Raw genomic sequence first — 56,121 nt, 5'->3', positions numbered from 1 at the left:
CTTGCAGTACCCAACAATCGCCGATTGCGTCGGCAACACGCCCCTGGTCCGCTTGCAACGCATGGCGGGTGAAACCAGCAATACCCTGTTGCTCAAACTTGAGGGCAACAACCCGGCCGGCTCGGTCAAAGACCGCCCGGCGCTGTCGATGATCGCCCGCGCCGAGTTGCGTGGGCAGATCAAGCCCGGCGACACCCTGATCGAAGCCACCTCGGGTAACACCGGGATCGCCCTGGCCATGGCCGCGGCGATCAAGGGCTACAAAATGGTGTTGATCATGCCCGACAACGGCAGCGCCGAGCGCAAGGCGGCGATGACCGCGTATGGCGCCCAACTCATCTTGGTTACCCAGGAAGAAGGCATGGAAGGCGCCCGCGATCTTGCCGAGCGCATGGCCGCCGAAGGCCGTGGCGTGGTGCTCGATCAGTTCGCCAACGGCGACAACCCCGAGGCGCACTACACCAGCACCGGCCCGGAGATCTGGCGCCAGACGCAGGGCACCATCACTCACTTCGTCAGCTCCATGGGTACCACCGGTACCATCATGGGCAACTCGCGCTACCTCAAGGAGCAGAACCCGGCGATCCAGATCGTCGGCTTGCAACCGATGGAAGGCGCGGCCATCCCGGGTATTCGTCGTTGGCCCGAAGAGTATTTGCCGAAGATCTACAACGCCACGCGGGTAGACCGCATCATCGACATGGCCCAGCGCGAAGCCGAAGACACCACCCGGCGCCTGGCCCGTGAGGAAGGCATCTTCTGTGGCGTGTCCTCCGGTGGCGCGGTGGCCGGTATGTTGCGCTTGTCCAAAGAAGTGGAAAACGCGGTGATCGTCGCGATCATCTGTGACCGAGGCGACCGTTACCTGTCGACCGGCATTTTCGACGAACCCAACTGATGGCCAAGCACGAGAGAGGCCTGCGCTTCCAACCGACGGGCGGCAGCCGGGCCCCACAGATACCCGTGGGCAAGAAACAGCGCCTGACCATCGAGCGCCTGGCCAATGACGGCCGGGGCATCGTGTTCTTTGAGGGCCGCACCTGGTTTGTGAATGGTGCGTTGGCCGGCGAAGAGGTGGAAGCACGGGTGTTGGGCGCCCATGGCAAAGTGGTCGAGGCGCGCACCGAGCGGGTGTTCCAGGCGAGTGAGCTGCGGCGCCCTGCGCCCTGCGCTCATGTTGGCCGCTGTGGCGGCTGCAGCGTGCAGCATCTGCCTCATGACCAGCAACTTGCCCTGAAACAGCGCATGCTCGCCGAGCAACTGTCGCGGGTGGCAGGTGTCGAACCGCAAGAGTGGGCCGCGCCGTTGAGCGGGCCGGAGTTCGGTTATCGGCGCCGCGCCCGCGTAGCCGTGCGTTGGGACGCCAAGGCGAAGCAACTCGAAGTGGGTTTTCGCGCCGTGGCCAGCCAGGACATCGTCGCTATCGATGATTGCCCGGTGCTGGTACAGGCCTTGCAACCGATCATGCAGCGTTTGCCAGCGATGCTGCGTCGCTTGAGCAAACCGCAGGCGTTGGGGCATGTCGAGTTGTTCAGCGGTTCGTCCATCGCCGTGTTGCTGCGGCATATGGCGCCGTTGTCCGAGGCTGACCTGCAGATCCTCAAGGAATTCTGCACCTTCCATGACGCCCAATTGTGGCTGCACGGGGAAGGGCAGCCGGAGCCCGTTGAGCCGGGTCAGGCCCTGGGCTTTCGTTTGGATGCCTGGGACTTGGAGCTGGCGTACCGACCGGGCGACTTTGTGCAGGTCAATGCCGGGGTCAACCAGGCGATGGTCGCCCAAGCGCTGCATTGGCTGGCGCCACAAGCCGACGAACGGGTACTGGACCTGTTTTGCGGCCTGGGCAACTTTGCCCTGCCACTGGCTCGCAATGTGCGCGAAGTGGTGGCGGTGGAGGGCGTGCAGGCCATGGTGGACCGTGCGGCGCTCAATGCCGTCAGCAACCATTTGCATAACGCCGAGTTTTTTCAGGCGGATTTGTCCCAGCCTTTGACTGACGCAGAATGGGCCAAACAGGGCTTTTCTGCGGTACTCTTGGACCCACCCCGCGATGGTGCCCTGGAGGTTGTGCGCAAACTTGCAGCCTTGGGGGCCAAGCGCCTGGTGTATGTGTCCTGCAACCCAGCCACGCTGGCGCGGGACACGGTTGAGTTGGTCAAGCAAGGCTACCGGCTAAAGCGTGCCGGGATCCTCGACATGTTTCCGCAGACCGCGCATGTCGAGGCCATGGCGTTATTTGAAGCGGGCTAGGATGCCCGTTTAATCCGACTGGCCTGCGTTCTCCAGGGCCTGAACACTGCCACGGAGCTCGCAGTAAAAGTCGGCGATGATTTTGGCGCATCGAAGGTGCGTCGTAGGGAAGGTAAGCAAGATGGTACAGGTGAGAGCACACCAGCCGATCAACACCGACGGCAGTATCAATCTCGAGGCATGGCTGGATCATGCCGTCAGTGTCGACCCGGCACTGGACCGTGAAGCCTTGAAAGCAGCCTGCGAGTTCGCTCGTGAGTCTGAACAGCAAGACAATGCGGCCAAGAACCTGTGGGCCGAAGGCACTTCAAGTTTTCGCACTGGCCTGGAAATCGCCGAGATCCTGGCCGATCTCAAGCTGGACCAGGATTCGCTGATCGCCGCCGTGCTCTATCGCGGCGTGCGCGAAGGGCACATTGCGTTGCCGCTGGTCAGCCAGCGTTTCGGCGCGGTGGTGGCCAAGCTGATCGACGGCGTGCTGCGCATGGCGGCCATCAGCGCCAGTCTCAGCCCGCGCCAGTCGATGGTGCTGGGCACCCAGGGCCAGGTAGAGAACCTGCGCAAAATGCTGGTGGCGATGGTCGACGACGTACGCGTCGCCCTGATCAAGCTGGCCGAACGCACCTGCGCGATCCGGGCGGTGAAGACCGCTGATGACGAAAAGCGCAACCGCGTGGCCCGCGAAGTCTTCGACATCTACGCGCCGCTGGCCCATCGCCTGGGCATCGGCCATATCAAGTGGGAGCTGGAGGATTTGTCCTTCCGCTACCTGGAACCCGACCAGTACAAACAGATCGCTACGCTGCTGCACGAACGGCGCCTGGACCGCGAGCGCTTTATCAGCGACGTGATGGGCCAGTTGCGTTCGGAGTTGCAAGCCACTGGCGTGGACGCCGACATCAGCGGCCGCGCCAAGCACATCTATTCCATCTGGCGCAAAATGCAGCGCAAGGGCCTGGCCTTCAGCCAGATCTACGACGTGCGTGCGGTGCGCGTGCTCGTGCCGGAAATGCGCGACTGCTACACCGCGCTGGGTATCGTCCACACGCTGTGGCGGCACATTCCCAAGGAATTCGACGACTACATCGCCAACCCCAAGGAAAACGGCTATCGCTCGCTGCACACGGCGGTAATCGGCCCTGAAGGCAAGGTGCTGGAAGTGCAGATCCGCACCCACGCCATGCACGAAGAGGCCGAGCTGGGGGTGTGTGCGCACTGGCGCTACAAGGGCACCGACGTCAAGGCCGGGTCCAACCAGTACGAAGAGAAAATTTCCTGGCTGCGCCAAGTGCTGGAATGGCACGAGGAGCTCGGCGACATCGGCGGCCTGGCCGAACAACTGCGGGTGGATATCGAGCCGGACCGGGTCTATATCTTCACGCCTGACGGCCACGCTATTGACTTGCCCAAGGGCGCCACGCCGCTGGACTTCGCCTACCGCGTGCACACCGAAATCGGCCATAACTGCCGCGGCGCCAAGATCAACGGGCGCATCGTGCCGCTCAACTACAGCCTGCAAACCGGTGAACAGGTCGAGATCATCACCAGCAAGCACGGCACGCCGAGCCGCGACTGGCTGAACCCTAACCTGGGCTACATCACCACCTCGCGGGCGCGGGCGAAGATCGTCCACTGGTTCAAGCTGCAGGCGCGTGACCAGAACGTTGCCGCCGGCAAGACCTTGCTTGAACGCGAACTGGCGCGCCTGGGCCTGCCTCAGGTGGACTTCGACAAGCTGGCCGAAAAGGCCAACATGAAGATCGCCGAAGACATGTTCGCCGCCCTCGGTGCGGGTGACCTGCGCCTGGCGCAACTGGTCAACCTGGCCCAGCAACTGGTCGAGCCGGAGCGCGGCAACGAACAGCTGGAGCTGATCCCGCGCAAAGCCACTGGCTACAAGCCGGGCAAGCGTGGCGATATCCAGATCCAGGGCGTGGGCAACCTGATGACGCAAATGGCCGGCTGCTGCCAGCCGTTGCCGGGCGACGCCATTGTCGGCTACATCACCCAGGGCCGTGGCGTGAGCATTCACCGCCAGGATTGCGCCTCGGTGCTGCAGTTGGGCGGGCGCGAACCGGAGCGGATCATCCAGGTCAGCTGGGGCCCGGTGCCGGTGCTCACTTATCCGGTGGACATCATCATCCGTGCCTACGACCGTTCCGGCCTGCTGCGTGACGTCTCGCAAGTGCTGCTCAATGAGCGGATCAACGTGCTGGCGGTCAACACCCGTTCGAACAAGGAAGACAACACTGCGTTGATGTCGTTGACCATCGAGATTCCGGGGTTGGACGCACTCGGGCGGTTGCTGGGGCGGATTTCCCAGTTGCCGAACATCATCGAAACCCGGCGCAACCGCACACCATGAATAGCTGGATGGGCGCGAACTGAATTGTGTTAGCTGCTTCATGTGGGAGCTGGCTTGCCTGCGATAGCATCACCTCGGTTTAACTGAAGCACCGAGTCGCAAGCATCGCAGGCAAGCCAGCTCTCACATTAGATATTCAGCGGAAAGAGATACGATGTATTCACTCGAAGACCTGCTGCACCTGATGAGCCGCCTGCGCGACCCGCAATACGGCTGCCCGTGGGACATCAAGCAAACCTACGCCACCATCGTCCCGCACACGCTGGAAGAAGCCTACGAAGTGGCCGACGCCATCGAGCGCGGCGATTTCGATCACCTGCAGGGTGAGCTGGGCGACCTGCTGTTCCAGGTGGTGTATTACAGCCAACTGGCGCGGGAAGACAGGCGCTTTGAATTTGCCGGCGTGATCGACAGCATCACCCGTAAGTTGATTCGCCGGCATCCTCACGTGTTCCCAACCGGCGACCTGTACGCACCGCTGGATATCCCGCAGTTGAGCGAAGAACAGGTCAAGGAGCGCTGGGAGCAGATCAAAGCTGAGGAGCGCGCAGAAAAGTCCGACGCTCCCGAGCAACTCTCCCTGCTCGATGATGTGCCCACCGCCTTACCGTCGTTGTCCCGCGCGGCCAAATTGCAAAAGCGCGCCAGCCAGGTCGGTTTCGACTGGCCATCCGCGTTGCCGGTGGTGGATAACGTGCGCGAAGAGTTGGACGAAGTGCTCGAAGCCATGGCCGATAACGACTCGGTGGCTATCGCCGATGAAGTGGGCGACCTGCTGTTTGCCGCGGTCAACCTGGCGCGTCACCTCAAGGTCGACCCGGAAACCGCCTTGCGCGGTGCCAATGCCAAGTTCGAACGACGTTTCCGATTTATCGAACAAGCATTGCGCGATACGCACCAACCCATAGAAGATTGCACCCTCGAAGAGTTGGACGCCCTCTGGGGCGAAGCCAAACGCCAAGAAAAGAATGTGTCCAGCTGCGGTTGAGCAGTTGCCTAAGTGAGTAAGCACCATGAGCCTTTCCCTTCGCGACCAGTTGCTCAAAGCAGGTCTGGTCAACCAAAAGCAGGCCAAGCAGGTCGGCAAAGAGAAACAGAAACAGCAGCGCCTGGTCCACAAAGGCCAGGCCGAAGTTGATGATACCCAGGCGCGCCTGGCCGCCGAGGCCCAGGCCGAGAAGGTCAAGCGTGACCAGGAGCTGAACCGTCAGCAGCAGGAAAAAGCCGAGGCCAAGGCGCGTACTGCCCAGGTCAAGCAACTGATCGAGACCTCGCGCCTGCCCAAGCTGACCACCGAGGACTACTACAACTTCGTGGATGACAAGAAGGTCAAGCGCCTGTCGGTCAACACCTTGATGCGTAACAAGCTGAGCAACGGTTCCCTGGCGATCGTGCACCACGGTGGCGGCTACGAGGTGATCCCGCGCGAGGCGGCGCTGAAGATCCAGGAGCGTGCTCCGGAGCGTATCGTGCAGCTCAACATCCTCACCGAAAGCCAGGTGCCGGATGAGGACGATCCGTACGCCGCTTACCAGATCCCAGATGATCTGATGTGGTAAACCGCTAAAAACGACAAACCCCGCCAAATGGCGGGGTTTGTATTTAAACGTGCAGCACCAGCCTGTTACCAATCCACTGCGTAACTCAGGCTGAAGGTACGACCCTCGGCATTCGGGTACGGTGCGCGGGCATTGGCCTGGGCGAACATGTTCTGGTAGTTGCGGTTGGTGAGGTTGTACACCGCACCTTCCAGGCGACCTACCGGCAGCCTTACCGAGCCGAGCAGGTCGACCAGGGTGTAGCCCTGGATATCGCGACCGTTGTTGTCCTTGGCCGCCGCGTCGTAATTGGCCAGGCGCATGCCCTGCAAGCGCAGGCTGTAGTCGTCACGCTCATAGCCGACAAAGGCTGTGGTCTTGGCGGGGGAGATGCGGGTGGCAGGCAAGTCGATCCACTTGCCGTTCTGCTGGGTCTCGCCTTTGGCGTACGCGTAGGTACCGCCGACAGACCATTGGTCGCTGATGTTATAGGTCAGGCCGGTCTCGACGCCACGCACGCGTTCTTTCTGATTGATCAGGCGCAGTACACGATCATTGGCATCATAGAACTGCGTGACATCCGAGGTGTTTTCGTACGCGGTGACACTGGCCTGCCACTTGTCCCAGTCGCCACGCCAGCCCAGCTCGTAGCTGTCGACTTTCAAGGCCTGGGCATTGAGATCCTGGATATCGTATTTGCTGTTCACGTCACGCAGGAAGCGCTGGATATCCGGTAGGGAAAAGCCCTGGCTGAAGTTGACGAACACATCCTGGTTGTCGGTCAGGTGGTACACCGCACCGAGGTTATACAGCGTGTCATCGTATTTGAGCGTGCCACCGGGCAGTGTCGCGCGGTTGCCGGTCTGGACGATTTCGCCATACGCGATGCTGTCGGAGACCTTGCTCTCAATCCATTCGCGACGTACGCCACCGCGCAAGGTCCAGTTGTCGATGTCGTAGGACAGTTGGCCAAAGATGGCTTTGGTGGTGGTCTCGATATCCGGACCCAGTTCGAACGTGGTACCGGTTTTGGTGTAGGTCAGGCCATTGACCCGGTATTGGTCGCCACGCTGGCGTGAGGTTTCATGGTCGTAGTCCGCGCCCCATACCAGGTTGCCCGTGGCCGGGCCGATGTCCGGCATCTGGGTGTCGATCGCCGCCCGCAGGCCGTAGACATCCTGCACGCTGTTGTTGTCTGACACGCCTGCCCGACCCCGGGACAGGTCTGGGAAGAACAGCGCATCCGCCCGCCGCCAGTAACTTTCCACCTGCAAACCCTGACCGTAAAAATCCTTGTCGGCGTAGTTGAGGTTGACCGCCTGGTTATGGGTGTAGGGTTGGTCGCCCAGGTCCAGGCCTTTTACGGCGACTGCGTTGCTGGTGATGCGGGGGTTCTTGGTGTAGCGAGTGTCTTGTTCGTCTTTATAGTCTTGCAGCGACAGGCTGATCTTCTTGTCGTCATCAAGCTCATAGCCGAAGCGACCTTGCAGGTCGTAGGTATCGGTGTCCATGTTGCTGCCCTGGGACGTGTCCTGGGGAATGCGCTTGCCATTACCGTCGAACTGATCGTTGCGCTGCACGGTGTTGCCCGAGAGGTACCAGTCCACCGGGCCCTTGCGCCCGGTGGCGCTTTGGAACGCTTGATAAGCGAACCCCTTGTGGCTGAAGTTGTTGCCGGCGGTCATGCCGATCTTGCTGCTGAACGCCAGGTCTTCACCTTGGTTGCGTTTGGTGATGATGTTGATGATGCCGCCCGAGGCGCCTGCACCGTAGACACTGCTGGCGCCGGAGATCACTTCGATACGCTCGATGCTTTCTGGTGCCACGCTGTTGAGCTGGCGGAAGTTATCGCGGGTGGCGTTTTGCGAAACCCCGTCGATCAGGATCAGGGTATTACGCCCGCGAAGCGTCTGGCCGAAGTTGCTCATACCGCCGCTGGAAGGCGCAATGCCAGGCACCAATTGGCCGAGGATATCGGCGACCCGACGTCCTGCACCCGTCTGCTGGCGGATTTGCGCTTCATTGATCACCTGCACCGAGCCTGGAATCTGCGCAATGCTGGTTTCGCTGCGCGTGGCCGATACGACTGTTGCCTGTAATTGCAGGCTGGTCGGCGCTGCCGGTGTCTGTTCTGTCTGATCGGCCCAGGCGGGCGCACTCATCGAGCCGAGAAGCGGCAGCAGAACGGCCAATTGCGATTTATTCATGGGTTTGTCTCAGAGTTATTAGAAGTATTGACAGAAAAATCGGATGTCTCAGGCGCTCGCGCAAACGAACGGATGGCGCGGATACTTACGGCGGCCAGGGCATAGGTGAGTGCGACCAGCCAGAAGCTGTGCGCCAGGCCCACCCACCCCATGCCGATACCGCCCAACAAGGCGCCGCACAGCGCACCGGCTTTGGCGGCGCTATTGCCCATGCCCAGGGCAAAACCCTGCTGGCTGTGCGCTACGGTAGTGGCGATCAGTGTGTAGGCCACGGGCAACAAAGCACCCTGCCACACGCCCCATAGCAGCCGGCTGGCGATAAAACCCACCCATTCACTGGCCAGCGCCGTGCAGGCCAGCGTGAAGGCGCAGGCCCACGTGACCCACTCGATGATGCGCAGCGTATGGGCTGGCTGATGCCGATCGAACAGGCGCCCCCACAATGGCGCGGACAGTGCCAGGGTCAAGGCGCTGGCGCCATAGCTGGCGCCGATCAGCCACGCGGGCGCGTGCAAAACCTGGGCGACATACAGAGCGTAAAACGGTTGCGGCATCATCCTGGCTGCCTGGATCAATACGATGATCCCCAGCATCGCGCCAATCCAGCCTTTGGGGAGTGCGACAGGCTTGGACGTGCGGGCAGGTCTCGATCGTGGTGAGTCGCTGGGTAAAAACGCGCTGATTATCGCGCACAGCAGGCAGACGGCGGTGGCGCTGTAGCACAGCAATGCGAAACCGGATATGTCCATCAACCAGCCGCCCAACACCGGTCCGGCCAGGGAGCCTACGGCAGTGGCTGATTGCAGCCGGGCAAGAATGTGCCCGCGTCCGCCGTCGCCGCAGCAGGCCAGTGCGTAGGCTTGGGCTGCGGCGATGAAACCAGCCAATGCGCCTTGTACTACACGGATAGCCACCAGCCACCATGGATCAGGTGTAATTGCAGCCAGCGCCTGGCACACCGCTAACGCCAGCAGCGCGCGGATGATCATGAGCTTATGGCCGGTGCGGTCGCCCAGTCTTCCCCACATAGGCGTCAGGATCATCGCCGCCATCATTGGCCCGGCATACACCAGCGAAGACAGCAGGCCGGTGTACTGGGCATTGGCGACGCCCAACAGCTTCTGGATTTGCAGCGGCCAAAACGGTCCGCTCATCTCCATCGCCCCCATCGACACCAACTGAATCACCACCAGCAGCCGCAGCGCTGTGTTGTTAGTCGGCATTGGCGGCCGCGCTCAACGGGTTAGGCAACCGCCCGACGATATCGGCATGACTCTCCAGCAGGCGCATGCGCATGAACGACTTGGCCGGCCACGCGTGCTCCAGCAGTGCTTCGCGCTCGGTGGCCCAGCGCTGCGGATCAACCTGCGAGCGCAGGTCGTCAAAACACTGGCTGACCTGAGCCGACAGTTCATTCCAGAGCAGCGCCTGGGGGATGTCGAAGTGGCGCGCGGCAAGCAGGATGAGCTCGCCCAGATGGCACATGAATACGGTGTGCAGCAGCTTGTCCCTTACGAAACCTGCGTCGTCGTACAGCGTCATCTTCGGGTCGTGCAGTTCAATGTCCAGGCCGTGGGCGTGCAAGGTTTTGCGGTCGATACGGATATCGCCGAAATCGCGTAACAGCAGGCGGCTCAATTGCCCGTCTGCGGCCATGACCATAAAGGAGTTCTGCTGATGGGCCTCGAATGCAACGCCGTAGCGCAAATACATGCCCAGCAGCGCCGGCACACTGATCGCCGCGTACTCATGGAAGAAGGCGAGCATGGCCGCCGCGTCATCCTTGCCTTGGCTCAGGCGCACCCATTGGCGCAGCAGCGGCTGGCCGTGTTGATCAATGGCAAACAGGCTGCCCACCGGCACGGCCATTTCCCCGGGCTGGAGCTGGCTATGGGGATTGTCGCGATAGAGCACCGCCAGGTGGCGGGAGTGCTCGTCATTGGCCGGCTGTGGCTTGAAATGCACACCGATACGCTCGGGAACGATGCTGAGGATTTTCTGAATCGCAGGCTCGCGCTCCAGAATGGCCAGCAGCAAATGGCTGATCCGTGGGCCCATGCGCGCTGAGCGCGGTGAGACGGTGCGCTGCACGCTGGTCAGTCGCAGCGACACGGGCAGTTTGACCATAGGCGCATCGCAACGCCCTTCAGGCAATACGGTTCTGAATGACATGGTGGGGTGGGCGGTAAACGCGACGATATCGGTCAGCACCAGCAGTTTGTCGCCGATTTCGTTGGCGAACAGTTGGGGCAGTTCCTGGCGTGCCTGCCAAGGGTGGGAGGGCAATGGCAGATAATCGCCTGCCTGAAGGCCCTGTGCTTGCAGGACTGCGGTCAATTGCTGTGCCGCTTGCGGGAAGTGCTCGCTCCACCACTGCCAGTAATCGGCGGTACCGGCCAACTTTTCGACATGGGCAAATTGGCGATGCAGCGCGCACAGCAATACCGGAAAGCGTGCTTCGAATTCCGGCGAGTAGTCGATGACTTGCTCGGTATTCAGGCCTAGCTTGGTCTTGTAGTTGGGGTGCCATGGGTGACCCAGTGTTCCCCATTGTTCAAGCACGGAAGTCGGGTTGATAACGCTCGGGCTGTTCTTGAGATGACTGAGGAGATTGTCTTGATACACCGGGTCCATGGACGCATGCAGCTTGAGCGTCCATTGCTCATGGAAGGCCAGGCACAAGGTGTCGTTGATGAAGCTGTCGTCGATCTCGACGTTGAGGCGGTTGAGCACTTCCCGGTCAGCAGGCGACTCAAGGCTGGCGTTAAGTAACGTCAACAATTGTGAGGGAAATTGGATTTTCTGTTCGGGCTGGCCTTCGCGCAACAGGATGACTTCGCCGCGCAGGTCCCAGCTTGCCATGCGGCCAGGACGCAAATGTTCGAAACGTAGTCGGGCTTGGCAAGGCAGTATCAGCGAGCAATGCCCACGCTCGTCATAAAGGAGGGTGCTGGGGGCCAGCAGGCTTTCACGAAACAAAGCTTGGATCAGGCGTTGGAAGCTACGTTCGGCGGCGGGTGCCAGCGTGTTGATCAGGGCTTGGAGGCTGATGTGGCTGGCCTGAAATTGTTCAGTGGCAAGTGCTTCGCTCCAGCGTTCCAGTAACGCGTTTTCTGGCTTGCTGCTATTTCCATGCATCTAATTGATTCCCTGATTCGTGAGCCTGAATGAAAAGCGAACGAATGATATCGAGAATCATTATTTGTGTGTGTTTTTGTTACATTAATTTATGGCGATTATTGACAAAAAAACCGCGCTCCAAAGGCGCGGTTCCTTGTAGACGGCCCGGCTGCGTGGGCCGGGCGTCCACATGATTTCAGAGCTTCAGGAGCTTTTTGCCTGGCGTTGCAGTTCGAGAGTTTCGAGCTCGTTTTTATAATTGTGGGCGTCGCTCTCGTTGTGAAACATGCCGACCAATACGTCTTGCTGATGGACATCCCAGATGTGAATCCCGTGGCCTACGGCTTCATGGGACATATGTTCATCGTCGCGTTCAGTTACTTTTACAGTCATCTGCTTGCTCCAATCTCTGGTTGATCTGCGGCAAGTCGTCGCAGGCCTCTGTTATATGATTTGTTAGCTTGCTAAGTAAACTGATTTTGCGCGCAATAATTCATTGCAGAAAGCGCAACAATGCTACAGGCCGCGTAAACCGAGGCATTGCGTCGCCACCTCCGGGGCTTTATGACAAAAGTTTCATGTTCAGGGCGGCTAGGTTGACCTCGGTACCGCTATCGCAGGCAAGCCAGCTCCCACCTTGAAATGCATTCCCCTGTGGGAGCTGGCTTGTCTGCGATAGCGGTAGTGGCCGCGCCTAAAATTCCAGGCAAAAAAAAGCCCCGCATTCAGCGAGGCTCTTTCCAGCACATCAGCCCAATCAGCTACCCTTGACGGCCTTACCGTCAACAGTGCCATCCTGCAGCATGATGTTGTATTCCTTGCCATCGGTCTCAACCTGACGCAGGGCAACCAGGATACCGCCCTGGTCCTTGGCAAACCACATCTGGGTGATGCGCTTGCTCTGGGACGGATCACGCACGCGCTCGACCTTGATCGCGTCGATCGAACCGACCTTAGTCTGGACCTTTTCCGAGCCGATCACGCGGAAGTCGTAGGTATCGGTATCGGTACCCTCAACCACGCGGTAGCTCATGCTTTTTTTGCCCGCGGCAACATCGCGTTGCAGAGCAAGCTGGTAGGTGGACTTGTCGAGCATGCCGCTTTCGAGCGTGACATTGACCGGGTCTTTGTTTTCAAAGCCGGTGACTTTTTTGGCGCTCTGGTCGAAATCCAGGTTGATCTTCTTCGCCTTGCCCAGGCCGCCGCGTTCGAAGCTGTAGCTCTTGGGTTGCAGGGTGTCCTTGTCGAACAGGATCACGCTGGTTTCGGTCAAGCTGGCGATCATCATCGAGGCCTTGAAATTCAAGGTCCAGGTACCGTCGCCATTCTTGGCCAGGCTGCGTTCAGCCGAACCGCTCATGGGCAGTTGTTTCCAGTCGGCGGTGTAGCTGACGGAGAAGGGGTGAAGGTCTGCCGCTTGTACGGCAGGCAAAGCGAACAGCGCAAAAGCGAAAAGCAGGGCGCGACGCATAAAATCTCCTAGGTTCGAATCAAGTGGCCGCTGGCCGCGAGTAACTGGCCGTCCAATAATGCACCCTGGTCGCCAAGAATCAACCGTCCTTCGGCAAACCAGCGAACAGCCAGCGGGTAAATCCTGTGTTCCTGGGTATGAACCCGTTGCGCAAGTGTCTGCGCCGAGTCGCCTGACTCTACCGGAACCACTGCCTGTACGACCAGAGGTCCGCCATCGAGTTCCTCGGTCACAAAGTGCACGCTGCAGCCATGCTCACTGTCGCCGGCGTCGAGGGCGCGCTGGTGGGTGTGCATGCCTTTGTACTTGGGCAGCAGGGAAGGGTGGATATTGAGCAGGCGCCCTTCGTAGTGCCGGACGAAATCTGCGCTGAGGATGCGCATGAAACCGGCAAGGACCACGAGTTTGGGGTTGAAGGCGTCGATCAGTTCGATCAAGGCGCTGTCGAAGGCCTCGCGACCGTCGAACGCCTTGTGATCCAGGGAGCGAGTATCGATACCCGCGTCACGGGCGCGTTGCAGACCGTAGGCGTCGCTGCGGTTGGAAATCACCGCAGCGATGCGCACCGGGCTGTCGCCGGTGCGCGTGCTGTCGATCAGGGCCTGCAAGTTACTGCCGGTGCCGGAAAGCAGCACCACGACATCACAGGTCTGGGGCATCAGTGAGCCTTGAGGTTCTTCAGTTCAACCTGGGCTGCGCCTTCGGCCGCAGTGGCGATCTGGCCAATGACCCAAGGTTGCTCGCCGGCTTCACGCAGCACGTTCAGTGCGGTTTCAACGTGTTCCTGCGCAACGCAGATCACCATGCCCACGCCGCAGTTGAGCACGCGGTGCATTTCGGTTTCGTTGACGTTGCCTTTTTCCTGCAGCCAATCGAAGACTGCCGGGCGCTGCCAGCTGGCCACGTCGACAATCGCCTGGGCGCCTTTTGGCAGGACGCGCGGGATGTTGTCCAGCAGGCCGCCACCGGTAATGTGGGCCATGGCCTTGACGGCGCCGGTGTCCTTGATCAGCTTGAGCAATGGCTTGACGTAGATGCGGGTCGGCGCCATCAGCAGGTCGGTCAGTGGCTTGCCGTCGAGCTGGATGTTTTCGATGTCGGCGCCGGACACTTCGATGATCTTGCGGATCAGCGAGTAGCCGTTGGAGTGCGGGCCGGACGATGGCAAGGCGAGCAGGGCGTCACCAGCAGCGACTTTGGAGCCGTCGATGATCTCGGCCTTTTCCACCACACCCACGCAGAAGCCGGCCAGGTCGTAGTCTTCGCCTTCGTACATGCCTGGCATTTCAGCGGTTTCACCGCCCACCAGGGAGCAACCCGACAGTTCGCAGCCCGCGCCGATGCCGGTCACAACCTGGGTAGCGGTCTCGACATTGAGCTTGCCGGTGGCGTAGTAGTCGAGGAAGAACAACGGCTCGGCGCCGCACACCACCAGGTCGTTGACGCACATGGCGACCAGGTCGATGCCGATGCTGTCGTGCTTGTTCAGGTTCAGGGCCAGGCGCAGCTTGGTGCCCACGCCGTCGGTGCCGGACACCAGTACAGGCTGCTTGTAGCCGGCCGGGATTTCGCAGAGGGCGCCAAAACCGCCCAGGCCACCCATGACTTCAGGGCGCGCAGTGCGCTTGGCGACGCTCTTGATGCGTTCGACCAATGCTTCACCGGCGTCGATGTCTACACCGGCGTCCTTGTAGCTCAGGGAGGGTTGCTTGCTCATGATCCAGGCCTTTAGGGGGGATTTCTGGGTAACGACCGGGCGGGCGGGGGCTTTTGGAAAGGGCCCTGCCGTTGACGGTCTGCGAAGGCGCGCGATTTTATCAGGCTTGAGGGGCAGCGGCCATCCTCGGGCCGACGGGCAGGGCATATGAGCTCAAAAAAATGCAAATCGGGCCGGTAATCGTGCGTATTAAGGTATAGCCTTGAGCTCGCTAGCGTTATGACAGTATGAAAACTTACCGGGACCCTGTGAATGTTTTACCGGTCGCTGTGTCACAGCCTTGCCAAACCGAGATCACGCGGTCTGTTCCAACCGCTAAATTTGTCGTTCGGGAATCTTCCATGCGTCTGTGTAAATTCTTCTTTGTGGGCTGTTTGTCGTTGGTCAGCCTGGCGAGTCATGCCGAAACCCTCAATGGCCTCTATCAAGTGCTCGAACCGGTCAGCAGCCAGTCGCCCCAAGAGCGCGACCAAGCCACCCAGCGCGCCGTGCAGACCCTGGTGATCCGCCTGACCGGCGACGCCAAGGCCGCCGATGGCCCGGGCCTGGCGGCTATCCGCAAAGACCCGCAACAAATCATCAGCCAGTACGGCTACGACGCCGGCCCGCCGGAAAGCCTGCAAGTGGACTTCGACCCGGTCAGCACCGACCGTGCCTTGCGTGATGCAGGCCTGTCGATCTGGGGCAGCAACCGGCCGTCGATCCTGGGTTGGTGGCTGAACGATTCAACCGAAGGCAGCAGCCTGGTCGGCGATGGCCAGGCCGTGGCCCAGGCCCTGCGCCGGGCCGCGCAACACCGGGGTCTGCCGCTGCGTTTGCCGCTGGGAGACCTGGATGAACAGGTAGTTGCCACCGCGCCGAATCTTGAGAGTCCGGACGCCACGCCGTTGCGTGCAGCGTCCGAGCGCTACGGTGCCGATGCGTTGCTGGCGGTGCATGCGCGCCAGGAAGGCAGCCAGTGGCAGGCCAAATGGCGCCTGTGGCTGGGCGACAAGGCTGAGGAGGGTACCGCTCAAGGCGCTGACACTGCCGCGCTTGCCGACGCGGTATTGCTGGCGGTCAGCCAAAAGCTGGCGCCGCGCTTTGCGGTCAAACCTGGGGTGAGCAGTGAGCAACTGCTTGAAGTGCAAGGCATGAACCTGGAGCGCTACGCCGCCCTGGGCCGTTTGCTGGAGCCCTTTGGCGGCCAGCCGCAGTTAGTGGATGGCACCCGGATCGTGTATCGCGTCAATGGCAGCGCCGAACAACTGCGCACCCAACTGAGCCTGGCCAAGCTGCAGGAAATTCCTGCTGGCGAAGCCCCGGCCCAGCCAGCCGTGATCGATGGCACGCAACCGGCTGTTGCACCTGAGCCCCAGGCGCAACTGCGTTTTCGTTGGTAAATAGTGTTCCTCCTTCTATATAGAAGCAGGGCGTAAAAAACAGATGGAGTGGTTTATGGCGGATACGCGTCGTTGGGTGTGGCTTGGCGGGATTGTCCTGCTGTGCGTTTTTGTGTTCTTGCTGCATTCGATCCTGACGCCGTTCCTGGTGGCGCTGCTGCTCGCCTATCTGTTCGATCCGGTGGTGGATCGCCTGGAAAAAGTCGGCATGTCGCGCACCTGGGGCGTGATCACGGTGTTTGCGCTGTTCACGTTGATCATCACGGCGCTGGTGTTGATATTGGTGCCGATGTTGGCCAAGCAGCTGTTCCGCCTTTATGAACTGGCGCCGCAGATGCTCGACTGGTTGCAGCACACGGCAATGCCGTGGGCCCAGTCCAAGTTCGGGCTGGCAGATGGCTTCTGGAAGTTCGACAAGGTCAAGGCGGCCATCAGCGAGCATATGGACAAGACCACCGATATCGTCACGGTGGTGCTCAGCCAGGCAACCGCGTCGAGCCTGGCGCTGATCGGCTGGTTGACCAACCTGGTGCTGATCCCAGTGGTGGCGTTCTACCTGCTGCGAGACTGGGACATCATGATGGCCAAGATCCGCAGCCTGCTGCCCCGTGACCGCGAAGAGCGCGTGGTTTCCCTGGCGGCGGAGTGTCATGAGGTGCTGGGTGCGTTCGTGCGCGGGCAGTTGCTGGTGATGCTGGCCCTGGGCGTGATTTACGCTGCGGGCCTGATGGCGATCGGCCTTGAGCTGGGACTGTTGATCGGCTTGATCGCGGGCCTGGCGGCCATCGTGCCCTACATGGGCTTTGTGATCGGCATCGGCGCGGCGTTGGTGGCGGGGCTGTTCCAGTTTGGCGGCGACCTGTACCCAATGCTGGGGATTGTCGCGGTGTTCATGGTCGGCCAGGCCTTGGAAGGTATGGTGCTGACGCCACTGCTGGTGGGCGATCGAATTGGCCTGCACCCGGTGGCGGTGATCTTTGCGATCCTGGCGGGTGGTGAGCTGTTCGGCTTTACCGGCATCCTGCTGGCGTTGCCGGTGGCGGCGGTGATCATGGTGCTGGTGCGCCATGTGCACGACCTGTACAAGGATTCGGACGTTTACACAGGGGTGGATGAGCCCGAGTTGTAATCGCAATGTCACAAACCCGGCCCTGGCCGGGTTTGTTGTTATTGGCGCCGGGTGCGTCAAACAATTCGCGTAAACCTGCGAGTTAACGCAAACCTTTGATTTTGCTTGTGGTCTGCTGCATTGTGCGCCCGGCGTCACGGGTATAAACTTTGCAAACTTTACACAGAGGCCACTAACGGTTCGATGGGAGCCGTTCAGTCAGCATGAAACCGATTCAGCTGCCCCTAGGTGTGCGTCTGCGTGATGACGCTACCTTTATCAACTACTACCCAGGCGCCAATGCCGCTGCACTCGGCTATGTCGAGCGGCTCTGCGAAGCCGACGCCGGGTGGACTGAAAGCCTGATTTATCTGTGGGGCAAGCATGGCGTGGGGCGCACCCACCTGTTGCAGGCCGCTTGCCTGCGTTTCGAACAGATGGGCGAACCGGCGGTGTACCTGCCCCTGGCAGAGTTGATGGACCGCGGCATCGGCATCTTCGATAACCTTGAGCAATACGAACTGGTGTGTCTCGACGACTTGCAGGCAGTGGCCGGCAAAGCAGAGTGGGAAGAGGCGCTGTTTCATCTGTTCAACCGCCTGCGCGACAGCGGCCGACGCCTGCTGATTGCGGCTTCTACCTCGCCCCGCGAGCTGCCGGTGAAGCTGGCCGACCTCAAGTCGCGGCTGACCCTGGCGCTGATCTTCCAGATGCGCCCGTTGTCCGACGAGGACAAGCTGCGTGCGCTGCAACTGCGTGCATCCCGTCGTGGCCTGCACCTGACCGACGAAGTCGGGCACTTTATTCTCACCCGTGGTACCCGAAGCATGAGTGCGCTGTTTGATTTGCTTGAACAGCTCGACCAGGCTTCTTTACAGGCGCAAAGAAAATTGACGATCCCTTTCCTCAAAGAAACCTTGGGTTGGTAAGGTCTTGATTTTCCATATGTCGGCATTTTCAAGGCGTCAGAAACCCTGCGTTTGAGCCTTAAGGGCTACGCAGCTGAAGCAATAAATGGAATCACGGCTTAGATGTCACGGTCGAAACGGGAAGTCACATAGATCACGATTGAATTTGCAAATCGATGTGATAGAGGGCATAGTCTCGGCTTCTTTACACATCAGCCACGGTCGTGCCCATGCTAAATCGCTTCGCACCCCTCGTGCCTCTCGCACTCGTTACCCTGTTGTTTGGTTGCGCCTCCCACCCTCAGCAGGTGGCAGAACAGCAAAAACCACAGGTTCAAAATCAGGCAAAGTTCGTTGCTGCACAGTCTGCTTCTGTTTATGAAGAAGAGGTGGCAACCGAAAAAGAACTCGCCGAGTTCTCCGACAGCAAGCCTTACCAGCTGCCACTTCTGGCCGACAGCATCCTTGAGCGCGGCATGTCCTTGATCGGTACCCGTTACCGTTTCGGCGGCACCTCGGAAGCCGGTTTTGATTGCAGCGGTTTCATTGGCTACCTGTTTCGTGAAGAAGCCGGTATGAACCTGCCGCGCTCCACGCGCGAGATGATCAACGTGAATGCACCGTTGGTCGCACGAAACAACCTCAAGCCCGGTGATCTGCTTTTCTTTAGTACCAGTGGCCGCGGTCGTGTCAGCCACGCCGGTATCTACCTGGGCGATAACCAGTTTATTCATTCCAGCAGCCGCCGCAGTGGTGGTGTTCGGGTCGATAACCTCGGTGACAGCTACTGGAGCAAAACCTTCATCGAAGCCAAGCGCGCACTCGCCATGGCCCCGACGACGGTTACCGCTAGTAAGTAAAGTTAAAGTGATACTTGAAGTTTGACATGTAAGCGCTAGAATCCCTGGACATTGTTGTTATCCGTTCGCGCGAGCTTTGCTTGCGCGTTCTGGTTTTCAACGTTCGGCAGCGAAAGCCGCATCCAGACCAGGATTGTTCTGCACATGTCGACCTCGGCCCGCCTGATGCTTATTGTTTGCGCCGCGCTGCTCAGCGCCTGCGCCAGTCGCACACCGCCGTCCGCGCCCGTCGCGGTCAAGCCTAAGCCGGTGTTCAACTATGCCACCCAGAATTTCTCGCCAGCTGCCGAAGACGTGCTCTTTCGTGCGCTGGGCCTGGTCGGCACGCCTTATCGCTGGGGCGGCAACACACCGGACTCGGGTTTTGATTGCAGCGGCCTGATCGGCTTTGTATTTCGCGACGCTGCTGGCATCTCATTGCCGCGCACCACCCGTGAACTGATCGTGATGCGTGCCCAGGACGTCAGCGAACAAAACCTGCAGACCGGCGACCTGCTGTTCTTCGCCACCGGTGGTGGTTCGCGGGTCAGCCATGCGGGCATTTATGTGGGGGAGGGGCGCTTCGTACACGCGCCGCAAACCGGCGGTACGGTGAAGCTGGATACGCTATCCAAAGCGTATTGGCAGAATGCCTACCTGAGTGCTAAACGCGTGTTGCCAGGGAATCTGGCGCGTAACCCCTGAATCAATAAAACTCCAAAATGTGGGAGCGGGCTTGCCCGCGAATGCAGTGTGTCAGTCAACGGCTTAGTTGGCTGGGCCACCGTAATCGCGGGCAACCCCGCTCCCACATTGGTATGTGGTTATTTACTTAACAGCCGACACCCGCCAAACCTTATTGCCCACATCATCGGCCACCAGCAAATCCCCCTGTTGATCTATCACCACGCCGACCGGCCGGCCCATGGCTTTCTCATCGCTATCAAGAAACCCCGTCAGCACATCCACCGGTTGCCCTTTCGGCTGGCCCCCTTCGAAGGGAACGAAAATCACCTTGTAGCCACTGTGCGGCTTGCGGTTCCAGGAACCATGCTGGCCGATAAATGCGCCATTACTGAAGGGGGCGGGCAGTTTGCTGCCCTCGGCGAAAGTCAGCCCAAGCGACGCGGTATGAGGGCCTACCGCATAGTCCGGAGCGATGGCCTTGGCGACCATGTCCAGGTTCTGCGGGGTCACACGCACATCCACATGCTGGCCGTAATAACTGAAAGGCCAGCCGTAGAAGCCACCATCCTTGACCGAGGTGATGTAGTCCGGCACCAGATCACTGCCGATCTCATCGCGCTCGTTGACCGCCGTCCACAGCTTGCCGCTCTGTGGTTCCCACGCCATGCCGTTGGGGTTGCGCAGGCCGGAGGCAAAAATGCGGTGCTGGCCGCTGGCGCGGTCGACTTCCCAAATGGCGGCGCGGCCCTGTTCGGCTTCCAGGCCGTTTTCGCCGACGTTGCTGTTGGAGCCGACGCTCACGTACAGCTTGCTGCCGTCCTGGCTGGCCACCACATTTTTGGTCCAGTGGTGGTTCAAGGGGCCACCGGGTAAATCCACCACCTTGGTGCCTGGGGAGGTGATTGCGGTTTCACCCGGCTGATAGGGGAAGCGCAGCAACTTATCCGAATCGGCCACATACAGGTCATTGCCCACCAAGGTCATGCCAAACGGCGAATTGAGGTTCTCCAGGAACACCGTGCGAGTTTCTGCAACACCGTCATGGTCGGCATCGCGCAGCAAGGTAATACGGTTCGGGCTCGGCACCCCGGCGCCAGCGCGGTCCATGACTTTTTCCATCACCCAGCCACGTACGCCTTTGGCGTCGTCCGGTTTGGGCGGTGCATTGGTCTCGGCCACCAGCACGTCGCCGTTGGGCAGCACGTAGAGCCAGCGCGGGTGATCCAGGCCTTCGGCGAACGCAGCCACTTGGGTGCCTGCGGCCGCGATGGGCTTGGCGCCTTCGGGCCAGCCGATGGCCGGGGCGATATTGACGGTGGGGATCAGCGTCTTGTTCGGCTCCGGCAGCCGGGGCGAGGGCCCGGTGCCGTCGGCGACCTGCAGGGTCGAGCTTTCGCCGCACGCAGCGAGGCTACCGGCGAACATGATCAGTAGGGCGAGTCGGGTTTTAGGCATGGTTTTCTCCTTGATACCTGTAGGGGTAGAGAAGCACGAACGGCGGATGGTTCAAGTCCAAGGCCAGCTTTAATTGACGCTCCACCCCCAACCCACTAACCTTCGCGGCTTGTTCCAGGTGCTCTGTGGCGTACGCGTCGACGGAGTGAAACAGGGAAGCCGGTGAGTGAGCGCACTTGTACACAGTGCTGCCGCGATTCCGGCGCTGCCCCCGCAACGGTAAATGAGTCAAGACGGTGCTGTTTGCCACTGTATCGCGTGCGATATGGGAAGGCGCACCCTCGGCTGCTTGCTATCAAAAGCGCCACTCATGAGCCCGGAGACCGGCCTGGATCATCCAACAGCATCACGGTGGGCGATGCTTGGCTGTCTGTTTTTTTTTCCTGCCCGCCGTTTTTGTCCAGCCCCAACGGAGAGCTGCCATGACTGATTCCCCCGAACGCGACGAACGCCACCTGGCGCGCATGCTGCGCAAAAAAGCCGTGATTGACGAGCGCATCGCCAATTCCCCCAACGAGTGCGGCCTGCTGCTGGTGCTGACCGGCAATGGCAAAGGCAAGAGCAGTTCGGCGTTCGGCATGTTGGCCCGGGCCATGGGCCATGGCATGCAATGCGGTGTGGTGCAGTTCATCAAGGGGCGTAACAGCACTGGCGAAGAATTGTTCTTCCGCCGCTTCCCCGAGCAGGTACGGTTTCATGTGATGGGCGAAGGCTTCACCTGGGAAACCCAGGACCGCCAGCGCGATATCGCCGCTGCCGAAGCGGCTTGGGCGGTGTCCCGGGCCATGTTGAATGACCCCTCCATCGGCTTGGTGGTGCTGGACGAACTGAACATCGCCCTCAAGCACGGCTACCTTGACCTGGACCAGGTACTCAGCGACCTGCAAGCGCGCCCGCCCATGCAGCATGTAGTGGTTACCGGCCGTGGCGCCAAGCCTGAACTGATCGAAATGGGCGACACCGTCACCGAAATGGGCATGCTCAAGCACGCGTTCCAGGCCGGTATCAAGGCACAGAAAGGCGTCGAACTTTGAATCAGCCCCGTCATTGCCCGGCCGTATTGATCGCCGCTCCGGCGTCCGGCCAGGGCAAAACCACGGTCACCGCCGCGCTCGCCCGCTTGCACCGCAACCTGGGACGCAAGGTGCGCGTGTTCAAATGCGGGCCGGACTTTCTCGACCCGATGATCCACGAGCGTGCCAGTGGCGCGCCGGTGTACCAGTTGGACATGTGGATGGTGGGCGAGCAAGAAAGCCGCCGCCTGCTCTGGGAGGCGGCGGGGGAGGCCGACCTGATTCTCATCGAAGGCGTGATGGGCCTGTTCGACGGCACGCCTTCCAGCGCTGACCTGGCGCGGCACTTCGGTGTACCGGTGCTGGGCGTAATCGATGGCACCGCTATGGCCCAGACGTTCGGCGCCCTGGCTTTGGGGTTGGCGCGCTATCAACCCGACCTGCCGTTCGCCGGCGTGCTGGCCAATCGCGTCGGCACCCTGCGCCATGCGCAATTGCTCGAAGGCAGCCTTACCGAGGGCTTGCGTTGGTACGGTGCATTGTCCCGCGAGACCGGCATCGAACTGCCCAGCCGTCATCTGGGCCTGGTGCAAGCCAGCGAACTGAATGATCTTGACGTGCGCCTGGACGCTGCCGCCCAGGCGTTGGGCAGCAGCTGCGAAGTGGCCCTGCCGCCGCCGGTGACCTTTGCCGCGCCCGAGGTGATCGAAGCCGAACCCTTGCTGGCCGGTGTGCGTATTGCCGTGGCCCGTGACGAAGCCTTTGCCTTTACTTACGGCGCCAGTTTGGATTTGCTGCGGGCGATGGGCGCCGAGCTGAAGTTCTTCTCACCGATCCATGATCGGCAACTGCCCGAAGCTGACAGCCTCTATCTGCCCGGCGGGTATCCAGAACTGCACCACCAGGCATTGTCGGCCAATACCGCGATGCTGGACGCCATTCGTGCTCATCACGCCGCTGGCAAACCGCTGCTCGCCGAATGCGGTGGCATGCTCTATCTGCTCGACTCGTTGACCGATGTGGAGGGTACACGCGCCGAACTGGTTGGCTTGTTACAAGGCGATGCGGTGATGCAGAAGAAACTCGCGGCCCTGGCGCTGCAAAGCGTTGAGATGCCGGAGGGCACGTTGCGTGGGCATACCTATCACCATTCCCTGACCAGTACCGAATGGGCGCCGATTGCCCGTGGTCTGAGCCCTAACGGCGGGCGCGGGGCTGAAGCGGTTTACCGACAGGGGCGTTTGACCGCCTCCTATGTGCACTTTTATTTTCCGTCGAATCCTGGCGCGGTGGCCGCGTTGTTCGCCCCAGACCTTGAGACCGCTATCGCAGGCAAGCCAGCTCCCACAGGGGAATGCATTCCAAATGTGGGAGGGGGCTTGCCCCCGATGAGGCCATGACTGACAACGCCTTCCCCGAGGCCGACCGCCAGGCCGTCTACCGCGCCATCGCCGAACGCCGCGACATGCGCCACTTCAGCGGCGGCAATGTCGCGCCTGAACTGCTGCAACGCCTGCTCCACGCCGCGCACCAGGCGCCCAGCGTCGGCCTGATGCAGCCGTGGCGTTTTATCCGCATCAGCGATCGCCCGCTGCGCAGCCAGATTCAACAGTTGGTGGAAGAAGAGCGCGTACGCACAGCCGAAGCATTGGGCGAGCGCTCCGATGCGTTCATGAAACTCAAGGTCGAAGGCATCAACGACTGTGCCGAGGTACTGGTCGCAGCGCTGATGGACGACCGCGAGCGCCATATCTTCGGGCGCCGCACCTTGCCGGAAATGGACATGGCCTCGCTCTCCTGCGCGATCCAGAACCTGTGGTTGGCGGCGCGCGTGGAAGGATTGGGCATGGGCTGGGTTTCGCTGTTCGATCCCCAGGCCCTGGCCGAGCTGCTGGGCTTGCCGCCCGGCGCAAAACCCCTGGCTGTGTTGTGCCTGGGGCCGGTGGCCGAGTTTTACCCGGCACCGATGTTGCAGCTGGAAGGCTGGGCCGAGCCGCGACCGCTAAGTGACATGCTGTATGAAAACACGTGGGGAGTGAGTCAATGAGTGTGGCCTTGCTGTGTGTGGCTGCGGTGGCGCTGGATGCGCTGCTGGGTGAGCCCAGGCGCTGGCATCCGCTGGTGGCGTTCGGCAATTTCGCCGGGCGCATCGAGCAACGCTTCAATAGCGGTGGGCGTGGCTGGCGCAGCCATGGCGTGACCGCGTGGTTTATCGCCGTGGTGCCGCTGACCCTGCTGGCCACGGCGTTGTCGTGGGCGCCCTATATCGGCTGGCTGCTGGAGATTATGGCGTTGTACTGCGCCCTGGGCATGCGCAGCCTGGGTGAGCACGTAACCCCAGTGACCCAGGCCCTGCGCCGTGATGATCTGGACGAAGCGCGCACCCGTGTGAGTTACCTGGTCAGCCGCCAGACCAGCGAACTGGACCGCACTGAAGTCGCCCGAGCTGCCACCGAATCGGTGCTGGAGAACGGCAGCGATGCGGTATTCGCCGCGTTGTTCTGGTTTGTGGTAGCCGGTGTGCCGGGCGTGGTGCTCTATCGCTTGAGCAACACCCTGGACGCCATGTGGGGCTATCGCAATGAGCGCTTTGAGCGCTTCGGCTGGGCAGCCGCCAGGATCGACGATGTGCTCAACTATATTCCTGCGCGTTTGGTGGCCTTAACCTACGCGTTATTGGGTAAAACCCGCCTGGCGCTCAAATGCTGGCGCACCCAGGGCCCGACTTGGGACAGCCCCAACGCCGGCCCGGTGATGGCGGCAGGGGCCGGCGCCTTGGGTGTGGAGCTCGGCGGCGCGGCGATTTATCACGGCGAGGTGCACCAGCGCCCGCCATTGGGCGAAGGCCCGCCGGCCGACGCCGATTCCATTGATCGCGGCTGGCAACTGGTGCAGCGCGGCGTATGGTTGTGGCTGCTGGTCCTGTGCGTGGGGGCGCAAATCTATGCTTGAACATGGTGGTCGGCTGCGTAAGGCCGCGATTGAGTACGGCATTGCCGAAGCGGATTGGCTCGACCTGTCCAGCGGCCTGGCGCCCTGGCCGTGGCCGATTCCCGAGATTCCCTTGCGTGCCTGGGCGCGCTTGCCGGAAACCGATGACGGTTTGGAGAAGGCTGCCAGCGAGTACTACGGCGCCGGCCCGTTGCTGCCGGTGCCGGGCTCCCAGGCGGCGATCCAACTGCTGCCGCGCCTGCGTCGTTCCGGCAAGGTCGGCGTGCTTTCGCCCTGTTACGCCGAGCACGCCGAAGCCTGGCGCCGCGCCGGTTATGTGGTGCGCGAAGTGCAGGAGCAGGAAGTCGACTTCTTTCTCGACAGCCTCGACGTGCTGGTTGTGGTCAACCCCAACAACCCCACGGGCTTGAGCCTGAGCCCGCAACGCCTGCTGGACTGGCATGCGCGGTTGGCCCAGCGCGGTGGCTGGCTGGTGGTGGACGAGGCGTTCATTGACGTGACCCCGGACTTGAGCCTGGCCAGCCATGCCGATCAGGTCGGCTTGATCGTGCTGCGCTCATTCGGCAAGTTCTTCGGCCTGGCCGGCGTGCGCCTGGGCTTTGTGCTGGCCGAGCGCAAGTTGCTCAAGCTGTTGGCCGAACAGGTCGGGCCCTGGGCCGTCAGTGGGCCGACGCGGGTGCTGGGCCAAGTGTGCCTGCGCGATACCGCCGGGCATGCGCGCCAGCGCAGTCGTTGCATCGCAGCCGGCCAGCGTCTGTTCGAGTTGCTTGAGCGCCGCGGCCTTCAACCTCACGGCGGCTGCGCCTTGTTCCAGTGGTTGATTACCCCCCACGCTGAACGGCTGTACGAATTCATGGCCCAGCGCGGCATCCTGCTGCGCCTGTTTGTGCACAACAGCAGCGTGCGCTTGGGCCTGCCCGACACCGACGCCGACTGGCTGCGCCTTGACGAAGCCCTGGCCGCCTACAAGGACGCCACATGACCACGTTGATGGTGCAGGGCACCACCTCTGACGCCGGCAAAAGCACCCTGGTGACCGCGCTGTGTCGCTGGCTGGTACGCCAGGGCGTCGCGGTGGCACCGTTCAAACCGCAGAACATGGCGCTCAACAGCGCGGTGACCGCCGAAGGCGGCGAGATCGGCCGCGCCCAGGCGGTGCAGGCCCAGGCCGCCAACCTGGCGCCCCACACCGACATGAACCCTGTGTTGCTCAAGCCCAACAGCGACACCGGCGCCCAAGTGATCATCCATGGCCGTGCCGTTACCAGCATGAATGCCGTGGCCTACCACGACTACAAAGCCATTGCGATGCAAGCGGTGTTGGCCTCCCACGCGCGCTTGAGTGAGGCCTACCCGGTGGTGATGGTGGAAGGCGCGGGCTCCCCGGCCGAGATCAACCTGCGCGCCAATGACATCGCCAACATGGGCTTCGCCGAGGCGGTGGACTGCCCGGTGCTGTTGATCGCAGACATCAATCGCGGCGGCGTGTTCGCCCATCTGGTCGGCACCCTGGAACTGCTGTCGCCCAGTGAGCAGGCGCGGGTCAAGGGCTTCATCATCAACCGTTTTCGCGGTGATATCGCGTTACTGCAACCCGGGCTGGATTGGCTCGAAGCGCGCACCGGCAAGCCGGTGGTCGGCGTGCTGCCCTACGTGATGGACCTGCACCTGGAGGCAGAAGACGGCATCGACCAGCGCCAGATCGACAAGGCCGCCCAGGTGCTCAAGGTAGTGGTGCCGGTGCTCCCGCGCATCAGCAACCATACCGACTTCGACCCGCTGCGCTTGCACCCCCAGGTGGATTTGCAGTTCGTCGGGCCGGGCCAGGCGATACCTGCCGCTGACCTGATCATCCTGCCGGGCTCGAAAAGCGTGCGCAGTGACCTGGCCTATCTGCGTGCCAATGGCTGGGACACCGCCGTGGCGCGGCATCTGCGTTATGGCGGCAAGGTGCTGGGGATCTGCGGCGGTTTGCAGATGCTCGGCGAGCACGTCCATGACCCGTTGGGCCTGGAAGGGCTCGCTGGCTCCAGTGCCGGCCTTGGGTTGCTGGCATTCAGCACCACCCTTGAACAAGAGAAACAACTGCGCAATGTGCGTGGGCGTCTGGTGTTGGAAGATGCTGAAGTCAGCGGTTATGAGATCCATGCGGGGGTAACTGCCGGTGCTGCCTTATCCAATGCTGCGGTGCTGCTGGATGATGGCCGCAGCGATGGCGCGCAGAGCCCCGATGGGCAAATTCTAGGCACCTACCTGCACGGCTTATTCGAGACCCCGGCAGCGTGCAGCGCCTTGCTGCGTTGGGCCGGGTTGCAGGACGTACAAGAGGTGAATTATCACGGCCTGCGCGAGCGCGATATCGAGCGCTTGGCGGACTTGGTGGAGCATCACCTGGATACCGATTTATTACGCAAGCTATGTGGGATCTGAAGATGTTTACACGACCCCATCGTGGGAGCTGGCTTGCCTGCGATAGCGCCCTGGCGGCCGCCTCATGTCCACCTGACGCACCACAATCTAACTGTGGGAGCAGGCTTGCTCGCGAATGCGTTGGGTCAGCCATGGCTGCATTCACTGACACACCCTATTCGCGAGCAAGCCCGCTTCCACATGGTTTACCAGGGGTCTTTGCATGCATCAATTGATCCTCGGCGGCGCCCGTTCGGGCAAGAGCCGCCTGGCCGAAAAGCTTGCCGCACAGAGCGGGCTTGCCGTCATTTATATCGCCACCAGCCAACCTCTCGACGGTGAGATGAACGAGCGCGTCGCGCTGCACCGCCAGCGTCGGCCCGACCATTGGGGCCTGGTTGAAGAACCCATCGACCTGGCGCGCGTGCTGCGTGAAAACGCCGCCACTGATCGCTGCCTGCTGGTGGATTGCCTGACCTTATGGCTCACCAACCTGCTGATGCTCGAAGACCCGGCGCGCCTTGCATCCGAGCGTGATCACCTGCTGCAAACCCTGGCCTCGCTGCCGGGGGAAATCATTTTTGTCAGCAACGAGACCGGTCTGGGTGTCGTGCCGCTGGGCGAATTGACTCGCCGCTATGTGGATGAAGCCGGTTGGCTGCATCAAGCCCTGGCCGAGCAATGTCAGCGCGTTGTGCTGACGGTTGCCGGCCTGCCCCTGACTTTGAAAGGTACTGCGTTATGACCGATTCCTGGTGGCTCAACCCCTGCAAGACCATTGATGCCACGGCCCACGAACAGGCGCTGGCGCGTCAGCAGCAGTTGACCAAACCCGCCGGCTCCCTCGGCCAGTTGGAAGCGCTGGCGGTGCAGCTGGCAGGTTTGCAAGGCCAGGCCAAGCCCTCGGTAGAACACCTGTGGATCGCGATTTTTGCTGGCGATCACGGTGTGGTCGCTGAAGGTGTATCGGCATTTCCCCAGGCGGTCACTGGCCAGATGCTGCAAAACTTCGTCACCGGTGGTGCGGCAATCAGCGTGCTGGCGCGGCAACTGCAAGCGCAATTGGAAGTGGTCGACCTCGGCACCGTCACGCCGTCCTTGGATTTGCCCGGCGTTCGTCACCTGAATATCGGCGCGGGCACGGCCAATTTCGTCCATGGCCCGGCGATGACCCAGGCCCAAGGGCAACTGGCCCTGAACGCCGGGCGAGACAGCGCACGCCGCGCCCTGCAAAGCGGTGCGCAGTTGTTTATCGGCGGCGAGATGGGCATCGGCAACACCACCGCGGCCAGTGCCTTGGCTTGCGCATTGCTGGATTGCCAGGTCACTGACCTCACAGGCCCTGGCACCGGTTTGAACGCTGCAGGGGTCAGCCACAAGGTCGCGGTCATTGAACGGGCCTTGGCGTTGCACGCCGGCCAGCGCAGCGATGCGCTGCAAACCCTGTTCAATCTCGGCGGTTTTGAAATAGCCGCGCTGGTCGGCGCCTACCTGGCCTGCGCCCAGGAAGGCATCGTGGTGCTGGTGGATGGGTTCATCTGCAGCGTGGCCGCGCTGGTAGCGGTGCGCTTGAACCCGGCGTGCCGCGAATGGCTAGTGTTCGGCCATCGCGGCGCCGAGCCGGGCCATCGCCATGTGCTGCACAGCCTCGATGCGCAGCCGTTGCTGGAACTGGGCCTGCGCCTGGGCGAAGGCAGCGGCGCCGCGTTGGCGGTGCCCTTGTTGCGCCTGGCGTGTGCGCTGCACGGGCAGATGGCGACGTTCGCCGAGGCCGCCGTGGCGGATCGCCCCGCATGACCTTGCGCCTGGACCTGCTGCGCCACGGCGAAACCGAACTGGGCGGCGGCCTGCGTGGCAGCCTGGACGATGCGCTGACCGCCAACGGCTGGCAGCAGATGCGCGACGCAGTGGTGGGGCAGGGGCCATGGGATCGGCTGATCAGCTCACCCCTGCAACGCTGCGCCCTGTTTGCCCAGGAGTTGGGGGCACAGCTCGATGTGCCGGTGAGCCTGGAGCCTGACTTGCAGGAGCTGCACTTCGGCGCCTGGGAAGGGCAGAGCGCGGCCGCGTTGATGGACACCGATGCCCAAGGGCTGGGCTTGTTCTGGGCCAATCCCTATGCCTTCACTCCGCCGGAAGGCGAGCCGGTCATCCGGTTTTCCGAGCGCGTGCTTGGCGCTGTCGCCCGGCTGCGTCAGGCCTATGCTGGCCAGCGCGTGCTGTTGATCAGTCATGGTGGTGTAATGCGCCTGCTGCTGGCCCAGGCGCGAGGGTTGCCCCGTGAGCAACTGCTGAACGTCGAAGTGGGTCACGGCGCCTTGTTCGGCCTGCTGGTTGAAGCCGATGGCGTGTTGAAGGAAGGACGCTGATGATGCTGCCGTTCTGGATCGCCCTGCAATTTCTCAGCAGTCTGCCCATTCGCTTGCCGGGCATGCCGCAGCCTCAAGAGCTCGGTCGTTCGTTGCTGTTTTATCCGCTGGTTGGGCTGCTGTTCGGTGTGTTGTTATGGGGCCTCAACCAGGTGTTGCTGGGCGCCCCATTGCTGTTGCACGCCGCGTTGCTGCTCACGGCCTGGGTGTTGCTCAGCGGTGGCTTGCACCTGGACGGCCTCGCCGACAGCGCCGATGCCTGGCTGGGTGGCTTTGGCGACCGCGAACGCACCCTCAGCATCATGAAAGACCCGCGCAGTGGCCCGATTGCGGTGGTCACCCTGGGCTTGGTGCTGCTGCTCAAGTTCAGCGCCTTGGTGGCGTTGATCGAACAACACAATGGCACCGCCTTGATCCTGGCGCCCCTGATCGGACGCGCTTCGATGCTGGCGCTGTTTCTCACCACGCGCTATGTGCGGGCGGGCGGATTGGGCCAGGCACTGTCAGACCATCTGCCGCGAATTGTCGGCCAACAGATGCTGATCCTCAGCGGCTTGGCCTGTATCCTGATCGGCGGTTTCAACGGCGGCATCGCGGTGTTGCTGGCGGCATTGTGTTTCGTGTGGCTGCGCCAGTTGATGGTCAAGCGTCTGGGCGGCACCACGGGCGACACCGCTGGCGCACTGCTGGAGCTGCTTGAAGTCGCGGTGCTGGTCGGGCTGGCGTTGTAACGCTTTCTTGCAATTGGTTAACTCCGGGTATATACACGCTCTATGCTTGCCTCCCAATGTTTATGCACCAACCTGCGACGCGCCGCCCGTGGCGTCAGCAGGCACTACGACGGCGCTCTCGACGGCTTCGGGATCAACGTTGCCCAGTATTCTCTGTTGTGCAACCTGCAGCGTCTCGACCAGCCGAGCATTTCCAGCCTGGCGGACGCCATGGGCCTGGATCGCAGCACCCTGGGGCGCAACCTGCGTGTCCTGGAAGGTGAGGGGCTAGTGCAATTGGTGGAGGGCGACGATTTGCGCAACCGCCTGGTGGTGTTGACTGACGCCGGTCATGAAAGGCTGGCCGCTGCGTTGCCGGCGTGGGAAGCAGCGCAACAGAAACTGATTGATAAGCTTGGCGCCGAAAAGCGCGAAATGTTGTTGGCCTTGCTGGATGAACTCGCCTGAACGGCGGTTTGTTCGACTACAAGCGGGTATATACCCGCGAACGGAGAATAAGAAATGAGCTCGATGTGGCGCACCAGTGGTTGGGTCCTTTTAGGCAGTGCGCTGATCCTGGCGTTATCCTTGGGCGTACGGCATGGCTTTGGCCTGTTCCTGGCGCCGATGAGCAGCGAATTCGGTTGGGGGCGTGAAACCTTTGCCTTTGCCATCGCCTTGCAGAACCTGATCTGGGGCTTGGCGCAGCCATTTACCGGGGCCTTGGCCGACCGTTTCGGCGCGACCAAGGCGGTGTTTGTCGGCGGGGTGTTGTACGCCGTCGGCCTGGTGCTGATGGGCATGTCTGACTCCGCGTGGTCATTGTCGTTGAGCGCAGGTTTGCTGATTGGCATTGGCCTGTCCGGCACCTCGTTCTCGGTGATCCTCGGCGTGGTCGGCCGCGCCGTAGCGCCCGAAAAACGCAGCATGGCCATGGGTATTGCCAGCGCGGCGGGCTCGTTTGGTCAGTTCGCCATGGTGCCCGGTACCCTCGGCTTGATTGGCTGGCTCGGCTGGTCGGCAGCGTTGCTGGCGCTGGGCTTGATGGTGGCGCTGATCCTGCCGCTGGTCGCCATGCTCAAGGACCGGCCGCTGGCGGTCACGGTGGGCCAGCAAACCCTGGGTGAGGCGCTCAAAGAGGCCTGTTCTCACTCCGGCTTCTGGTTGCTGTCCTTCGGCTTTTTTGTCTGCGGTTTCCAAGTGGTGTTCATCGGTGTGCACTTGCCGGCTTACCTGGTCGACCAGCACCTGCCGGCCACGGTGGGCACCACCGTGCTGGCGTTGATTGGCCTGTTTAATGTGTTCGGCACCTATACGGCAGGTTGGCTTGGTGGGCGCATGTCCAAGCCGCGCCTGCTCACCGGCTTGTACCTGTTAAGGGCGGTGGTGATTGTGTTGTTCCTGTGGGCGCCGGTCACTGAAGTCACAGCGTATCTGTTCGGCATGGCGATGGGCTTTTTGTGGTTGTCCACGGTGCCGCTGACCAACGGGACCGTCGCGACCCTGTTTGGTGTGCGCAACCTCTCGATGCTCGGCGGGATTGTGTTCTTGTTCCACCAGCTTGGCTCGTTCCTCGGCGGATGGCTGGGCGGGGTGGTCTATGATCGAACCGGCAGCTACGATTTGATCTGGCAGGTGGCAATTTTGCTCAGCCTGCTCGCCGCCGCGCTGAATTGGCCGGTGCGTGAGCGGCCGGTGGCACGTATACAGGCGCAGATGGAGGCGGCATGAGCATGACAGCGCGTCTTATGCTGTTGGCGGTGGGGATGGTGTTGCTGTTGCTGGCCTGGTGGGGCTGGCAGCGGGGCGGCCTGGCGTTGATGCAACTGGGCATGGCGATCTGTTAAGTTGTGGGTCTGAACCGACTCAAGGACTTTTGACATGCAGATGCGCTGGCTCGCTGTACCCGTCCTGATGGCTATTGGCAGCGTGGCGATGGCCGCCAGTTGCCCGCCGTTGCTGGAGGGCCAATTGCCCAAGCTGCGGGCCAAGGAATCCATCGACCTGTGCCAGCAATTCGCTGGCAAACCTTTGGTGATCGTCAATACGGCGAGTTTCTGCGGTTTCGCTCCGCAGTTCAAAGGACTGGAAGCCTTATATCAGCGCTATAAGGGCCAAGGCCTGGAAGTGATTGGCGTGCCGTCCGATGACTTCAAGCAGGAAGCCAAGACCGGTGAGGAAACCGCCAAGGTCTGCTACGTGAACTATGGCGTGACCTTCACCATGACCGAGCCGCAGAAGGTCAAGGGGCCGGATGCGGTGCACCTGTTCAAGGTGCTTGCACAGCAGGCCGACGCGGCGCCGAAGTGGAACTTCTACAAGTATGTAGTGGATCGCCAGGGCAATGTTGTGGCCAGTTTTTCCAGCCTGACCAAGCCGGACAGTCCGGAGCTGATCAAGGCGGTGGAACAGGCATTGGCTTCCAAACCCTGACCGCCAGCCAAACAAAAGCCCCGCCTCCTTCACAGGAGAGCGGGGCTTTTTTATACGGCTGCGGGTTAGAACTTGTAGGTCATGCCCAAGCCGAAACCGTTGGCGCTGTTTTCATACTTGGCGTTGTAGCTGGCCAATTGGTTGGAGCGCGAAATCTTGACGTCCTCTTCCTTCAGGTAGGAGTAGGCCAGGTCGATGGTCATGTTATCCATGACCTGGTAGCCCAGGCCCAGGCTGAAGATAGTACGGTCGCCAGTCGGGATGCGCGGCGAGCGATCCGTGTTGTTGGTCGGCGACTGGTCGAACGTCAAGCCGGTACGCAGTACCACTTGCTTGGTGAGCTGGTACGAAGTACCCACGGCGTAGGCCCAGGTGTCGTGCCAGTTCTGGTCTTCCTTGATTGTGCTGACAAGGCCTGGGGCAAGCGCGCCGCCGGTAGCGCCGCTGACGCCTTCGTTCTTGACCGTGATGTCTTTCAGGCGGCTCCAGCGCGTCCAGGTCGCACCGGCGTAGAGTTTCCATGCGTCTGTCAGGTCTTGAGTAACGGACAGGTCGTAGGACTCAGGGGTGTCGATTTTCAGCGAGGCGTCGTAGCGGTTGCTACGCAGGAACGGCGAGGTCGCGGTCGGTGCGGTGACTTCGGTGTGGCCGTCCAGCTTGTAGCTGACCTTGGAGTGGTAGGTCAGGCCGACACGGGTGGTATCGGTGGCTTGAACCAGCACGCCGATGTTGAAGCCCAGTGCGGTGTCGTCACCCTTGATCTTGATATTGGTGTCTGGCGCGCGAGGGTTCAGCGTCAGGTCCGATTCCAGGGTGCCGGCAATGCGGTTGATGGTCGGGCCGAAACCTACGGAAACGCGATCGTTGAAGGCGTAGCTGACGGTCGGTTGCAAAGTGATGACTTTCACTTCGCTCTTGCTGCCAAAGCCACGGCCCTGGAAGCCGCTTTCGTAGTCGGTCACCAGGCCGAACGGCGCATAGACGCCGAAGCCGACAGCCCACTGGTCGTTGAGTTTATTGGTGTAGAAACCGAAAGGCACGGCGGTGAAAGGCACCATATCGCCTTTGTTGCTACCAGCGGAGCGGCCGCTGACATTGCTGATATCGGTAGAGGCATCAATGGCTGCAACGCCACCAGTGATCTGTTGGCCTTCCAGACGTGCCATACCGGCAGGGTTACCGAACACAGTGCTCGCATCATCGGCAGAAGAAGAGCGACCTGCGAAACCGGTACCCATCCCGCTCACGCTCTGTTCGTTGAGCGCAAAGCCGCTGGCGAACAGTTGGGAGGATGCCATGGCAACGGCGAGGCTAAGTGTGGTCTTGAGCATTACTTTTTTCATTATTAGAACTCCGTGTGATCACCGCTGCGGAAAGTATCAATAAATTTCAGATCGCGCTATAGGCTGTAATGCTGGAGATAGAGCGGTTTTGTAGGACAATCCGACCAAAATTGCCGTTTTTTGCCGAATCTTGCAATTTGCCCGGTCAGCAAGCTGCCTGTTTCATTGGGATTACACAGGTTTGCCAGGCGTGGGTGAAATCTCGCAGGCGGCCCTGGGGGTGGAATATTTCTTTCCAGATACGCGCCATGGCCAGTACATCGCCGGGCGCGGGCAGGGCGGGACGATGTTGTTCCACCAACAGCCAGGCGATCGCCGTGGCGTAGCGCAGATTTACCGTCAACTCCAACTGGGGCGCGCTGAGGAACGCATGTTGGCTGGCCAGCCCACGCACCAGGCTGGCGCGTTCCGGGTCCAGCGCCAGGTAGTTATCCCAGAGCGCGCGGTGGCGTGGTTCGGTGATGCTGTAGAGGCCGTGGCCGCGGCGGTCATGCAGCGCCGAGCCCAGTTCTGACTGGCTGGCGGCAATGCCCAGCAGCAGGGATTCGGCTGTCGAGCTGTGGCGGCCGAGGTACATCAGCGTCGGCCTGATCACATAACGACACAATTCACTGGCGGCAATACCCATACGAGCCTCAGTCCTTGCAAAGAGTGGACGAGCCTGAGAAGGGGGGCTTGGCAGCGGTGAATCGGATCTCAGGCCCGTCGTAAGCGGATCACGCCGCTTGAGTTGAAGTGTAGTGTCATATTCACGATGTAAAGGACTGTTTTTAAAACATCTTCTGCAACTGGTTATAACGTTTATATCCATTTGTACTTAGCCCGGCGAACTCAGGGCCAAATTCCAGGCAATAAAAAACCCTGTTATTCAAACAGGGTTTTTTGAGGTTTCAGCGACGCGGGTCGATCAGGCAGTCAGTGCCTGACGGGTACGATCGATCACGGCCTGCAGCGGTTCTGCGCTGGAGTATTGATCGGGGTACAGGCGTTCGCTGTGACGAGCGATGCCGTGTTCGTTGACCAGGGTGAAGCTGAAACAGCCTTTGCGAGCGGCCATGATCAGGCAGTTCATTGGGGCAAAAGCGTTGGTGAGGGTGCGAATGGCATCCTGAGTGTGGATTTGAGCGTTCATATTATTGGTGTTCCTACAAATGACACGGATAAGAACCGTGCAACGTTAAAACGTTCCAGTAACGCTGATCACCATTGATCAAACGAAGAACCCGACTGGAACAAAGCAGCCAGTTTGAAGCGCTATTAAATTTGGCGCGCTTGGGCTGGCAGGTAGGTACTTAGGAGGGCAGGCAACACAACAGGGGCAAAGGTTCTGGGCCCGGGGTGAAGATCCTGATCAATTTGCAGGTTGGTTCGGTCAGAGTATTGGAACTTCGCGCCACCCTTTGCTTGTTCAAAGGCAGTGTCGTCGCAAGGAATACCTGGAAACCATCGAGGTGGTCGATCCCATGTGGTTCAGGGGACGTGTTCGACCAGAATTGACTTTCAGCTTGGTACTAACGCCGCGGATAGTAACGGATTGAAACAGGGAAGGGAAGGCCGATTGCAAAAAAACTTCGATCAGCCGCCGAGCAACTCGTGATAGACCAGCACGGTCATGGACGCGGCCAGTGCGCACCCCAGCCCGTAGGCGGCGAGCGTCAGCCGCAAGGACTGGCCGGTCTCGATCATGCGGATCACCTCGCGCATGTCATTGATCCTTCCGTCACTGAGTTCGATGCACAGGATCACGGCGGTAAAGGCGGCTGACAGCAAGATAGCAATGGCGAACAGTGCGCCGTCCGGAGAGGGGAGCGCGGCATTGATTCCCAGGGAGATCGCGCAGATGGCCAGTAGCAGCCCGGCGAATAACAGAATTCCTTTCATCGGCCCTACTGGTTTGCATTGTCGGTGGCGCAGTGTGGCGAACCGAGGCAGATTTGAAAAGCCCTTGGGTTTGCCTGCTCAGTAACATGTTTAACCGGTGTTGAATCAAAAAACGCCGACGATATAACCAGCCGATAAGGACTTGTGCACATTCAAGGCCAAGGGTGTAACCCTGCTGTCACTGGTGTGCAAGTGCGCCCATTTGCCTGTAATCAAAATTTAAGTCAATGAAAAATCTCGCTTTTTTTTATTGGTGAAAAAATCGTCAGTTTGACTGCGGCCCCCGTTCCATGGGGCTTTGCGCCTGTTCCAGGGGGGTTGTCCACTGAGTTATCCACAGCTTCTGTGGATTGTCCCGAGCGCTTGCTCTAGGACGGGCGTGCACGGTTTTTTCAGCTTTACCTGTGCGAAAAAAAGAGTAGAGTGGCGCGCCTTCCGTTCTGCCCCACAGTGCTTTATGAAGTTTCGCTCAGTATCACATTCTGTTACCGACACGCCCCAAACTGTTACCGCACCCAAGCGTTTTTCCTTGAAGGTCGCTTTGTGGCTGCTCGACAGCCCGCGCCTTGGGCAGAGCACCAATATCAAGCATCTTGCCGGACGCTTGCTCAAGCAGCCCGCCCGCGAAGGCGTGGTGGCCGCTCAGAGCCGTCTTGGCCAACTGATGTGCCGCGAGTGCGGAAATGCCCGTGACCGGCGCATCGGCCACGATTTGTTGCGTTCGGCTGCTCGCGCCGGCGACCGTCGCGCCCAGCGCGAACTGGGCCAGGTCGAAGACTGAGCTGTCCTCCGGCCTTAGGCTTGGTTACCCTTGATCTTTTTCGGTGATGGCAGAAATGGCTATGGTGTTTGACTGGACCAGTATCGCCTTGGGTCTTGTGGGCGCAGCCGTGCCGCTACTGGCGCTGTGCTGGCAACTCCAGCGGCGCCTGACCGCACGCACCACCGGCTGGGAGCTGCTGGAGGAGCGCCTGGCGACCGCACAACTGGCCCAGGAAGGGCTCGCCGCTCAACTGGACGCCAGCCGCGATGAGATCAGTGACCTGAGCCAGGCCAATGCTGCCAAGCAAGCCGACTTGGCGGCGCTGCGCCGTGAAGTCGAGCTGTTGCAGATCGACCGCGATAACGCCCGCGATGCCGCGCACGCCTGGAACCTCGATCGTAGCGCCAAGGAAGCCGAACTGCGTCGCCTCGACGCCTTGGCCGCGGCCCTGAGCGCCGAATTGCGCGAGCAGCAAGAGAGTCATCAGCAACGCCTCACCGACCTGCAAGGCTCACGAGACGAACTGCGTGCGCAATTTGCCGAGTTGGCCGGCAAGATCTTCGACGAGCGTGAGCAACGCTTTGCCGAAACCAGCCAGGAACGCCTCGGTCAACTGCTGGACCCGCTCAAGGAGCGTATCCAGTCCTTCGAGAAACGTGTCGAAGAAAGCTATCAGAACGAAGCCCGTGAGCGCTTTTCCCTGGCCAAAGAGCTTGAGCGCCTGCAGCAATTGAACCTGCGCCTGTCGGACGAAGCCACCAACCTGACCCGTGCCCTCAAGGGCCAGAAAACCCAGGGCAACTGGGGTGAGCTGATTCTTGAACGGGTGCTGGAGCATGCGGGCCTGGAGAAGGGTCGTGAGTACCAGACCCAGGTCAGCCTCAAAGGCCCGGATGGCGAGCGTTTCCAGCCCGATGTGCTGATCATGTTGCCGGGCGACAAGCAGGTGGTGGTCGACTCCAAGGTCAGCTTGACCGCCTATCAACAGTACGTTGCGGCGGATGACGAGGTGATTGGCCAGGCCGCCTTGAAGCAACACGTGCTGTCCCTGCGCAATCATGTCAAAGGCTTGGCCGGCAAGGATTACAAGCGCCTTGAAGGTTTGCACAGCCTGGATTTCGTGCTGCTGTTCGTACCGATCGAGGCTGCCTTTTCTGCGGCATTGCAGGCCGAGCCCAAGCTGTTCCAGGAAGCCTTCGACCGCCATATCGTAATCGTCAGCCCCACGACCTTGCTCGCCACCCTGCGCGTGATCGACAGCTTGTGGAAGCAGGAGCGCCAGAGCCAGAACGCGCGGGAAATTGCCGAGCGTGCCGGTTGGCTGTATGACAAGTTCGTGCTGTTTATCCAGGACCTGGACGAAGTGGGCAACCGGCTGCAACAGTTGGACAAGGCCTACAGCGCGGCGCGCAACAAGCTGACGGATGGGCGTGGGAACCTGGTCAGCCGTACCGAGCAATTAAGGTTGCTCGGGGCCCGCGCCAGTAAGAGCTTGCCGGCAGATCTGCTGGAGCGGGCAATGACCGATTCGGACGGCGTGGCGCATCTCCCGGAATAAACACGGATCGAAATTGTGGGAGCGGGCTTGCTCTAATGCCAGTCAGTTAAGCGGTCATCGCCTTCTGTAGGAGCGAGGGGGACGCCTAGTTCTTGCTCGCGAAAAACGTCAACGATAACGCGTGCTTGCTGAATGAGCGCGGCGCCTTTGAGTTTTTCGCGAGCACGCTCGCTCCTACAATAGCGATCGAATACAGCCCCGTTACAGGGGCAAATGCCTGCTCAATAGCGCCCGCAACGCCGCCGGCTTCACCGGTTTGGCCAAGTAATCCAACCCCGCCCCATGCACCTCGGCCACCATCTCCGGTCGCCCATCGGCACTGATCACCACACCGGGAATCGGCTCGGCCAATTGCGCACGCAGCCAGCCCATCAACTCGGTGCCGGTTTCGCCGTGGTCCAGGTGGTAATCCACCAACGCCAGTTGCGGGCGTATACCGTCGGCCAGCAACGCCGCGCATTCGGCCTGGTTGGCGGCTGTCCAGACTTCACAGCCCCAGCGCGTGAGCAGGCTGCGCATGCCGATCAGGATGCTGTCTTCGTTATCCACGCACAGCACCCGTGCGCCACTCAAGGGCAGGCCGGTTTCTGCCGGCGCCTTGGGCTGCGCGCTGGCCTGGTTGCGGGCCAGCGGCACGCACACGCTGAAGACGCTGCCGTTGCCCGGCCAGGAGCGCACGCTCAGGCGATGGCCCAGCACGCGGCACAGGCCGTCGGCAATCGCCAGGCCCAGGCCCAGGCCTTTTTCGGCACGGGTCTGGTGGCTGTCCAGGCGCTTGAACTCTTCGAAGATCACCTTTTGTTTATCCGGCGCAATGCCAGGGCCGCGGTCCCAGACCTCCAGGCAGAGTTCGCCCTTGCGGCGACGTACGCCTAGCAGTACCGGGCCGTCGGCATAACGGAAGGCATTGGTCAGAAAGTTCTGCAAAATCCGCCGCAGCAGCTTGATGTCGCTGTCCACTCGCAAACGGCTGCCGCGCCAGCGAAAGCGCAAGTGTTGCTCCTGGGCCAACGCCTTGAATTCTGCGCCCAGGGTGTCGAACAACTCGTTAAGGACAAAGGGCTGGCGTTGTGGATTGATCTTGCCGTTTTCCAGGCGCGAAATATCCAGCAAATCACTGATCAAGTCTTCAGCCGAGCGCAGTGAGCTGTCCAGATGCTGCACCAACTGCCGTGCCTCGCCGGACAGGCCATCGGCCTGGTGGGAGAGGGCGGCGGAAAACAGTCGCGCAGCGTTCAGCGGCTGCATCAGGTCATGGCTCACGGCCGCCAGGAACCGCGTCTTCGACTGGCTGGCGGATTCGGCCACGCCCTTGGCGTCGGTGAGGGCCACGTTCAGTTGCGACAGTTCATGGGTGCGCTCGGTCACTCGCTGCTCAAGGCCCTCGTTGGCTTCGGTCAGCGCTTGTTCGGCTTCGCGGAACGCGGTGATGTCGGTGAAGCTCATGACAAACCCGCCGCCGGGCATCGGGTTGCCGATCAACTCGATCACTCGACCATTGGGGAACAGGCGCTCGGAGGTGTGCGCACGCCCCTGGCGCATCCAGTGCAGGCGACGCGCCACGTGCACTTGCGCTTCGCCAGGGCCACACAGGCCGCGCTCGGCGTTGTAGCGAATGATGTCTGCAATTGGCCGGCCCACGCTGATCAAGCCGTCCGGGTAGTTGAACAGTTCCAGGTAACGCCGGTTCCAGGCCACCAGCTTGAGCGACTGGTCCACCACGCTGATGCCCTGGGTGATGTTCTCGATGGCGCCCTGCAGCAGGGCGCGGTTGAACTGCAGCACTTCCGAGGCTTCGTCGGCGATACGGACCACGTCCTCCAGCTGCATTTCCCGCCCTTCGATTGCCGCTTTCACCACCGCCCGCGTCGAGGAGGCCCCGAGTACGCCGGCCAGCAAGCGTTCGGTGTGGGCGATCCAATCGTTATCGGCATTCTGGTTGGGGTTGAAGCCTTTGCCTTGTCGGTAGGCGAAGCGAATAAAGCTCTGCTGGGCCCGTTCTTCCCCGACGAAGCGTGCCGCGAGGCTGAGCAGGTCGCTGATCTGCACCGACAGCATGGAGCGCGCACTCGCACGCTGGCTGATTTCCTGGCCGATAAAACGGCCTGCCTGCCAGTGCTCGGAAACCCGTGTGCGCGACAGCATCGACACCCACACGAAGAGGGTGAAATTCCCCGCGAGGGAGAACACGGTGCCCAAGGTCAGCGACGTGACCGACAGCCCGAACGGGTGGGAATGCATCCAGGTCAGGCCGGGGAAAAGGTTGAGCGACCAGCCCAGACTTTTCGCCGTCACTGGCAAGACCAAGGTGTAGAACCACAGGAAGGTACCGGCGGCCAAACCGGCAAACACCCCACGCCGGTTGGCCTGCTTCCAATAGAGTGCGCCGAGCATCGCCGGGGCCAGTTGGGTCACGGCGGCAAAGGCGATCTGGCCGATGGTCGCCAGGCTGGCGGTGGAGCCCAGCAGGCGATAGCTCACGTACGCCAGCAGCAGGATGATCACAATGCTCACCCGGCGCACCGACAGCATCCAGTGGCGGAACACTTCGAATGGCCGTTCGGCGCTGGAACGCCGCAACAGCCAGGGCAGCAGCATGTCGTTGGAGACCATGGTCGACAAGGCGATGCTTGCCACGATCACCATGCCGGTGGCCGCCGACGCACCGCCAATGAACGCCAGCACCGCGAGGGCCGGGTGCGCCTCGGCCATAGGCAGGCTGATCACATAGGAGTCCGGCAGCACTGAGCTTGGCAACAGCATCTTGCCGCCCAGGGCGATGGGCACCACAAACAGTGCCGCGAGGATCAAATAGGCTGGGAACACCCACTTGGCCAGGCGCAAATCCTGGGGGTCGATGTTCTCCACCACCGTCACATGAAATTGTCGCGGCAGGCAAATGATCGCCATCATGGCGACGCCGGTCTGCACCACCATCGATGGCCAGTTGATGGTCTCTTTCCAGTATTCCTCCAGGCGCGGGGCGAGCATGGCCTGGCTGAACAGGTCGCCGAAACCGTCGTACAAGCCGTAGGTGACAAACGCACCCACGGCCAGAAAAGCGAACAGCTTGACCAGCGACTCAAAGGCAATCGCCAGCACCATGCCGCGGTGGTGTTCAGTGGCGTCGAGGTTGCGTGTGCCGAACACGATGGTAAACAGCGCCAGCACCAGCGACACGATCAAGGCCGTGTCCTGGGCGCGGGTGCCGGTGGTGTCGGGGCCGGCGCCGATCAGCAGGTTCACGCCCAGCACAATGCCTTTGAGCTGCAGCGCGATATAGGGCAGCACGCCCACCAGGCAAATCAGTGCCACCACCACCGCCAGGGACTGGGACTTGCCGTAGCGGGCGGCGATAAAGTCGGCGATGGAGGTGATGTTTTCCTGCTTGCTGATCAGGATCATCTTCTGCAGCACCCAGGGTGCCAGCACCAGCAACAGCACGGGGCCCAGGTAGATCGGCAAGAATGCCCACAGTTGTTCGGCGGCTTGGCCTACGGCGCCGAAGAAGGTCCAACTGGTGCAGTACACCGCCAGCGACAGGCTATACACCCAGGCACGCACGCGCGGCGGCAGCGGCGCATGGCGGCGGTCACCGTAAAAGGCGATGGCAAACATAGTGGCCATATAGGCCAGGGCAACGGCGGCGATCAGCCCGCTGGACAGCGTCATGGTAACTCCGAGCATAAGAACACCCGGGCATTCCAGGCCCGGTTGGACAGTCTCGCATGATGCCCGGTGTTAGTCAGTGTCGACCAAGGTCGTGTGGGATCGAATGTCGCAGGCGGCGTTCAGCGTGGCGGCAGGGTTTTCTGGCGCAGGATGTAGATCGTCACCAGCACTGCACTGGTCAGCATAAAGCCCCGTGCCCATGGCAGCGGCACCAGGTAGCAGGAAATCGAGATGCTCAACCACATCAAGCCAATGGCGTAGACCTTGCCTTTGAGCGGGATGCCATTGCCGTCCAGGTAGTCGCGCACCCAGGGCCCCAGGCGCGGGTGTTCCACCAGCCAGTGGTAGAAGCGCGGGGAGCTGCGAGCGAAACAGGCGGCGGCGAGTAGCAGGAAGGGTGTGGTCGGCAATACCGGCAGGAAAATGCCGATCACTCCCAACGCTACGCTTAGCCAGCCGATGGCCAGCAGCGCGTAGCGCAGGAGCAGTGGACGGTTGCCCATGGGTGCCACGGGCAAGCGACTCAGTGGTGACGTGGCTTGAGGATCGCCGGTTTTTCGTCAGGCGCGTTGCACAGCAGGTACAGCGCGGTCAGGGCTTCCGGGATCTGCACGATCATGTCGTCCATCAGGTTGGCGTCGGCGGCGATGTCGGAGAACTCTGCTTCCTCTTCGAACAGGCCCGAACCGACCATGATCGGCAGCAGCATTTCGCTGACTTCTTCTTCGGCGGTTTCGAACCAGGCGGCTTCGCGCAGGAACACGCCTTCCATGAAACCGATGCACCAGCCGCGCAGGTCGGAGTCATCCGGATCGTCGCCCAGGTCCAGCTCGCACGGCAGCTCGAACTCTTCGTCGGAGGCCAGTTGGCGGGCGATGTGCGCCTTGAGGGCGACCAGGGTGGATTCGATTTCTGCGCGCTGGGCGTCGTCGCTGTAGTGAGGCTCTTCAGCGAACAGCGCATCGATCCATTCACGGTCCGGGACGGGGTCGGAGCAGATCGACAGGGCGGTCAGGTAGCCGTGGGCGGCCACGTAGTCCAGCGCCTCGTCATGCAGCTCATCGGCGTCGAGGAAGGCTTGCAGGCGGGTTAGTTGCTCAGCGAAGGACATTGAAGGGCTACCTTGGGAATAAACGATGCTGAATTCTAGGCTTTCTTGAGCGCCCAGGCCAGCCGCACGGCATATTTGCCCGGTTTTAGCCTGGTGCGTCTATTCGTCAGTGGCGCCCTTTGGTGGAGAACGCTCGGGTATACTGCCGCGTTTTGTGATGCCCCTGCAGGCCCAGCGCCAATCCGGGAAAACTTCGCTTACGGATTATTTTTCGTGAGCGCGGTTTTTTTCGGCCAGCCTGTATAGAGGGATTTCGGCACCATTTTGGAGTTTTACATGCTCGAGCAGGCTCAACGCGTCCTCAAGGACATCTTCGGCTACGACAGTTTTCGTGGCCGCCAGGGTGCGATCATTGAGCGCGTGGCCAGTGGCGGCGATGCCCTGGTACTGATGCCTACCGGTGGCGGCAAGTCGCTGTGCTTCCAGGTGCCGGCGCTGTTGCGCAACGGCCTGGCCGTGGTGGTGTCGCCGCTGATTGCGCTGATGGACGATCAGGTAGCCACCCTTGAAGAACTCGGGGTCGCCGCCGCGTCGTTGAACTCCACCCTCAGCGCCGAGCAGCAGCGCGACCTGGCTGCTCGCATCAAGCGTGGCGAGGTGAAAATGCTTTACCTGGCGCCGGAGCGCCTGGTGCAGCCACGCATGCTGGCCTTTTTGCAGAGCCTTGAGATCGCCCTGTTTGCCATCGACGAAGCCCACTGTGTGTCGCAATGGGGCCACGATTTCCGCCGCGAATACCTGCAGCTTGGCCAATTGGCCGAACTGTTTCCCGATGTGCCGCGCATTGCGCTGACCGCCACCGCCGACAAGCGTACCCGCGAAGAGATCGTCGAGCGCCTGCATTTGCAGAACGCCGAGCGCTTCCTGTCGAGTTTCGACCGGCCCAATATTTTCTACCGCATCGTGCCCAAGGAGCAGCCGCGCAAGCAGTTGCTGGCGTTCCTGTCCGAGCGGCGCAGTGATGCGGGCATCGTGTACTGCCTGTCGCGCAAGAAAGTCGACGAAGTCGCCGCGTTCCTCTGTGAGCAAGGTTACCCGGCGCTGCCTTACCACGCCGGCCTGCCCAATGAAACGCGGTCTGCGCACCAAAAACGCTTCCTCAACGAGGAAGGCCTGATCATGGTGGCGACCATTGCCTTTGGCATGGGCATCGACAAATCCAACGTGCGTTTCGTGGCGCACATGGACCTGCCCAAGTCCCTCGAGGCCTATTACCAGGAGACCGGGCGTGCTGGCCGCGATGGCCTGCCGGCGGATGCCTGGATGGTCTACGGCCTGCAAGACGTGGTGATGCTCAAGCAGATGCTGCAGAACTCCGAGGGCGACGAGCGCCACAAGCGCCTGGAGCAACATAAGCTCGACGCCATGCTCTCGTTATGCGAAGAGACCCGCTGCCGCCGCCAGACCCTGCTGGCGTATTTCGACGAAGACATGCCTGAGCCCTGCGGCCACTGCGATAACTGCATCGATGGCGTGCAAACCTGGGATGCCACCGAACCGGCGCGCCAGGCATTGTCGACAATCTATCGCACCGGCCAGCGTTATGGCGTGGGCCACCTGGTGGACGTGCTGCTGGGCAAGGACAACGAAAAAATCCGCAGCTTCGGCCACGAGAAACTCTCGGTGTACGGTGTGGGTAAAGCTCGCGCCGAAGGTGAGTGGCGTTCGCTGTTTCGCCAGATGGTTGCCCGTGGTCTGGTCGACATCGATATCGAAGGCTACGGCGGGCTACGCCTGAATGACAGTTGCCGGCCGTTGCTCAAGGGCGAAGTGAGCCTGGAACTGCGCCGCGACCTCAAGCCGCAGACCACCGCCAAAAGCAGCAGCGCCAGCCAGGCCAGCCAATTGGTGCGGGGCGAGGAGCGCGAACAATGGGAAGCCTTGCGCACCCTGCGGCGCAAACTGGCGCAGGAGCACAGCGTGCCCCCCTACGTTATCTTCCCCGACTCCACCTTGCTGGAGATGCTGCGCGAGCAGCCCACCACCATGGCCGAGATGGCCCGGGTCAGCGGTGTGGGCGCGCGCAAACTGGAGCGCTACGGCCAGGCCTTCCTGGAAGTGCTCGGCGGCCAGGCCGAAGCGCCGAAGGAAATCGCCGATATTCGCCACGAACTGATCAGCCTGGCCCGTGCCGGCATGACCCCGATCCAGATCGCCGGCCAGCTGCAATGCTCGGAAAAAAACGTGTACACCTTGCTCGCCGAAGCCATCGGCAAGCAGCAATTGTCCCTGGAGCAGGCCCTTGATTTGCCTGAGGATTTGCTCGGTGAAATCCAGGACGCTTTTCTCGATGGAGAAGGCGAATTGCCAGCTGTCACGGAGATTGCGCCGTTATTTACCGGGCGTGTTCCGGAAGGCGTTTTGTACTGCGTGCGTGCCGCTTTGCAGTCCGAATTCGAAATTTAGTGTGCCAATTACGACAATGTAACGAATCAGTACATAGCGGGCCTTGCCTACGGGCAGGGCTCATGCTTAGCTGACTAATAATTAGCCATACTTTATTTTCAGTCTTAAACATGAGTTTTTTATGCCGTTAACCGATCAACACCGTTTTGGCATGCAGTTGGCGCAAATGTCCCGAGGTTGGCGCGCCGAACTGGATCGCCGGCTGGCGGGGCTGGGCTTGTCCCAGGCGCGCTGGCTCGTGCTGTTGCACCTGGCTCGTTTTGTCGAAGCACCCACCCAGCGTGAATTGGCCCAAAGTGTCGGCGTGGAAGGGCCCACCCTGGCCCGTCTGCTCGATAGCCTGGAAGGCCAGGGCCTGGTGCAACGCCAAGCCGTGGTGGAAGACCGTCGTGCCAAACGCATCCTGCTGTGCGATACCGCCCAACCGCTGATCGACCAGATCGAAACCATCGCCACGGCGTTGCGCCATGAGTTGTTCGTGGGTGTGAATGAGGAAGACCTGCGGGTGTGCATGCGGGTGCATGAGCACATCCTGGCGAACCTGGAAAAGTCCTGAACTGCAGTATGTAGGAGCGAGCTTGCTCGCGAAAAACGTCACGATAATGCGGGCTTTCTGAATAAACGCGGCGTCTGTGGATTTTTCGCGAGCAAGCTCGCTCCTACAAAAGTCCTTGGCAATCCTTTCCTAGAACGTCTGGCCCAGGTTCAAGTACACCGCCTTCTGATTATCATCATTGAACCCATAGCTGAAATTCAGCGGCCCCAAGGGTGTATCAAACCCCAGGAAAATACTCGCGGCATTGATATAGCCGCTGTCGAACTCGTTATCGTTGTTCCACGCCCGGCCCCGTTCCAGGGATGCACCCAGGTACAACGGGAAGTCCAGTGGCAGGTACGAGCGCGGGGTGAGCCTGCGGAAGTACACTGCGCGCATCAGGCTGATGTTCTGCCCTGAAATCGCATCTTGGCGGAAGCCCGACAATTGCCGTGCGCCCCCGAGCAGGAAGCTGGAAATCACCACATCCGAATCATCCAGAGTGCGCCCATAGCGGCCGCCCAGTATCAGGGTGTCCGGGCCGTGGCTCATGGCCTTGTCCAGCTTGAATTCCCACTGGCGGTAGCGCTGGTCCGAGCCCAGGCCGGGTTCGAACTCGCGAAAGGCCAGGCCGATGTCTTCGCCGCTGTGGGGGAAGTACACGTTGTCCAGGGAGTCGAAGGAGTATTTGAGTTCATAGAAGCCTTCGCTGAAGCTCACGCTCGGCAGGTCGCGGTCGCCAATGCGCACGTCCGCCTTGCCCCAGGCTTCGCCCACGCCAAAGCGGATCTCGCCGCTGTTGCCGATCTGCCGGCCCACGTTCAAACCAAAGCCGTAGCGTTCCAGGCGGTATTCGGAGATGGGGTCGTTGTCCAGGATCAGCTCGACGTTCTGTGCCTCGGCCCTGATGTAGGGGGCCACAAAGTAGCGTGAGCCGGTGTCCATGGGTTGGTAGAACTCGCTGTAGAGTTCCTGCCGATCACCAATCTGCACCCGTGTGAGCCATTCCGCGCCGAGGCGGTTGATGCCGTTCACGCGGTAACTGGCGCCGAGGTTGAACGCGCTGTCGCCGCGCATGTCGTCCGAGAGGTTCAAGCCCAGGCGCAGGTAGTCGGTGCCGCTGCGCTTGCCGCGTGCACTGATCACCAGGGTGTTGTCCTGGCCTTTTTTTACCACGCGGTATTGCACCTGCTCGAAGTAATCCAGGCCGTACAGGGTGCCCATGTCCGATTGCAGGCGGCCCAGGTTCAGCGGTTCTCCCAGCCCCTGGCGGATGTAGTAGCGGATAACGTCGTCGCTGACCTTGGAGTCGTTCTCCACCTGGATTGCGGTGATCACCGGGGTGCGTTCGCCCGGCGTGCGCGCAGCTATCAGGTCGGCGTCGATGGGTTCGGCAGGGCGCAGGTGTGCCAGGCGTACGTCGAGGGCACGGGTGGCGCGGTAGCCGGCGTCGATCATGTCTTTGGCGCGGCCGAAGTCGGTGACGCCATAAGCGGCCAGCGGCGGTTGGATCAACACGTCCTTGGGGTACAGGGCCTTGAGTTGCTCCTCGGAGTTGCGCCGGGTCATCAGGGTGATGGACTGGTTGAGCACGTCCACCACGGTGGCCAATTGTTTGCGCGAGCGCAGCGGGGTGCCGATGTCGACCACGATAGCGATATCGACGCCCATCTCCCGCGCCACGTCCAGCGGGATATTGTCGGTCATGCCGCCGTCCACCAGCAGGCGGCCATCCAACTCTACCGGGGCGAACACCGCGGGGATCGACATGCTGGCGCGTATCACCTGGGGCAGGTGGCCTTTGCTGAAGACTACTTTTTCGCCGGTGGTGATGTCGGTAGCCACGGCGCGAAAGGGAATCGGCAGCTTGTCGAAGTTACGCGTGTTGCTGCTGTGGGCGAACATGCTTTCCAGCAACAGTGCCAGGTTCTGGCCCTGGATCACACCCAGCGGCAGGCCGAGGCTGCCGTCGTCGCGGAAACTGAGTTTTTGTTTGACCAGGAAATCCCGGTCATCCTGTTTGCGCCGAAACGGTACGTCTTCACGCGGTGGCGCGTCGGACAGGGCCTGCTGCCAGTCGATACCCAGCGCCAACTTCTCCAACTCGTCGATCTTGTAGCCCGACGCGTACAACCCGCCAATCACCGCGCCCATGCTGGTGCCGGCAATCGCATCGATATGAATACCTTGCTCCTCAAGCGCCTTGAGCACGCCGATGTGCGCCAGGCCACGGGCGGCACCGCCGGACAGTACCAGGCCGATTTTCGGGCGGGGGGCTTCTACAGCGTCGGCAAGTAGGGGGACAAGGCACAGGAACAGGCAAGACAGCAGGCGGCGCATCATCAATCTCGTGGCTGGGCGGCAAAGGCCGCTATTATAGCCACCCGATTCGCTGAGCCTGTTACGCCAGGAGCCGCTTAATGATGTCTGCATGCAAACCCGAGATCGTTATCACCTATTGCACCCAGTGCCAGTGGTTGCTGCGCGCCGCGTGGCTGGCTCAGGAGTTGCTCAGCACCTTTGCCGATGACCTGGGGCGCGTGGCGCTGGAACCGGCCACTGGCGGCGCGTTTCGCATCACCTGTGATGGCGTGCAGATTTGGGAGCGCAAGGCCGATGGCGGTTTTCCCGAGGCCAAGGTGCTCAAGCAGCGAGTGCGCGACCAGATCGACCCGCAGCGCGACCTCGGGCATAACGACCGTAGCGTCTGAAATCAGGCCGGCGCCGGTTGCTTGGCCTGGCTGGCGCTGCCCATCACGCCCGAAAGCACGATGGCGACGATGATCAAGGCGCCGCCCAGCAGCATGCGCAGGGTCGGGGTTTCGGCAAACAACAGCCAGGCCACGGTGATGCCGTAGACCGGTTCCATCGCAAACACCACCGACGCGGTGCGCGCCTTGATCACCGCAAGGCTGGCAACAAACAGGCTGTGGGCCAAGCCGGTACAAAACACCCCCAGCAGCCCGATCCACAGCCAATCTATCCCTCGCACATCTGCCAGCCCCGGCGCGGCCACGGGCAGCAGGAGCGCGGCGACCACGACGTTCTGGCACAGCGCGGCCTGTACCGCAGGAATGCGCCCTGAACTGGCGCGATTGTTCAGCGACAACAACGAGAACAACAGGCCCGAAGCGATGCCCCACAGCAGCCCGCCCGTGGCCTCGCTGGCGAGATTGAAATCCGGGGTCACAAGCACCAGGCCAACGGTGACCAGCACCACCAGCAGCACTTCATTGGCGCGAATGCGCTCGCGGAAAATCAGCCCCTCAAGGATTACGGTAAAGGCCGGAAATGCGGTGAACCCCAGGGTCGCCACGGCCACACCCGCGACTTTGACAGCGATAAAGAACGTCACCCAATGGGCGGCCAGCACGACGCCGCTGACCAGCAGGCGACGCCAGTCACGCATCTCCAGTTTTTTCCAGGGAGCGTTGCTGGCAAAGCGGGCGAATACCGCCAGGGCCAGCACGGCAAACGCGGCCCGGCCGAATACGATGATGGCAGGGGAGGCCGCCGCCAGCTTGCCGAATACGCCGGTGAGGCCAAACATCAGTGCGCCGATATGCAGGGCGCCAAGGGCTGAGCGGGGAGTCATTGCGATCCTTGATCCAACAGGGGGTGACAGCCTCGCAGTCTAGAGGGTTGGAGGATGGGCGTCTGTCGCGGGCCGGGTGATTTTTAGCGCAAGACTCTTGCTAGCCCGCCCGACGCAACGCCCCGGGCGAGGCGCCAAAGGCCCGTAGCATGGCCGCGCAAAATGCACTTTGCGAGGCGTAGCCGACGCGCTCGGCAATCTCGCCGATGGGCAGGGAGGTTTCGCGTAAAAGCCTGAGCGCCATATGCAAGCGACGACTGCGTAGATAGTCCATCGGCGTTTGCCCGCACTCAGCCATAAACCGTGCATGCAGGCGCGGCACGGACAAATCGGCAATCCGCGCCAGGTCGGCCACCTGGAGCGGACGCGCCGCATGGCGCTCGATATGGCTATTGAACGCGGCATAAGGCAGACGCCGGCCAGGCAGCGGTTGACCCTGAGGGTGGTTGAGGCTGGCCAGTAACAACACGGCGCCTTGCTGGACGATCAGCGGGTCGTGCACCGGGCTTTGTGCCAGCCACTGCACCAGTTGGTGTTGCCGGGCATCCAGCGCTAGGCGTGCGGGTTGGTCGAGCAAGCGGCGGCTGGCATCGGCATGTTCGCCCAAGGATTGCACCACCCAGTGCTCGGTCGGCACATCCAGCACCAGGCAGCGGCTGCCATCGCGGCTGATGCAGGCGTGGTGGGTGGAGAAGGGCAGCACCATCACGCTGCTTTCGCGCACCTGGCTGCCACGGCCATCGACTTCCAGGTCCAGGTGCCCGGAAAGGCCGAACACCAACTGCGCATGGTCATGGCTGTGGGCAATGGGCGCTTCGAGGTAGTGGCGTAGCGTGAGGGTCGGGCTCATCGCGGTCTCCAGGGCGGCAAGCCGTCAGTCTACAACGCTTGGCGGGCCGCGGGCGCTGTCATCAGACTGACGCACGCTTGTCATGGACTATTAATCGCCAAGGCGCAAGCTCGCCAAAACAGCGTCGAGGGATGCCCATGACCCGTGCCGAGTTCACCAAGCCCAGCCGCAAGCAACGGGTGCGAACCCTGTGGATTTCCGACGTGCACCTGGGCACTCGGGATTGCCAGGCCGAACACCTGTCGCACTTTCTCAAGGGCTACCATGCCGACAAGGTCTACCTGGTCGGTGACATCATCGACGGTTGGAAACTGCGCGGTGGCATGTATTGGCCTCAAGCCCATACCAACGTAATTCGGCGCCTGCTGACCATGGCCAAGCGTGGCACCGAGGTCATCTATGTCACCGGCAACCATGACGAGTTCCTGCGTCGCTATTCCAAGCTGATCCTGGGCAATATCCAGTTGGTCGATGAAGCCGTGCACGTCACCGCCGATGGTCGCCACTTGCTGGTGATTCATGGCGACCAGTTTGATGTGATCACGCGCTATCACCGCTGGCTCGCCTTCCTCGGCGACTCGGCCTACGAATTCACCCTGACGCTGAACCGCTGGCTGAACCACTGGCGTGCGCGGTATGGCTACGGTTATTGGTCGCTGTCGGCGTACCTGAAACACAAGGTCAAGACGGCAGTGAGTTTTATCAGCGATTTCGAAGAGGCGATTGCCCACGAAGTGACCAAGCGTGAATTGCACGGGGTAGTGTGCGGGCATATTCACCATGCCGAGATTCGCAAGGTGGGCGAGGTGGATTACCTCAACTGCGGGGATTGGGTGGAGTCGTGCACGGCCTTGATCGAGCACTGGGATGGGCATATCGAGTTGTATCGGTTGGCGGATGCGCAGGCCAAAGAGGCACTGCTAAAGGCCGAAATGGTCGCTGGCTGAAGCCCTGCGTGCTTATAAAAGTGGGCGCTGGCTAGGTATCGCACACGGATTCAGCGTCCGGCATCAATCCCCTGTGGGAGCGGGCTTGCCCGCGATGGCGGTGGGCCAGGCAATTAATCTGCAACTGAACCACCGCCATCGCAGGCAAGCCAGCTCCCACACGTAATCCTGTTGCTTCAGTTGGAAACGTCGGCGATGGCTTGAGCCAGCAACGTCAAGCGCGTTGCATCAACACCGGCCACGTTAGCCCGCCCCGAACTGACCATATACACACTGTGCTTCTCGCGCAGTTGCTTGACCTGCTCGGCACTCAAGCCGGTATAGGAAAACATCCCACGCTGCGCGCCGATATGCGCAAAGCGCTCGGCCAGCCCATGGGGCGCAAGCGCTTCCACCAACCCGGAACGCAACTGGGCGATCCGCGAACGCATGGCCTCGACTTCCTCGCTCCACTGCTTTTTCAGCTGTGCATCACCGAGGATGGTCGCCACCACGGCGGCGCCATGATCCGGCGGCGTCGACCATAGGTTGCGAGCGATATTCGCCAGTTGGCTGCGTACATCAGTGAGCTTTTCAGCATCCGCCGCACAGACGATCAATGCACCCACGCGGTCGCGATACAGGCCGAAGTTCTTCGAGCACGAACTGGTAATCAGCACTTCCGGCAGCTCGGCGGCAAACAGGCGCACCGCCCAGGCGTCCTGCTCCAGGCCATCGCCAAAGCCCTGGTAGGCGAAGTCGATCAGCGGCAGCAACTGGCGTTCACGCACGATCTGCAAGACCTGGCGCCAGTCATCCTGGGACAGGTCAAAGCCGGTCGGGTTATGGCAGCACGCGTGCAGTAATACCACGTCGCCCTTGGGCACGCTGGACAGGGTCGCCAGCATCGCCGTCAGGTCCAGGCGGTTGTCGCTGCCCACGTAAGGGTAATGACTGACCTTGAGCCCGGCCTTGGCAAAAATGGTTTCGTGTATCGGCCAGGTCGGGTTGCTCAGCCACACGCCACGGCCCGGCAGGCTGTGGGCGATAAAGTCGGCACTCAGGCGCAGGGCGCCGGTGCCGCCGGGGGTTTGCGTGGCGCCAGCGCGGCGGTCACGCAGCAAGGCCGAGTCGGCGCCGAGCACCAGTTCGCTGATCAGGCTGCCGAAGGCTGCATCGCCATGGCCACCGATATAGGTCTTGGTCACTTGGGTCTCGACCAGGCGCTGTTCCGCCAGCTTCACCGAGTGAGGAATCGGCGTCAGGCCTTGGTCGTCCTTATAGACACCTACGCCCAGGTCGAACTTGTTCGGGTTGGCATCCTGGGCATACAGGTCCATCAGCCCGAGGATCGGGTCGCCGGGCACGCGACCAATGGCATCGAAATGCATTACTTGCGGCCCTCGGCGGTCTTGGCCACTTCGTCGGTGCGCGCGGCCATGATGAAGTCGTTACGGTGCAGGCCCTTGATGGAGTGGCTCCACCAGGTCACGGTGACTTTGCCCCACTCGGTGAGCAGGCCTGGGTGATGGCCTTCGGCTTCGGAGATTTCACCCATGGCGTTGGTGAAGGCCAGGGCGAATTTGAAGTTCTTGAACAGGAAAACCTTTTCCAACTGCATCACGCCGTCGCGCACTTCGATGTTCCAGTCAGGGATCTGCTTGATCAGTACCGGCAGTTCTTCATCGCTGACTTGCGGGGCATCGGCGCGGCAGGCTTCGCAGTGGGCTTGGTTCAAGGTGGTCATGGAAGGTGTCCTGAATTCGAATGATTGAAGGTCAGTGGCGTTACCCTAAAGCAACGCGGGGCCAGGGAACAGACTCACCTGGCCTTAAAACGTGAGGTTCACGCGGCTTTGGGCTTGGGTGGGAATTTCGGTGCGTGCAGACCCAGCTGCATACCGCGCTCGACCATGCCCATGATGTCTTCCTGCGCCACGTCGAACAGGCGCTTGAGTTCGGGCAAGACGAAGTACAGCGGTTGCAGGATGTCGATGCGATAGGGGGTGCGCATCGCTTCCAGCGGATCAAAGGCCTGGTGCTCAGGCTCGTCCGACAGGCAATACACACTTTCTTTAGGCGACGACAGGATGCCGCCACCGTAGATACGCCGGCCCTGGGGCGTGTCCACCAGGCCGAACTCGATGGTCATCCAGTACAGGCGCGCCAGGTACACCCGTTGCTCCTTGGTGGCCGCCAGGCCGAGCTTGCCGTAAGTGTGGGTGAATTCAGCGAACCAGGGGTTGGTCAGCAGCGGGCAGTGGCCAAAGATCTCGTGGAAAATATCCGGCTCTTGCAGGTAGTCCAGTTCTTCACGGGTGCGAATAAAAGTCGCCACCGGAAACTGCTTGCTGGCCAGTAATTCAAAAAAGGTCTGGAAGGGGATCAGCGCCGGCACGCGGGCGACTTGCCAGCCGGTGGTGTCGGCCAGCACCTTGTTGATCTCGCCCAGTTGGGGAATGCGGTCCAGGGGCAGGCCGAGCTTGTCGATGCCGTCCAAGTATTCCTGGCAGGCGCGGCCCTCGATCACTTTCAATTGGCGAGTGATCAGGGTGTTCCACACCGCATGTTCTTCTGGCGGGTAGTGGATAAAACCTTGCGCATCGGGCTCGCGGGCCACGTAGTGCGTCTGCTTCATACGGCTCTCCTGCTAGGCATTCGTTCTTGTTATGTCCTGGGATGCCTCTATTGATAACCGGATAGGCGCAGGATTCCATCAGCCTTTAATGGACGCATGTAGGAAAAATCACCGAGAATCGTAAAGTATTCGTTACGATAGTCCGACTTGTCACAGCTATGGGCTGGGAATGGCTGCCGTACTGTCACATAATCTTGACGACTATCTGCGCCCAGCGACAAAAAGACGCGGCGCCTACTCCCTTTTCGAGTCTTTCCATGCGTATCAAAGTGCACTGCCAGAACCGCATCGGCATCCTGCGGGACATCCTCAACCTGCTGGTGGAGTACGGCGTCAACGTCGCCAAGGGCGAAGTCGGCGGTGAGCATGGCAACGCCATCTACCTGTTCTGCCCTAACCTTGTGAACATGCAGTTCCAGGCGTTGCGACCGCAGTTCGAGGCGATTGCCGGGGTGTTTGGCGTCAAGCGGGTAGGGCTGATGCCCAGCGAGCGTCGGCATATGGAACTCAATGCGTTGCTCGGCGCCCTGGAATTTCCAGTGCTGTCCATTGATATGGGCGGCTCCATCGTGGCCGCCAACCGTGCGGCGGCGCAGTTGCTTGGCGTACGGGTAGATGAGGTGCCCGGGATTCCCCTGTCGCGGTATGCCGAGGACTTCGACCTGCCGGAACTGGTGCGCGCCAGCAAATCGCGAATCAATGGCCTGCGGGTCAAGGTCAAGGGTGACGTATTTCTGGCGGACATCGCGCCCCTGCAATCCTCCGAGCACGATGACAGCGAAGCCATGGCCGGCGCCGTGCTCACCCTGCACCGCGCCGACCGTGTCGGTGAGCGTATCTATAACGTGCGCAAGCAAGAGCTGCGCGGTTTCGACAGCATCTTCCAAAGCTCCAAGGTCATGGCCGCAGTGGTGCGCGAAGCACGGCGCATGGCGCCGCTGGATGCGCCGCTATTAATAGAAGGCGAAACCGGCACCGGCAAGGAGCTGTTGGCCCGGGCCTGCCACTTGGCCAGCCCGCGGGGGCAGTCGCCGTTGATGGCGCTCAACTGCGCGGGGTTGCCCGAGTCGATGGCCGAGACTGAACTGTTTGGCTATGGCCCCGGCGCATTTGAAGGGGCGCGGGCGGAAGGTAAATTGGGCCTGCTTGAGCTGACGGCGGGCGGTACCTTGTTTCTCGATGGCGTGGGGGAAATGAGCGCGCGCTTGCAGGTCAAGCTGCTGCGCTTTCTGCAGGACGGTTGTTTTCGCCGGGTGGGCAGTGATGAAGAGGTGTACCTGGACGTGCGGGTGATCTGCGCGACCCAGGTGGACTTGTCGGAACTCTGCGCCCGGGGTGAGTTTCGTCAGGACCTTTATCACCGGCTGAATGTGCTGTCGCTGCATATCCCGCCGTTGCGCGAATGCCTGGATGGCCTCGCGCCGTTGGTCGAGCACTTTCTCGACCAGGCCAGTCGGCAGATCGGTTGCCCACTGCCCAAGCTGGCCCCTGCGGCCATGGACAAACTCAGCCACTACCACTGGCCGGGCAACGTGCGGCAACTGGAAAACGTGCTGTTCCAGGCGGTGTCGTTGTGTGAGGGCGGTACGGTCAAGGTTGAGCATATTCGTCTGCCGGACTATGGCGTGCGCCAGCCGCTGGGTGATTTTTCCCTGGAGGGCAGCCTGGAGGATATCGTCGGGCGCTTTGAGAAGGCGGTGTTGGAAAGCCTGTATGCCGAACACCCCAGCAGTCGCCAGTTGGGCAAGCGCCTGGGGGTGTCGCACACCACCATTGCCAACAAACTGCGCGATTACGAAGTGCTCAAGGCTGATCGCAGTTAAAACGGTGGGAGCTGGCTTGCCTGCGATGACGGCCTAACAGTCAACACAGTTGGACCGGGTACATATCCGTTATTTAGGTAACGGCCAC

General features: G+C 61.3%; 51 protein-coding genes and 1 riboswitch (1 of these 52 only partly in view). Of the genes, 30 read left to right on the top strand and 21 right to left on the bottom strand.

From position 1 onward, the window contains the following. The 5 genes from cysM to E1K68_RS19820 form a co-directional block, all read left to right on the top strand. Window positions 1-898, top strand: the 3' portion of a protein-coding gene (cysM, locus tag E1K68_RS19840) for a cysteine synthase CysM (RefSeq protein ID WP_003193080.1). It extends 5 nt beyond the left edge of the window; the window shows 898 of its 903 coding nt (coding positions 6-903); its start codon lies beyond the left edge, outside the window; it ends in the stop codon at window positions 896-898. After that, window positions 898-2,250, top strand: coding sequence for a 23S rRNA (uracil(1939)-C(5))-methyltransferase RlmD (gene rlmD / locus E1K68_RS19835; RefSeq protein WP_212614574.1), 1,353 nt, complete (start codon window positions 898-900; stop codon window positions 2,248-2,250). Before cysM ends, rlmD begins: the two co-directional genes overlap by 1 nt. A gap of 121 nt (window positions 2,251-2,371) precedes the next feature. Then, window positions 2,372-4,615, top strand: a complete 2,244-nt coding sequence (relA, locus tag E1K68_RS19830; protein ID WP_003193076.1) for a GTP diphosphokinase — start codon at window positions 2,372-2,374, stop codon at window positions 4,613-4,615. A gap of 154 nt (window positions 4,616-4,769) precedes the next feature. After that, window positions 4,770-5,603 (top strand): nucleoside triphosphate pyrophosphohydrolase, encoded by an 834-nt coding sequence (gene mazG, locus E1K68_RS19825; RefSeq protein WP_212614573.1) that lies wholly within the window; start codon window positions 4,770-4,772, stop codon window positions 5,601-5,603. A gap of 25 nt (window positions 5,604-5,628) precedes the next feature. After that, window positions 5,629-6,174, top strand: a complete 546-nt coding sequence (locus E1K68_RS19820; protein ID WP_003193073.1) for a DUF2058 domain-containing protein — start codon at window positions 5,629-5,631, stop codon at window positions 6,172-6,174. Window positions 6,175-6,239: 65 nt separating this feature from the next. Here the strand turns inward: E1K68_RS19820 and E1K68_RS19815 are convergent, their stop codons facing one another. The 7 genes from E1K68_RS19815 to purM all read right to left on the bottom strand — a co-directional run bounded on the left by E1K68_RS19815 (window position 6,240) and on the right by purM (window position 14,668). Then, window positions 6,240-8,360, bottom strand: a complete 2,121-nt coding sequence (locus tag E1K68_RS19815) for a TonB-dependent receptor (protein ID WP_003193072.1) — start codon at window positions 8,358-8,360, stop codon at window positions 6,240-6,242. Further along, window positions 8,357-9,583 (bottom strand): MFS transporter, encoded by a 1,227-nt coding sequence (locus tag E1K68_RS19810; RefSeq protein WP_212614572.1) that lies wholly within the window; start codon window positions 9,581-9,583, stop codon window positions 8,357-8,359. The genes E1K68_RS19815 and E1K68_RS19810 overlap by 4 nt, the downstream gene beginning before the upstream one ends. Continuing rightward, window positions 9,573-11,498: an IucA/IucC family protein gene (locus E1K68_RS19805; protein ID WP_212614571.1), complete on the bottom strand. Its 1,926-nt coding sequence runs from the start codon at window positions 11,496-11,498 to the stop codon at window positions 9,573-9,575. Before E1K68_RS19805 ends, E1K68_RS19810 begins: the two co-directional genes overlap by 11 nt. A gap of 186 nt (window positions 11,499-11,684) precedes the next feature. Continuing rightward, the gene (locus E1K68_RS19800) at window positions 11,685-11,873 is read right to left on the bottom strand and encodes a hypothetical protein (protein ID WP_003193064.1); all 189 of its coding nucleotides are present in this window, start codon (window positions 11,871-11,873) and stop codon (window positions 11,685-11,687) included. 364 nt (window positions 11,874-12,237) lie between these two features. Next, a complete protein-coding gene (locus E1K68_RS19795; RefSeq protein WP_003193062.1) occupies window positions 12,238-12,951 on the bottom strand; it encodes a DUF3108 domain-containing protein in 714 nt (237 codons plus the stop codon). Between the two features lie 8 nt (window positions 12,952-12,959). Next, window positions 12,960-13,610, bottom strand: a complete 651-nt coding sequence (purN, locus tag E1K68_RS19790; RefSeq protein ID WP_003193061.1) for a phosphoribosylglycinamide formyltransferase — start codon at window positions 13,608-13,610, stop codon at window positions 12,960-12,962. Further along, window positions 13,610-14,668, bottom strand: a complete 1,059-nt coding sequence (gene purM, locus E1K68_RS19785; protein ID WP_014719398.1) for a phosphoribosylformylglycinamidine cyclo-ligase — start codon at window positions 14,666-14,668, stop codon at window positions 13,610-13,612. The genes purN and purM overlap by 1 nt, the downstream gene beginning before the upstream one ends. Before the next feature lie 341 nt (window positions 14,669-15,009). Between purM and E1K68_RS19780 the strand changes: the two genes are divergently transcribed. The 5 genes from E1K68_RS19780 (at window position 15,010) to E1K68_RS19760 (ending at window position 19,610) form a co-directional block, all read left to right on the top strand. Then, on the top strand, window positions 15,010-16,050 hold the full coding sequence (locus E1K68_RS19780; RefSeq protein WP_014719397.1) for a DUF2066 domain-containing protein: 1,041 nt from the start codon (window positions 15,010-15,012) through the stop codon (window positions 16,048-16,050). A gap of 55 nt (window positions 16,051-16,105) precedes the next feature. Then, a complete protein-coding gene (locus E1K68_RS19775) occupies window positions 16,106-17,179 on the top strand; it encodes an AI-2E family transporter (protein WP_003193054.1) in 1,074 nt (357 codons plus the stop codon). A 203-nt stretch (window positions 17,180-17,382) separates the two neighbouring features. After that, complete coding sequence (gene hda / locus E1K68_RS19770; protein WP_003193052.1) at window positions 17,383-18,087, top strand: DnaA regulatory inactivator Hda; 705 nt, start codon at window positions 17,383-17,385, stop codon at window positions 18,085-18,087. 209 nt (window positions 18,088-18,296) lie between these two features. Further along, window positions 18,297-18,926: an NlpC/P60 family protein gene (locus E1K68_RS19765; protein ID WP_003193051.1), complete on the top strand. Its 630-nt coding sequence runs from the start codon at window positions 18,297-18,299 to the stop codon at window positions 18,924-18,926. A 144-nt stretch (window positions 18,927-19,070) separates the two neighbouring features. Beyond that, a complete protein-coding gene (locus E1K68_RS19760; protein ID WP_212614570.1) occupies window positions 19,071-19,610 on the top strand; it encodes a C40 family peptidase in 540 nt (179 codons plus the stop codon). Between the two features lie 123 nt (window positions 19,611-19,733). On the opposite strand, the gene E1K68_RS19755 is transcribed toward E1K68_RS19760, so the two are convergent. After that, the gene (locus E1K68_RS19755; protein WP_003193047.1) at window positions 19,734-21,047 is read right to left on the bottom strand and encodes a sorbosone dehydrogenase family protein; all 1,314 of its coding nucleotides are present in this window, start codon (window positions 21,045-21,047) and stop codon (window positions 19,734-19,736) included. Between the two features lie 99 nt (window positions 21,048-21,146). Next, window positions 21,147-21,394: riboswitch (cobalamin riboswitch) on the top strand. Window positions 21,395-21,469: 75 nt separating this feature from the next. Between E1K68_RS19755 and cobO the strand changes: the two genes are divergently transcribed. The 13 genes from cobO to E1K68_RS19690 all read left to right on the top strand — a co-directional run bounded on the left by cobO (window position 21,470) and on the right by E1K68_RS19690 (window position 32,933). Further along, complete coding sequence (gene cobO, locus E1K68_RS19750; protein WP_137205163.1) at window positions 21,470-22,081, top strand: cob(I)yrinic acid a,c-diamide adenosyltransferase; 612 nt, start codon at window positions 21,470-21,472, stop codon at window positions 22,079-22,081. Continuing rightward, window positions 22,078-23,460: a cobyrinate a,c-diamide synthase gene (locus E1K68_RS19745; protein ID WP_212614569.1), complete on the top strand. Its 1,383-nt coding sequence runs from the start codon at window positions 22,078-22,080 to the stop codon at window positions 23,458-23,460. Before cobO ends, E1K68_RS19745 begins: the two co-directional genes overlap by 4 nt. Continuing rightward, window positions 23,457-24,107 carry a 5,6-dimethylbenzimidazole synthase gene (gene bluB / locus E1K68_RS19740; RefSeq protein WP_034136132.1) on the top strand — a complete coding sequence of 217 codons (651 nt, stop codon included), beginning with the start codon at window positions 23,457-23,459 and terminating at the stop codon, window positions 24,105-24,107. The genes E1K68_RS19745 and bluB overlap by 4 nt, the downstream gene beginning before the upstream one ends. Next, on the top strand, window positions 24,104-25,012 hold the full coding sequence (cbiB, locus tag E1K68_RS19735) for an adenosylcobinamide-phosphate synthase CbiB (RefSeq protein WP_137205165.1): 909 nt from the start codon (window positions 24,104-24,106) through the stop codon (window positions 25,010-25,012). Before bluB ends, cbiB begins: the two co-directional genes overlap by 4 nt. Continuing rightward, complete coding sequence (gene cobD / locus E1K68_RS19730) at window positions 25,005-25,994, top strand: threonine-phosphate decarboxylase CobD (RefSeq protein ID WP_094774031.1); 990 nt, start codon at window positions 25,005-25,007, stop codon at window positions 25,992-25,994. The genes cbiB and cobD overlap by 8 nt, the downstream gene beginning before the upstream one ends. Next, window positions 25,991-27,442: a cobyric acid synthase gene (locus E1K68_RS19725; RefSeq protein ID WP_034136130.1), complete on the top strand. Its 1,452-nt coding sequence runs from the start codon at window positions 25,991-25,993 to the stop codon at window positions 27,440-27,442. Before cobD ends, E1K68_RS19725 begins: the two co-directional genes overlap by 4 nt. 202 nt (window positions 27,443-27,644) lie before the next feature. After that, window positions 27,645-28,166 (top strand): bifunctional adenosylcobinamide kinase/adenosylcobinamide-phosphate guanylyltransferase, encoded by a 522-nt coding sequence (gene cobU / locus E1K68_RS19720; protein WP_003193037.1) that lies wholly within the window; start codon window positions 27,645-27,647, stop codon window positions 28,164-28,166. Continuing rightward, the gene (cobT, locus tag E1K68_RS19715; RefSeq protein WP_034136129.1) at window positions 28,163-29,218 is read left to right on the top strand and encodes a nicotinate-nucleotide--dimethylbenzimidazole phosphoribosyltransferase; all 1,056 of its coding nucleotides are present in this window, start codon (window positions 28,163-28,165) and stop codon (window positions 29,216-29,218) included. Before cobU ends, cobT begins: the two co-directional genes overlap by 4 nt. Further along, entirely contained in the window at window positions 29,215-29,790 is a 576-nt protein-coding gene (cobC, locus tag E1K68_RS19710) for an alpha-ribazole phosphatase family protein (protein ID WP_003193034.1), read from the top strand. Before cobT ends, cobC begins: the two co-directional genes overlap by 4 nt. Window positions 29,791-29,792: 2 nt before the next feature. Next, complete coding sequence (locus tag E1K68_RS19705) at window positions 29,793-30,521, top strand: adenosylcobinamide-GDP ribazoletransferase (RefSeq protein WP_212614914.1); 729 nt, start codon at window positions 29,793-29,795, stop codon at window positions 30,519-30,521. A gap of 42 nt (window positions 30,522-30,563) precedes the next feature. Next, window positions 30,564-30,968, top strand: a complete 405-nt coding sequence (locus tag E1K68_RS19700) for a MarR family winged helix-turn-helix transcriptional regulator (protein ID WP_003193031.1) — start codon at window positions 30,564-30,566, stop codon at window positions 30,966-30,968. A 63-nt stretch (window positions 30,969-31,031) separates the two neighbouring features. Beyond that, window positions 31,032-32,231 (top strand): MFS transporter, encoded by a 1,200-nt coding sequence (locus tag E1K68_RS19695; RefSeq protein WP_161975084.1) that lies wholly within the window; start codon window positions 31,032-31,034, stop codon window positions 32,229-32,231. A 150-nt stretch (window positions 32,232-32,381) separates the two neighbouring features. Beyond that, complete coding sequence (locus tag E1K68_RS19690; RefSeq protein ID WP_034136127.1) at window positions 32,382-32,933, top strand: redoxin domain-containing protein; 552 nt, start codon at window positions 32,382-32,384, stop codon at window positions 32,931-32,933. Between the two features lie 65 nt (window positions 32,934-32,998). Here the strand turns inward: E1K68_RS19690 and E1K68_RS19685 are convergent, their stop codons facing one another. From E1K68_RS19685 to E1K68_RS19670, 4 genes are all read right to left on the bottom strand, one after another. After that, window positions 32,999-34,276: an outer membrane protein transport protein gene (locus tag E1K68_RS19685; RefSeq protein WP_003193026.1), complete on the bottom strand. Its 1,278-nt coding sequence runs from the start codon at window positions 34,274-34,276 to the stop codon at window positions 32,999-33,001. Between the two features lie 145 nt (window positions 34,277-34,421). Further along, window positions 34,422-34,904, bottom strand: coding sequence for a hypothetical protein (locus tag E1K68_RS19680; RefSeq protein ID WP_192001646.1), 483 nt, complete (start codon window positions 34,902-34,904; stop codon window positions 34,422-34,424). Between the two features lie 279 nt (window positions 34,905-35,183). Next, window positions 35,184-35,408: a hypothetical protein gene (locus E1K68_RS19675; RefSeq protein WP_003193022.1), complete on the bottom strand. Its 225-nt coding sequence runs from the start codon at window positions 35,406-35,408 to the stop codon at window positions 35,184-35,186. Window positions 35,409-35,851: 443 nt separating this feature from the next. Continuing rightward, window positions 35,852-36,157: a hypothetical protein gene (locus E1K68_RS19670; protein ID WP_212614568.1), complete on the bottom strand. Its 306-nt coding sequence runs from the start codon at window positions 36,155-36,157 to the stop codon at window positions 35,852-35,854. A gap of 457 nt (window positions 36,158-36,614) precedes the next feature. Between E1K68_RS19670 and E1K68_RS19665 the strand changes: the two genes are divergently transcribed. Both E1K68_RS19665 and rmuC read left to right on the top strand, forming a co-directional pair. After that, window positions 36,615-36,938 carry a hypothetical protein gene (locus E1K68_RS19665; RefSeq protein ID WP_003193019.1) on the top strand — a complete coding sequence of 108 codons (324 nt, stop codon included), beginning with the start codon at window positions 36,615-36,617 and terminating at the stop codon, window positions 36,936-36,938. Window positions 36,939-37,113: 175 nt separating this feature from the next. After that, window positions 37,114-38,478 carry a DNA recombination protein RmuC gene (gene rmuC / locus E1K68_RS19660; RefSeq protein WP_212614913.1) on the top strand — a complete coding sequence of 455 codons (1,365 nt, stop codon included), beginning with the start codon at window positions 37,114-37,116 and terminating at the stop codon, window positions 38,476-38,478. Window positions 38,479-38,679: 201 nt separating this feature from the next. Here the strand turns inward: rmuC and E1K68_RS19655 are convergent, their stop codons facing one another. The 3 genes from E1K68_RS19655 to E1K68_RS19645 all read right to left on the bottom strand — a co-directional run bounded on the left by E1K68_RS19655 (window position 38,680) and on the right by E1K68_RS19645 (window position 43,261). Beyond that, the gene (locus tag E1K68_RS19655; RefSeq protein ID WP_003193015.1) at window positions 38,680-42,150 is read right to left on the bottom strand and encodes a PAS domain-containing hybrid sensor histidine kinase/response regulator; all 3,471 of its coding nucleotides are present in this window, start codon (window positions 42,148-42,150) and stop codon (window positions 38,680-38,682) included. Between the two features lie 119 nt (window positions 42,151-42,269). Next, window positions 42,270-42,653: a YbaN family protein gene (locus tag E1K68_RS19650; protein ID WP_019818414.1), complete on the bottom strand. Its 384-nt coding sequence runs from the start codon at window positions 42,651-42,653 to the stop codon at window positions 42,270-42,272. A 20-nt stretch (window positions 42,654-42,673) separates the two neighbouring features. Next, on the bottom strand, window positions 42,674-43,261 hold the full coding sequence (locus E1K68_RS19645; RefSeq protein WP_003193011.1) for a YecA family protein: 588 nt from the start codon (window positions 43,259-43,261) through the stop codon (window positions 42,674-42,676). 276 nt (window positions 43,262-43,537) lie between these two features. Between E1K68_RS19645 and recQ the strand changes: the two genes are divergently transcribed. Beyond that, complete coding sequence (recQ, locus tag E1K68_RS19640; RefSeq protein ID WP_034136124.1) at window positions 43,538-45,667, top strand: DNA helicase RecQ; 2,130 nt, start codon at window positions 43,538-43,540, stop codon at window positions 45,665-45,667. Window positions 45,668-45,788: 121 nt separating this feature from the next. After that, window positions 45,789-46,223: a MarR family transcriptional regulator gene (locus E1K68_RS19635; protein WP_003193007.1), complete on the top strand. Its 435-nt coding sequence runs from the start codon at window positions 45,789-45,791 to the stop codon at window positions 46,221-46,223. A 129-nt stretch (window positions 46,224-46,352) separates the two neighbouring features. Here E1K68_RS19635 and E1K68_RS19630 read toward each other — a convergent pair whose 3' ends face one another. After that, on the bottom strand, window positions 46,353-48,542 hold the full coding sequence (locus E1K68_RS19630) for a patatin-like phospholipase family protein (RefSeq protein WP_212614567.1): 2,190 nt from the start codon (window positions 48,540-48,542) through the stop codon (window positions 46,353-46,355). Between the two features lie 83 nt (window positions 48,543-48,625). Between E1K68_RS19630 and E1K68_RS19625 the strand changes: the two genes are divergently transcribed. Then, window positions 48,626-48,913: a SelT/SelW/SelH family protein gene (locus E1K68_RS19625; RefSeq protein WP_212614566.1), complete on the top strand. Its 288-nt coding sequence runs from the start codon at window positions 48,626-48,628 to the stop codon at window positions 48,911-48,913. Window positions 48,914-48,915: 2 nt separating this feature from the next. On the opposite strand, the gene E1K68_RS19620 is transcribed toward E1K68_RS19625, so the two are convergent. Then, on the bottom strand, window positions 48,916-49,797 hold the full coding sequence (locus tag E1K68_RS19620; RefSeq protein ID WP_212614565.1) for a DMT family transporter: 882 nt from the start codon (window positions 49,795-49,797) through the stop codon (window positions 48,916-48,918). Between the two features lie 100 nt (window positions 49,798-49,897). Continuing rightward, a complete protein-coding gene (locus E1K68_RS19615) occupies window positions 49,898-50,647 on the bottom strand; it encodes an AraC family transcriptional regulator (RefSeq protein WP_014719369.1) in 750 nt (249 codons plus the stop codon). 137 nt (window positions 50,648-50,784) lie between these two features. On the opposite strand from E1K68_RS19615, the gene E1K68_RS19610 reads away from it, so the two are divergent. After that, window positions 50,785-51,594, top strand: a complete 810-nt coding sequence (locus tag E1K68_RS19610) for a UDP-2,3-diacylglucosamine diphosphatase (protein ID WP_014719368.1) — start codon at window positions 50,785-50,787, stop codon at window positions 51,592-51,594. Between the two features lie 176 nt (window positions 51,595-51,770). Here the strand turns inward: E1K68_RS19610 and E1K68_RS19605 are convergent, their stop codons facing one another. From E1K68_RS19605 to phhA, 3 genes are all read right to left on the bottom strand, one after another. Next, window positions 51,771-52,964, bottom strand: a complete 1,194-nt coding sequence (locus E1K68_RS19605) for an amino acid aminotransferase (RefSeq protein ID WP_057709775.1) — start codon at window positions 52,962-52,964, stop codon at window positions 51,771-51,773. Then, on the bottom strand, window positions 52,964-53,320 hold the full coding sequence (locus E1K68_RS19600; protein WP_003192995.1) for a 4a-hydroxytetrahydrobiopterin dehydratase: 357 nt from the start codon (window positions 53,318-53,320) through the stop codon (window positions 52,964-52,966). The genes E1K68_RS19605 and E1K68_RS19600 overlap by 1 nt, the downstream gene beginning before the upstream one ends. A gap of 98 nt (window positions 53,321-53,418) precedes the next feature. After that, the gene (gene phhA / locus E1K68_RS19595; RefSeq protein WP_003192992.1) at window positions 53,419-54,210 is read right to left on the bottom strand and encodes a phenylalanine 4-monooxygenase; all 792 of its coding nucleotides are present in this window, start codon (window positions 54,208-54,210) and stop codon (window positions 53,419-53,421) included. 257 nt (window positions 54,211-54,467) lie between these two features. On the opposite strand from phhA, the gene E1K68_RS19590 reads away from it, so the two are divergent. Further along, window positions 54,468-56,033, top strand: coding sequence for a sigma-54-dependent phenylalanine hydroxylase transcriptional regulator PhhR (locus tag E1K68_RS19590; RefSeq protein ID WP_003192990.1), 1,566 nt, complete (start codon window positions 54,468-54,470; stop codon window positions 56,031-56,033). Window positions 56,034-56,121: the final 88 nt, after the last annotated feature.

The organism is Pseudomonas sp. B2021 (genome assembly GCF_018135665.1).
GTDB classification, from domain to species: Bacteria; Pseudomonadota; Gammaproteobacteria; order Pseudomonadales; family Pseudomonadaceae; genus Aquipseudomonas; species Aquipseudomonas lactis.
This window is presented reverse-complemented; position numbering and strand designations above follow the sequence as displayed.

What these genes read in the sequence shown, in the direction of transcription:
- E1K68_RS19805 (WP_212614571.1), bottom strand. Translation starts at nt 11,498, where the DNA reads ATGCATGGAAATAGCAGCAAGCCAGAAAACGCGTTACTGGAACGCTGG.
- E1K68_RS19795 (WP_003193062.1), bottom strand. Translation starts at nt 12,951, where the DNA reads ATGCGTCGCGCCCTGCTTTTCGCTTTTGCGCTGTTCGCTTTGCCTGCC.
- E1K68_RS19665 (WP_003193019.1), top strand. Translation starts at nt 36,615, where the DNA reads ATGAAGTTTCGCTCAGTATCACATTCTGTTACCGACACGCCCCAAACT.
- phhA (WP_003192992.1), bottom strand. Translation starts at nt 54,210, where the DNA reads ATGAAGCAGACGCACTACGTGGCCCGCGAGCCCGATGCGCAAGGTTTT.
- E1K68_RS19675 (WP_003193022.1), bottom strand. Translation starts at nt 35,408, where the DNA reads ATGAACGCTCAAATCCACACTCAGGATGCCATTCGCACCCTCACCAAC.
- E1K68_RS19620 (WP_212614565.1), bottom strand. Translation starts at nt 49,797, where the DNA reads ATGACTCCCCGCTCAGCCCTTGGCGCCCTGCATATCGGCGCACTGATG.
- relA (WP_003193076.1), top strand. Translation starts at nt 2,372, where the DNA reads ATGGTACAGGTGAGAGCACACCAGCCGATCAACACCGACGGCAGTATC.
- E1K68_RS19800 (WP_003193064.1), bottom strand. Translation starts at nt 11,873, where the DNA reads ATGACTGTAAAAGTAACTGAACGCGACGATGAACATATGTCCCATGAA.
- E1K68_RS19600 (WP_003192995.1), bottom strand. Translation starts at nt 53,320, where the DNA reads ATGACCACCTTGAACCAAGCCCACTGCGAAGCCTGCCGCGCCGATGCC.
- mazG (WP_212614573.1), top strand. Translation starts at nt 4,770, where the DNA reads ATGTATTCACTCGAAGACCTGCTGCACCTGATGAGCCGCCTGCGCGAC.
- bluB (WP_034136132.1), top strand. Translation starts at nt 23,457, where the DNA reads ATGACTGACAACGCCTTCCCCGAGGCCGACCGCCAGGCCGTCTACCGC.
- E1K68_RS19775 (WP_003193054.1), top strand. Translation starts at nt 16,106, where the DNA reads ATGGCGGATACGCGTCGTTGGGTGTGGCTTGGCGGGATTGTCCTGCTG.
- E1K68_RS19655 (WP_003193015.1), bottom strand. Translation starts at nt 42,150, where the DNA reads ATGACGCTGTCCAGCGGGCTGATCGCCGCCGTTGCCCTGGCCTATATG.
- E1K68_RS19765 (WP_003193051.1), top strand. Translation starts at nt 18,297, where the DNA reads ATGCTAAATCGCTTCGCACCCCTCGTGCCTCTCGCACTCGTTACCCTG.
- cobO (WP_137205163.1), top strand. Translation starts at nt 21,470, where the DNA reads ATGACTGATTCCCCCGAACGCGACGAACGCCACCTGGCGCGCATGCTG.
- E1K68_RS19645 (WP_003193011.1), bottom strand. Translation starts at nt 43,261, where the DNA reads ATGTCCTTCGCTGAGCAACTAACCCGCCTGCAAGCCTTCCTCGACGCC.
- cobC (WP_003193034.1), top strand. Translation starts at nt 29,215, where the DNA reads ATGACCTTGCGCCTGGACCTGCTGCGCCACGGCGAAACCGAACTGGGC.
- E1K68_RS19605 (WP_057709775.1), bottom strand. Translation starts at nt 52,964, where the DNA reads ATGCATTTCGATGCCATTGGTCGCGTGCCCGGCGACCCGATCCTCGGG.
- cobU (WP_003193037.1), top strand. Translation starts at nt 27,645, where the DNA reads ATGCATCAATTGATCCTCGGCGGCGCCCGTTCGGGCAAGAGCCGCCTG.
- recQ (WP_034136124.1), top strand. Translation starts at nt 43,538, where the DNA reads ATGCTCGAGCAGGCTCAACGCGTCCTCAAGGACATCTTCGGCTACGAC.
- cobT (WP_034136129.1), top strand. Translation starts at nt 28,163, where the DNA reads ATGACCGATTCCTGGTGGCTCAACCCCTGCAAGACCATTGATGCCACG.
- hda (WP_003193052.1), top strand. Translation starts at nt 17,383, where the DNA reads ATGAAACCGATTCAGCTGCCCCTAGGTGTGCGTCTGCGTGATGACGCT.
- E1K68_RS19725 (WP_034136130.1), top strand. Translation starts at nt 25,991, where the DNA reads ATGACCACGTTGATGGTGCAGGGCACCACCTCTGACGCCGGCAAAAGC.
- E1K68_RS19615 (WP_014719369.1), bottom strand. Translation starts at nt 50,647, where the DNA reads ATGAGCCCGACCCTCACGCTACGCCACTACCTCGAAGCGCCCATTGCC.
- E1K68_RS19590 (WP_003192990.1), top strand. Translation starts at nt 54,468, where the DNA reads ATGCGTATCAAAGTGCACTGCCAGAACCGCATCGGCATCCTGCGGGAC.
- E1K68_RS19815 (WP_003193072.1), bottom strand. Translation starts at nt 8,360, where the DNA reads ATGAATAAATCGCAATTGGCCGTTCTGCTGCCGCTTCTCGGCTCGATG.
- E1K68_RS19810 (WP_212614572.1), bottom strand. Translation starts at nt 9,583, where the DNA reads ATGCCGACTAACAACACAGCGCTGCGGCTGCTGGTGGTGATTCAGTTG.
- E1K68_RS19685 (WP_003193026.1), bottom strand. Translation starts at nt 34,276, where the DNA reads ATGAAAAAAGTAATGCTCAAGACCACACTTAGCCTCGCCGTTGCCATG.
- E1K68_RS19670 (WP_212614568.1), bottom strand. Translation starts at nt 36,157, where the DNA reads ATGAAAGGAATTCTGTTATTCGCCGGGCTGCTACTGGCCATCTGCGCG.
- E1K68_RS19630 (WP_212614567.1), bottom strand. Translation starts at nt 48,542, where the DNA reads ATGCGCCGCCTGCTGTCTTGCCTGTTCCTGTGCCTTGTCCCCCTACTT.
- E1K68_RS19700 (WP_003193031.1), top strand. Translation starts at nt 30,564, where the DNA reads ATGCTTGCCTCCCAATGTTTATGCACCAACCTGCGACGCGCCGCCCGT.
- E1K68_RS19680 (WP_192001646.1), bottom strand. Translation starts at nt 34,904, where the DNA reads ATGGGTATTGCCGCCAGTGAATTGTGTCGTTATGTGATCAGGCCGACG.
- rlmD (WP_212614574.1), top strand. Translation starts at nt 898, where the DNA reads ATGGCCAAGCACGAGAGAGGCCTGCGCTTCCAACCGACGGGCGGCAGC.
- E1K68_RS19690 (WP_034136127.1), top strand. Translation starts at nt 32,382, where the DNA reads ATGCAGATGCGCTGGCTCGCTGTACCCGTCCTGATGGCTATTGGCAGC.
- E1K68_RS19760 (WP_212614570.1), top strand. Translation starts at nt 19,071, where the DNA reads ATGTCGACCTCGGCCCGCCTGATGCTTATTGTTTGCGCCGCGCTGCTC.
- E1K68_RS19705 (WP_212614914.1), top strand. Translation starts at nt 29,793, where the DNA reads ATGCTGCCGTTCTGGATCGCCCTGCAATTTCTCAGCAGTCTGCCCATT.
- cbiB (WP_137205165.1), top strand. Translation starts at nt 24,104, where the DNA reads ATGAGTGTGGCCTTGCTGTGTGTGGCTGCGGTGGCGCTGGATGCGCTG.
- E1K68_RS19780 (WP_014719397.1), top strand. Translation starts at nt 15,010, where the DNA reads ATGCGTCTGTGTAAATTCTTCTTTGTGGGCTGTTTGTCGTTGGTCAGC.
- E1K68_RS19755 (WP_003193047.1), bottom strand. Translation starts at nt 21,047, where the DNA reads ATGCCTAAAACCCGACTCGCCCTACTGATCATGTTCGCCGGTAGCCTC.
- E1K68_RS19695 (WP_161975084.1), top strand. Translation starts at nt 31,032, where the DNA reads ATGTGGCGCACCAGTGGTTGGGTCCTTTTAGGCAGTGCGCTGATCCTG.
- purM (WP_014719398.1), bottom strand. Translation starts at nt 14,668, where the DNA reads ATGAGCAAGCAACCCTCCCTGAGCTACAAGGACGCCGGTGTAGACATC.
- E1K68_RS19820 (WP_003193073.1), top strand. Translation starts at nt 5,629, where the DNA reads ATGAGCCTTTCCCTTCGCGACCAGTTGCTCAAAGCAGGTCTGGTCAAC.
- E1K68_RS19635 (WP_003193007.1), top strand. Translation starts at nt 45,789, where the DNA reads ATGCCGTTAACCGATCAACACCGTTTTGGCATGCAGTTGGCGCAAATG.
- purN (WP_003193061.1), bottom strand. Translation starts at nt 13,610, where the DNA reads ATGCCCCAGACCTGTGATGTCGTGGTGCTGCTTTCCGGCACCGGCAGT.
- E1K68_RS19610 (WP_014719368.1), top strand. Translation starts at nt 50,785, where the DNA reads ATGACCCGTGCCGAGTTCACCAAGCCCAGCCGCAAGCAACGGGTGCGA.
- E1K68_RS19625 (WP_212614566.1), top strand. Translation starts at nt 48,626, where the DNA reads ATGTCTGCATGCAAACCCGAGATCGTTATCACCTATTGCACCCAGTGC.
- cobD (WP_094774031.1), top strand. Translation starts at nt 25,005, where the DNA reads ATGCTTGAACATGGTGGTCGGCTGCGTAAGGCCGCGATTGAGTACGGC.
- E1K68_RS19650 (WP_019818414.1), bottom strand. Translation starts at nt 42,653, where the DNA reads ATGGGCAACCGTCCACTGCTCCTGCGCTACGCGCTGCTGGCCATCGGC.